Origin of the sequence: Muribaculum sp. An289, assembly GCF_002159555.1 — a bacterium.
GTDB lineage: Bacteria > Bacteroidota > Bacteroidia > Bacteroidales > UBA932 > Merdivivens > Merdivivens faecigallinarum.
In genome coordinates this window covers 115,343-173,013 of sequence record NZ_NFIV01000003.1, presented here as the reverse complement: position 1 = coordinate 173,013, position 57,671 = coordinate 115,343, and the positions used below count along the sequence as shown (strand labels likewise).

Sequence of the window (57,671 nt, the reverse complement as noted above, 5' to 3'; positions counted from 1 at the left end):
TTCGAGGCCGAAGGATATTTTTCAAGATAGTCCGCCAATGAAACGAGGGCCGACTGATAATCCCCCTTGAGGAAAAGCTGCTCGGCCGCATTGAAGACCATCTCCTCCTTTTCCCCTTCGGATTTCAGATACGATTTGCCCATGCTGTCTATATACTTCAGATATCCCTGAGGGTCGTTGGAAGCCGTATAGATGGCCTCTATGGCAGCAAGGGCATCCTGCGAGTATACGGAGGCCGGCATTTCCGAAACCACTTCCTTATAGAACTCCAGGGCCTTCCCATATTCGAGACGGTTCCTGTACAGCGAGCCGAGCTCCACGGTCGAAGCGGCAATCATCGTGCTGTCCGAAGAGTTTTCCTTCAGCATCATGAAAACATCCTCCGCCTTTTCATCATCGTCTATCTTCACGTATGAACGTCCGAGCTCGAACATCGCATAATCATAGTATTTTACATCCGGCGAATACCCCCTCGCCTCTTCCAACAGGGCTATCTTCTTGGCATCCATCTCCATAAGCCCGTAAGAGACGGCCGACTGGTACAGAGGGTAAATGTCGGTCCTGTCATAAAACGAGGCGGCGCATGCCTCATAAGCCTCCGCGGCACCGGCATAGTTCCTCTGCATGAACATGCAATCGGCAAGCCTCAGTTGCGCCTCCCTACGGTACATGGAAGGCGAAGCCCCCAAAAACCGGCGGAAATATTTTTCGGCGGACGGATAATCTTCCAATTTGAAATAATTGTAGCCTATATTGTAATCCAGCATCCCGAACTCCCGTAACGAGGAGTACGCCCCGTCGGAAACAAGGGTGCGGTTTATCTCCAGGGCCTTGTCGAACATGTCATTCCTGTAATATGCCTCGGCAAGCCAATAATCGGCCAGAAAGGCAAGCCTGTCCCCTCCTGCAAGGGCGGAAACCCTTTTCAACAGCGGTATCGTCTGGCTGTAGGCCCCCGAAGACACGAGCTGCATCGAACGGAGGAACAGGGCCCTGCGGAAGCCCTCCCTTGCCGATACCGTAAGGGTGCCTATCTTCATATACGCATCTACGGCAGAAGCATAATTGCGGTCGAGCATGTACGCCGAAGCCATGTACGAATATATTTCATCGGAGCGGGAAGAAGAACTGTACGCATCGAGATATGCATTAAAACCGGAAATGTCTTTGTTCACATCGAAAACGAGTTTCGCATAATTGAACATCGCGTCCTCCTTCATGTCGGCATCGAAATCCATGGAAGCCGCCTTCCTGAACGCATCGAGGGCCGCGAGCTTGTTGCCCGTCTGTATATACGAATAGGCCTGGTAATATGAAGCCGACTGGGCTATCGAATCGTCTCCGGGAAGCACGTTCGCAAAGGCTTCGACAGCATCCTTGTATTTTTTCAGCCTGTATGCCACCATTCCGGCGGAATAGTAGTCGTCCCTTCCGAAATCGTCGGCGGACTCGGAAAAACGCTCGTAGAACTCTCCCGCCTCCTCGGTCTTTCCCAGCACCATATAGGATTCGGAAATCATCCTCGCGGCATTTTTCATATATTCGCCTGTCAGCAGGCCGAAACCACGGCTGCCCGTCCTGGCCACCTCGGCATAATTCCCGAGCATATAGTTGCATTCAGTAATATAATATGCCGACAGGCCGCGGAAACGGGCATCGGAATAACTTTCTTCAAAATAAGGCAGGGCCCCGGAAAAATCCCCTTTCCGGTATGAAAGATAGCCGAGGGAATACCTTACCGGGGCATACAGGCCGCCGAGTTCCCTCTTACCCTTGTCCGACAGTTCCTTGAAAACGGTTTCGGACTCCTCGTAAAACCCTTCCGCCAGATACGAATAGGCCAGCATGAAACGGCATCGGTCGCGTTCACCGGCAGGCAGGGACCTTGTGTCCAAGCTTCCGAGCATGGAGATGCAGTCCTCATACCTTTGGGAGTCGAAACGGCCGTAAGCCAGATAATAAGTCATGAGATAAACTGACTTCGAATCCGGAAAATTGTGTCTGAACGCCTCTACCCCGTATTCCGCCCCCGGGTCTCCGGCCCTGACGGAACTCAGCACATAATACGAAGCCACCGCCTCGTTTTCCGGGTCATCCCGGAGAAGCAGGGCGAACTCGGCCTTTGCGGCCGCAAAGGCCCCCTTGTCATAGAGTCTGACCGCACGGCGGAACTTTCCCGGCGAATCCCCCTCCGAAGCGTATGCCGGCAACAGCGCCGCGGACAATATGGAAACAGCCAAAAACGCTGTGAAAATCCTTCTGAACAAAACCTTAAACATAGTAATCACGTTACAAACTACAAAAATAACGAAATATTGCTATATTTGCCCAAACGAAAACACTTTCAACATATTTTTACACCAGTTATGCCAGAAGAAAGATCTCCAATAATAAGTTTTTCACATGCCGACATCGGAGGAGGAGGCCTGACGGTCATCCATGACCTCAACCTGGACATCCGTCCGGGAGAATTCCTGTACCTTCTCGGGAAAGTGGGGACAGGCAAGACCTCGATAATAAAAGCCATAATCGCGGACAATCCCATTAAAAGGGGCAATGCGAGCGTTCTCGGTTTCGACCTGCGGAAGATTACCCAAAAGGAAATACCGATGCTGCGCCGGAAAATGGGCGTGGTGTTCCAGGATTTCCAGCTGCTGATGGACAGGAACATAGAAGAAAACCTCCGATTCGTCCTCGAAGCCACAGGCTGGAAAGACAAGGGGAAAAAGGAACGCCGGATAATCGAGGTTCTCGATGCCGTGGGAATGACAGGCAAGATGCACAAGATGCCGCACCAGCTTTCCGGAGGGGAACAGCAACGCATCTGCATAGCGCGGGCCCTTCTCAACAATCCGGAAATCATACTTGCGGACGAACCGACTGCGAACCTGGACAGCGAAACCGCCAACGGCATCATGCTCCTCCTGAAAAAACTGAACGAGGAGCTTGACACCGCGATACTGCTTGTAACCCACAACCGCCGTCTCTGCGAGGACTTTCCGGCCAAAATGATGATTTGCGAAAATGAAACCTGTCACGAGCTGGAGTCGGCAAGGGAAATCGATTTCGAGATATTATGACAAGGAAGGAAAGGTATGAAGGCATAACGGGCTGGTTCCAGGCGAACATGCCCGAAGCCAAATCGGAGCTCGACTACATGAACGGTTACGAACTCCTCGTAGCCGTAATACTGTCCGCCCAATGTACGGACAAAAGGGTGAATATGGTAACCCCCGCTTTTTTCAAGAGGTTCCCCGATGCCGTTTCTCTGGCCGGGGCTGATTTCGACGAAGTCCTGCGGCTGATAAGTTCAATCTCCTTTCCCAACAACAAGGCCCGCCACCTCATAGGCATGGCCAGGATGCTGACGGAACGCTTCGGAGGAATCATACCGGAAGATGTGGAAACCATGCAGCAATTGCCGGGAGTGGGACGGAAAACGGCCAATGTCGTCGCCTCCATCATCTACCGCAAACCCGTCATAGCCGTGGACACCCATGTATTCAGGGTAGCCCGCCGTATCGGACTTTCTGACGGCAAGACCGTGGAAGCCGTCGAAGCCGACCTTACGGCCGGATTTCCGGAAAGACTGCGCGCCGATGCCCATCACTGGCTCATCCTCCACGGACGTTATGTCTGCACGGCCCGCAAGCCGAAATGCGACGGATGCGGCATCTCGGCGTATTGCAGGGAGCACAAAAAGGCCGGTCCGGCGGACCGGCCTTAAGCCGCTTAGCTTGTTGTTCCTGACTATTCTATTTTAAAGGAATCCTTCAATGTAGTGGTCCTGTTGAACACAGCCTTTTCAGGAGTTGAGTCAGGATCCTTGAAGAAATAGCCTATACGCTCGAACTGCACGGCGATGCCGGACGTGTCGTCGAGCAATGCCGGCTCGGCATAGGCCTCCTGTACCAGAAGCGAATCCGGATTAAGATAATCCTTGTAATCCTTGCCTTCAGGAATCTGACCCATCTGCGCCTCCGTAAAGAGCTTGTCGTAAATGCGGGCTTCCACTTTTACGGCATGAGGCACCGAAACCCAGTGTATGGTTCCCTTCACCTTGCGCCATTCGCCTCCTCCCGGTTTCGAAGCCGGATCATGCGTACATCTGAGTTCAACTATATTGCCTTCGGAATCCTTGACGACCTCCTCGCATTTTACTATATAGGCATATTTCAGACGTACCTCCCCGCCCGGACGGAGCCGGAAATATTTCTTCGGAGGTTCTTCCATGAAATCGTCGCGGTCAATGTAAAGCTCGCCGCTGAAAGGCACACGGCGGAAAGGCCCGTCAGGTGATGCAGGGTTCAGCGGGACTTCAAACCATTCCACCTTGCCCGGTTCCCAATCGGTCAGGGTCAGTTTCACAGGGTCAAGCACTGCCATATAACGGTTAGAACGCTCGTTCAGATCCTGCCTTACGCACCATTCCATCAACTGCAAATCTATTATGTTTTCGCGTTTGGCCACACCTACCTTGTCGGCGAACATGCGTATGCTCTCCGGAGTGTAACCGCGCCTGCGTATGCCGCAGATGGTCGGCATGCGCGGGTCGTCCCAACCGCTGACATAACCGTTCTTCACGAGTTCCAGCAACTTGCGCTTGCTCATGACGGTATATGTAAGGTTCAGACGGGCGAATTCGTACTGATGCGAAGGGAAAATCCCCAGTTTTTCTATGAACCAGTCGTACAGGGGCCTGTGTACGTCGAATTCCAGAGTACATATCGAGTGGGTGATGTGCTCTATCGAGTCGCACTGCCCATGGGCGAAATCGTACATCGGATATATGCACCATTTGTCCCCGGTACGGTGGTGCGAAGTATGGATGATCCTATACATCAGAGGATCCCTGAAAAGCATGTTCGGATGCGCCATGTCGATTTTCGCACGGAGCACCTTCTCGCCATCGGCGTATTTTCCGTCGCGCATCTCCTTGAAAAGGCGCAGGTTTTCCTCGACAGAACGGTTCCTGTACGGGCTTTCAATTCCCGGAGTGCTCACCGTGCCCCTTCCGGCGCGTATTTCTTCCTGAGACTGGTCGTCCACGTAAGCAAGGCCTTTCCTTATCAGGTCTTCAGCCCATTCGTACAACTGCTCGAAATAATCTGATGCATAGTACTCGCCGGCCCACTCGAAACCGAGCCATTTTATATCCTCCTTGATCGAATCCACATATTCGGTATCTTCTTTTACGGGATTCGTGTCATCGAAACGCAGGTTGGTCCGTCCTCCGTATTTTTTCGCAAGACCGAAATTCAGGCAGATGCTCTTGGCATGCCCGATATGCAGGTACCCGTTGGGCTCCGGAGGGAAACGGGTCATTATGCTCTCGTATTTTCCTGAGGCGAGGTCGTTCTCGATGATTTCTTCAATGAAATTAAGGTTACGCGGTTCGGCGGCATTCATGCCGGCAGTCTCATCAGTCATAATCGAATATTTTAACGAATAAACATGCAAATATACGCATTGTTTTCGTAATTTTGCGCGTTAATCAAAAGACGAATCAATCAAATATTCATTAGGGACATGATAAAATCGATGACCGGATACGGAAAATCCGAATGCACAGTGAACGGGCAGAAACTCGTAATCGAAATAAGGAGCGTTAACGGAAAAAGTGCGGACATAAGCCTCAAATCGCAGATAATACCGAAGGAGACGGAAACCGCAATCCGCTCGCTCATAGCGGAAAAACTGTACAGGGGCAACATCGATTTGTTCGTCACGGCGGACAATTCCGCTTCGCCGGACACGAAGGAGATAAACGGAGACGTACTGGCCGCATACTGGGGCCAGTTGCGGAAACTCTCGACAAGAGAAGACCTTTCCGGACTTTTCGGCAGGCAGGACACGGGAGAGATGCTACAGGCCCTCCTGAAAATGCCGGATGTAATCGAGGTGAAAAAATTCGAGCCCGACGACGAAGGAAAACAGCAGCTGATAGCCTGCATCTCCCAGGCCGCCGACAGGCTGGACGAATACCGCACTGCCGAAGGGGCATCGATTGAAAGGGATTTCTCCACAAGGGTTTCGAACATCCTCGGCTTCGTGGACGAGATAGAAAAACACGAGCAGGAGCGCATATCGGCAATACGCGAGCGCATAGTTTCCAAACTCGCAGACCTCCCGGTGGACTACGACCGCAACCGCCTCGAACAGGAACTCATCTATTATATAGAAAAACTGGACATAAACGAGGAAAAGGTAAGGCTCCGCCAGCACTGCAAATATTTCATCGAGACTTTCAATGAAGAAAATCCGGGCAAGAAGCTCGCCTTCATCGCCCAGGAAATGGGGCGTGAAATCAACACGCTCGGCTCGAAGGCCAACCATGCCGAAATACAGAAGACCGTCGTGCGCATGAAAGACGAGCTTGAAAAAATCAAGGAGCAGACACTGAATACCTTATAACCGGACAGCGGCCGGCATGTCATCTCAACTTCGCGGCATCGATTCTGTTGCGCAGGGTGGAAGAAGCCGTGAATTTGTACAGGGAATCGCTGTAATCCAGCCATTTTTCCGCAAGTTCCGTCTGTCCGAGGATATAGCAGCCGAGGGCGCAGTTGTACGCCGCCGAAGAACTTTTCCGTATGTCTCCGGTATCGGCCTTTTTCATCCAGACCTTTATGGCTCCGGCCCAATCCATATTGAAGACCGCATTTTCGGCAGCATCCATCCATGCACCGTCATTCTCGTACAGAATGATGGTATAATACTCTTCCCTCCAGCCGGGAGCGAATGACGAAGCAATCTCGCCGCCCAATCTGAAGGCCGCGTTAGGCAAATCCTTGATGACGGCCTGCTCCATGGACTCCCTGTCCATTCCTCCCGCAACGCTCCACAGGAACGAATCGCTGAAATCGTAATTCTTCACAGTATCCGTTTCCGACATGGAATCGTAGACGGAAAGCCGCGCGGTAAACGGCAATTCCACCACATTGGCAGAGGAAACGGCCAGTGTCCCTGTCGAGAACGAATGGAACATGAAGACGACATCGGACTCCGTGTCCATGATAAGGCCCACAATCGAATCCTTGTCCGCATAATCCGCTCCGGCCTGCGCCTTTACATTGAAAAGCGGCATGGCATCCGCCCCGAGAAAATAATCCCCTTCCATTTCCGAAACGAAACCCTGGCTTATCTCTGCCGCCAGCAACGAATCGGCATAAGGCTCGCCGGGATAGGCATAAACCACGGATATGCTTTTTCCCGAAAGGTTGAAACCGGACTCCGAAGGTTCGCTCCGCTCCATGACGAAACGGTATGAGGCAGGCCCGCATGAAACGGCAAGCGACAAGGCCGCCACGCAGAACGCAATTTTCGCAAATATTTTCTTTCCCATATAAATTCCGTTAAATAATTTTTCCGTACAGGTCGTAATCGCCGGCACGGAGGATTTCCACCTCAAAAAACTTGCCTATTCTACCGGAAACGGCAGCTTCTTTTTCATCTTCGGGAATTTCGACATATATCTCACCGTCGACTTCCGGGCTTTCATTCATTGAACGGCATACAAAATATCCGTCGGCAACGGCATCCGCAACTACGGTCGTCCTGGTTCCCATGCGGGCGGCATTGCAGGAAGCCGAAATCCCGCGCTGGAGGGACATAAGCTCGTCGAGACGGCGGAGCTTTTCCTTGCGGGACACCGAATCCTTGTAGTTTTCAGCCCCGTATGTCCCATCTTCCTCCGAATATGCGAAGGCTCCCATCCTTTCGAAACGCATTTCACGGACAAAATCGAGGAGTTCGGCAAACTCCCTCTTTCCTTCGCCGGGATGTCCGACAATCAATGTGGTGCGCAGCACTATTCCCGGAACCCTTTCACGGATTTTCCTTATGAGGTCCGACGTCTCCTTTCCCGTGATATTGCGGCGCATCTTCCCGAGGACCTTTGTAGAACAGTGCTGTAGGGGAATGTCGAGATACTTGCATATCTTGGGATTCGAGGCCATCTCGTCCAAGAGGTCGTCCGGAAAGGCGTTCGGATATGAATAATGCAGCCTTATCCACCTTATGCCCGGAATTTCGGAAAGGCGGTGCAGAAGCAGCGCTATCATGCGTTTCTCATACAGGTCGAGCCCGTAATAGGTCGTGTCCTGGGCAATGACTATCAGTTCGCACACTCCCTTGGCGGCCAGCAGCCGAGCCTCTTCGACAAGCTCGTCCATCGGCACGGACACATGCCTGCCGCGTATTCCCGGAATCGCACAGTATGCGCATTTGCGGTCGCAGCCTTCGGAGATTTTAAGATATGCGTAATGTCCTGGTGTGGTAAGGTAACGCTGTTGCGCCAGCGCCGGGTCGTATTGCCCGCCGAGGGCCTCCGTCATCAGGGCAAGGTCCTTGTCCGAAGCTCCGAAAAATCCGTCCACTTCGGGTATCAATCCGCGCAATTCGTTCCCGTATCGCTGTGAAAGGCAACCGAATACGTAGACACGCGACGACTCCCCCCTGTTCTTCCTGTCCACCGCATCGAAAATCGCGGCTATGGATTCTTCCTTCGCATCCTGGATGAAAGCACAGGTATTGAGGACCAATATGTCCGCCGGCCGGCCGTCTTCCTCGGGTATGATTTCGAATGAAGCAGCCTGAAGCTGCCTCATAAGATGCTCGGAATCCACCCTGTTTTTCGAACAGCCGAGCGTTATTACCTTTACACTGCTCATTTACCGTCAGAAGCCCCCTCTTCACGGGAGGCACCGTCCTCCTGCCCCTCGGAAGCATCCTCCTCTTTTCCGAAATCGAACGAAGCGTTCCTGGCGATGATATTGTACCAGTCTACCACTTTTTTCATGTGCGATACATAAAAACGGTCTCTGTCGTAATCAGGAAGCACTTCCCCGAAAAACTTTTTGAGCACGGAAGGGTCGGATTTTGAAGCGGGAGCCGGAGAGTCCCCGAGCTTTTCCTTCATTTTAAGCAGGACATCCGACAGTTTTGTTTCTCCGTCATCGGTATATATCGATATGTCTTCGAGGGCGCTGATTTTATTGTTCATGGCCACGCAGCTTCTCTTTTTAGTCTCGATGTTTTCCACCAATGCACCGGATTTCACCTGTGCGAGATAAGTATAAAGGCCGCTGAGGCCGGAAATCGAAAGCAATTTCGACAAATCTGTTTTCATACGTCAACTGTTAGTTTCAACAATAATTTTCAATAATCGGCACAAAAATATTCTTTTTTGTGTAAATTTGCACCGCTTTTTTTCAAAAAATTTTGATAAAAATTATAATGTTATGAATTTCACATTATTGGTAGTTGTCATACTGATAGCCATAGGCTTGACCGCACTGGCCGTCGGAATAGCAAAAGCCATAGCCCCGAGGTCGTACAATCCCCAGAAAGGCGAAGCATACGAATGCGGAATCCCTACCAAAGGAAAATCATGGATGCAGTTCAAGGTCGGTTACTATCTCTTCGCAATCCTCTTCCTCATGTTCGACGTGGAAACCGTATTCCTGTTCGCATGGGCCGTCGTAGTACAGGATTTGGGCGTATATGGCCTGATAAGCGTATTGTTCTTCCTTCTCATACTCGTGCTCGGGCTTGCCTACGCATGGAGGAAAGGGGCGCTCGAATGGAAATGACATTTCGGAATATTTTATTAAAGGAGAGAAAACATGAAAAGAAGTGTCAAGATAAAGTCGATGAAATATGAGGATTTCAACGACAATGAGTATATCGAAAACATGCTCAAGGAATTGCGTGAGAACGGCACGAATGTCATAATAGGATGTCTCGACGACGTGATAGAATGGGGGCGCAGCAACAGCCTGTGGCCTCTCACTTTCGCGACAAGTTGCTGCGGCATCGAATTCATGGCTGTCGGAGCCGCAAGATACGATTTCGCTCGTTTCGGGTTTGAAGTGACCAGGGCCTCGCCGAGACAAGCCGACTTCATCATGGTGGCAGGCACAATCACCTACAAGATGGCACCGGTGCTCAAACGCCTCTACGACCAGATGGCAGACCCGAAATATGTGGTGGCGACAGGAGGATGCGCCATAAGCGGAGGTCCTTTCAAGAAATCATACCACGTGGTGCAGGGAGTGGACAAGATACTTCCGGTGGACGTTTACATTCCAGGATGCCCTCCTCGCCCGGAGGCGATGCTGTACGGACTGATGCAGCTCCAGAGGAAAGTAAAGACACAGCGGTTCCTCGGAGGGCTCAACAAAGGCATCAGCGAAAAGGAATACGAAAGGCTGATGAGGGAAGAGCCTATCAAACCGGAACAGGCTGAAAATTATGATGAATCAGGATTAGCGTAAAAATATGATGGAAACCATAAAAGACAGAATAACCGCCATAGAGCCGGCCGCCGTATGGTCGGATGCCGGAGACGGCATGTTCAGCATTCCTGTGGAATCATTCAGGAACATGGCGGAACGGCTCAGGAACGAGGAAGGCTTTGATTTCCTGCGCAGCCTTACCGGCATGGACTGGGGCGAAGAAGGCCTCGGATGCGTGTACCATCTGGAAAACACGGCCACCGGTGAAAACATTGTATTGAAGACCGTCAATCCGGACAGGGAGAATGCAAGCATCCCGTCCGTACACGATTTGTGGAAAGGCGCCCATTTCAATGAAAGGGAGGCATACGACTTCTTCGGGCTCAAATTTACCGGCAATCCCGATTTGAGAAGGCTCTATCTCAGGGACGACTGGCAGGGCTACCCTCTCCGCAAGGACTACGACATGTCCTCCAATCCCCTGAACATGGAAAACGAGGAGGATACGGAAGAGGCTCCGGAATACGACATCGCCGAAGACGGAAGACTCACGCTGAAGAACAAGCCCCTCTGGGAAAACGAAGAATACATCATAAACATAGGCCCTCAACACCCGGCCACCCACGGTGTATTGAGGTTTTTCGTATCACTCGAAGGCGAAATCATCAGGAAAATAGACGTCCATTGCGGATATATCCACAGGGGTATCGAGAAAATGTGCGAATCCCTCACCTATCCGCAGACACTCGCCCTCACCGACAGGCTCGACTATCTCGGGGCATCGCAGAACAGGCATGCCCTCTGCATGTGCATCGAAAAGGCGATGGGACTCGAAGTTTCGGAAAGGATACAGTATATCCGTACCATCATGGACGAATTGCAGAGGATAGACTCGCACCTGCTGTTCTTCTCGTGCCTCTGCATGGACATGGGAGCCCTCACCGCATTTTTCTACGGCTTCAGGGACAGGGAGAAAATCCTCGACATACTCGAACAGACTACCGGAGGCAGGCTTATCCAGACCTACAACACCATAGGAGGCGTACAGGCCGACATACATCCGGATTTCGTGGCGAACGTGAAGAAATTCATAAAATACATGAGGCCTGCGCTGAAGGAATACCATGACATCTTCACCGGAAACGTCATCGCCCGCAAAAGGCTCGAAGGCACGGGAGTGCTGAGCCGCGAGGATGCCATTTCATTCGGTGCGACCGGAGGAACCGGAAGGGCTTCCGGCTGGGCCTGCGATGTCAGGAAAAGGCATCCGTACGCCATGTACGGCAAAGTGGACTTCAAGGAAATCACCTTTACCGAAGGCGACTGCTTCGCCAGGTACATGGTCAGGATGAAGGAGATAGAAGAAAGTATGAACATCATCGAACAGCTCATAGACAACATCCCTGAGGGAGAATGGCAGATGAAGGTAAAACCTGTCATAAAACTGCCTGTCGGGAGTTGGTACTCGGCAGTCGAAGGCAGCAGGGGCGAATTCGGAGTGTTCCTCGAAAGCAAGGGGGACCGCAGTCCTTACAGGCTGAAATTCCGCTCCACAGGCCTGCCTCTCGTCTCCTGCGTGGATACGATATCGAGAAACGCGAAAATCGCCGACCTCATAGCCATCGGAGGCACCCTCGACTATGTGGTACCGGACATCGACAGGTAACTGAAGTTAAAATGAAAAACACAATACAGCAGAAAATATGTTTGATTTCGGTGTTGTAACAAATTGGATACACGGGCAGCTGACTTCGGTAATGCCGGAAACGCTCGCCATAATCATTGAATGTCTGGCAATAGGGATAGGGCTCCTGTTGCTGTACGTAATCATAGCCATCATAATGATTTACATGGAGCGCAAGGTCTGCGCGTCCTTCCAGTGCCGCCTCGGCCCGAACAGGGTCGGGAAATGGGGCTCGTTGCAGGTATTCTGCGACGTCTTCAAGATGCTTACCAAGGAAATCATTACGATAAGGCATTCGGACAGGTTCCTTTACAACCTCGCCCCTTACATGGTAATACTTGCATCGGTAATGGCCTTCGCCTGCATACCTATTAATAAAGGTATGGAGATTCTCGATTTCAACGTCGGAGTCCTGTTCTTCATAGCGGCCTCCTCCATCGGAGTCGTCGGCATATTGCTGGCAGGCTGGAGCTCGAACAGCAAATTTTCCCTCATCGGGGCGATGCGAAGCGGAGCGCAGATGATAAGCTACGAACTGTCGATAGGGCTTTCGATTCTTACGGTCGTCGTCCTCACGGACACAATGCAGTTTTCCGAAATAGTGGCACGGCAGGCTGACGGCTGGTTCCTTTTCAAAGGCCATATCCCGGCAATCATCGCATTCATCATCTACCTAATCGCAGGCAATGCCGAGGTGAACAGGGGGCCTTTCGACCTACCGGAGGCCGAATCCGAACTTACCGCCGGATACCATACCGAATATTCCGGAATGCATTTCGGACTTTTCTACGTCGCCGAATTCGTCAACCTCTTCATCGTATCGAGCATCGCCGCAACCATTTTCCTCGGAGGCTGGATGCCGTTGCATATCCCGGGACTCGACGGATTCAACCAGGTAATGGACTACATTCCGGGCTTCGTCTGGTTCTTCGCCAAGGCATTCTTCATCGTATGGCTTCTCATGTGGATAAAATGGACCTTCCCGAGGCTCAGAATCGACCAGATACTTACCCTCGAATGGAAGTACCTCGTTCCTATAGGGTTGGCCAACCTGCTGTTGATGGTAATAGTTGTTGTATTCAATTTGCATTTTTAGACCATGAGCAATTATATAAAAGGACTTTTCCACGGTCTGGGAACGCTCCTGACGGGAATGGGAGTCACGTGGAAAGAATTTTTCACCAGAAAAATCACCGAGCAGTACCCGGAAAACAGGGCTACGCTCAAATTGTCCGACAGATACTGCGGAGAACTGACCATGCCCCACGACGAGAACGGCAACAACAAATGCATCGCATGCGGGCTATGCCAGATGAACTGTCCAAATGGGACAATCCGGATTACCACGGAAACCGTAACCGATCCGGAGACGGGAAAATCGAAGAAGAGGCTCGTAAAATACGAGTATGACCTCGGCTCGTGCATGTTCTGCCATCTTTGTGTCAACGTATGCCCTCATGATGCAATAAAATTTTCGACAAATTTCGAACATTCCGTATTCACGAGGGAAAAACTCGTCAAAATCCTGAATAAGCAATAGCCATGAACATAACACTTGATTTGATTGTATTCGCAATACTTGCATTGTTCATCACGGTAAGCGCCGTCCTTGCCGTAACGACGAAAAGGATACTCAGGGCGGCGACATACCTGCTCTTCGTCCTTTTCGGAACCGCAGGCATATATTTCCAGCTCAACTACTCGTTCCTCGGAGCGGTACAGCTGCTCATCTACGCCGGCGGCATCACCGTACTTTACGTATTTTCAATACTGCTTACTTCCAGCGAGGGCGACAAGGCGGAAAAACTGAAAAAAAGCCGGTTCGCGGCAGGTTTCGCAGCAAGTGCGGCGGGCCTGGCCATCTGCCTGTTCGTATTACTGAAGCATAGGTTCGTTCCTTCGGTATTCGAGCACGGAGAACTTCCGGTCCGCACGATAGGACACGCTCTGATGGAAAGCGGGAAAAACGGCTATGTGCTTCCTTTTGAAGTGATAAGCATCCTGCTCCTCGCCTGCATGATAGGAGGAATAATGATAGCGAGAAAACGTTAAACCGATAAAAGAGGATTCATTATGATACCAATGGAATATTATCTGATAGTCTCCACGATAATGATGTTCGTGGGCATTTACGGCTTTTTCACAAGGCGCAACCTTCTCGCCATGCTGATTTCCGTAGAACTGATGCTGAATTCCGTAGACATAAACTTCGTCGTTTTCAACCGCTTCCTCTTTCCGGGACAGTTGGAAGGGTTTTTCTTCACCATGTTCGCAATCGGAATAAGCGCGGCCGAAACCGCCGTGGCTATAGCCATCATCATAAACATATACCGCAACGTGCGGAACATTCAGGTGAAAAATCTGAAAAACATGAAGTGGTAACAGTTTAACAAAGGAAAACGGAGATTATGGAATATACGATTCTGATACTTTTGCTTCCTCTTCTGAGCTTCGTCTTTACGGGCCTGCTCGGAAAAAGGCTGAAACCTTCAGTCGCAGGATGGATAGGAACCATCGTAACCGCGGCCGTGGCTTTTCTCAGCTACTGGACGGCCATATCATATTTCGGCGCAGGCAGGGATGCAAGCGGTGTTTTCCCTACGCAGGTCGCCTGGAATGCCGTATGGCTCCCGTTCACTGAAAACCTCCATATCGACATAGGTTTTCTCCTCGACCCTATTTCGGTCATGATGCTCATCGTGATTTCCACGGTGTCCCTCATGGTCCACATATACTCCTTCGGGTACATGAAGGGCGAAAAAGGTTTCCAGAGATATTATGCCTTCCTTTCGCTGTTCACCATGAGCATGCTCGGTCTCGTAGTGGCCACCAACATCTTCCAGATGTACATCTTCTGGGAACTCGTCGGAGTAAGCTCCTACCTGCTGATAGGCTTCTATTATACTAAGAAAGAAGCCATTGCCGCTTCAAAGAAGGCATTCATAGTAACGAGGTTCGCCGACCTGGGCTTCCTCATCGGCATACTCATTTACGGATACTATACAGGCTCGTTCTCCTTCGAGCCGGGCTCGGAGGCACTCGGAATGGCCAAGACAATGCTTCCTCTCGCCCTCGGGCTAATGTTCATCGGAGGTGCCGGAAAGAGTGCGATGTTCCCGCTGCATATCTGGCTGCCTGATGCCATGGAAGGCCCTACTCCGGTATCGGCACTCATCCATGCGGCAACGATGGTCGTCGCAGGAGTATACCTGGTCGCCCGGATGTTCCCGCTGTTCATAGGCTACGCTCCCGATGTCCTGCATATTACGGCATACGTCGGAGCCTTTACTGCACTGTATGCGGCTATAGTGGCCTGTGTCCAGAGCGATATCAAGAGGGTACTGGCATTCAGTACCATATCCCAGATAGGCTTCATGATTGTGGCCCTCGGCGTATGTACGTCGGCGGACCCTCATGAAGGAGGTCTCGGCTACATGGCTTCCATGTTCCACCTCTTCACCCACGCGATGTTCAAGGCCCTGCTCTTCCTCGGGGCAGGCTGCATCATCCATGCGGTACACTCGAATGAGATGTCAGCAATGGGAGGCCTGAGGAAATACATGCCTGTCACCCACATTACCTTCCTTATAGCCTGCCTTGCGATAGCCGGAATCTGGCCGTTGAGCGGCTTCTTCTCCAAAGACGAGATACTTGCGGCCTGCTTCGATTTCAGTCCGTGGATGGGCGCACTGATGACATTCATAGCCGGCCTTACCGCATTCTACATGTTCCGTCTCTACTACAGCATATTCTGGGGCAAGGAGAACAAGGAACTCCATGCGGAGCACAGGCCTCACGAAGCCCCTGCATCGATGACCGTCCCTCTGATTTTCCTTGCAGCCGTCACCCTCGTCGCCGGATGGATACCTTTCGGTGAATTCGTAAGCAGCGACGGGCAGGCATACCACATACACATAGACTGGACAGTGGCTGGCATAAGCCTTTGCGTAGCCTTTATCGGAATCGCCCTCGCTACATGGATGTACCTGAGGGAAGACAGGAAGGTGGCCGACGGGCTCGCTTCGAGATTCAGCGGACTGTACAAGGCCGCCTACCACAGGTTCTACATCGATGAGATATATCAGTTCGTCACTCATAAAATAATTTTCGCATGCATATCGACACCGATAGCATGGTTCGACCGCCATGTGGTGGACGGATTCATGAACCTGCTCGGCAAGGGTACGGTTTCGGCTTCCGGCGCGATTCGCGGAATGCAGAGCGGAAACATCCAGAAATACACTGTCTGGTTCCTTGGCGGAGCGCTCGGACTCATTGTCGTACTGTTATTGTTTTAATTGATTAAACCGACGTTTGATTATGAATATATTATCACTTTTTCCGGCAATTCCGTTATTGATGATGCTCGGATTGTGGATATCGAAAAACATCAGGCAAATCCGCACGGTAATGGTGGCAGGTTCATCCGTACTGCTGGCTCTCGCCGTATATCTCGTCTTCGCCTATCTCGGGATGAGGGCGGACGGCCAGACGGCCGAGATGCTGTTTACCGACAGCCGTATGTGGTATGAGCCGCTTAACATACATTATTCCATTGGAGTGGACGGGATTTCGGTAGCGATGATCCTGCTTTCGGCAGTCATAGTGTTTACCGGGACTTTCGCCTCATGGAGGATGGAACTGCAAGTCAAGGAATTTTTCATGTGGTTCTGCCTGCTGAGCGTGGGTGTATTCGGATTTTTCATTTCCGTAGACCTGTTCACGATGTTCATGTTCTACGAAGTGGCCCTGATACCGATGTACCTGCTGATAGGAGTCTGGGGAAGCGGCAAGAAAGAGTATTCTGCGATGAAACTCACCCTGATGCTCATGGGAGGTTCCGCCCTTATCCTGATTGGCATACTCGGAATATATTTCGGTTCCGGCGGCACTACCATGAACATAACGGAGATTGCCGCACTGCACAATATACCGTTGTCTCTCCAGAGAATCTGGTTCCCTATAGTATTCATCGGTTTCGGTGTGCTCGGAGCCCTGTTCCCGTTCCATACATGGAGCCCGGACGGCCACGCATCGGCGCCTACGGCGGTTTCCATGCTACATGCCGGAGTCCTTATGAAACTCGGCGGATACGGCTGTTTCCGCGTAGCCATGTACCTGCTTCCGGAAGCCGCACAGCAGCTTAGCTGGATATTCATCATCCTGACAACCATTTCCGTAGTCTACGGCGCATTCTCCGCTTGTGTGCAGACGGACCTGAAATACATCAATGCATACTCGTCCGTATCGCATTGCGGGCTCGTGCTCTTCGCAATCCTGATGATGAACACGACGGCCGCCACCGGAGCAGTAATGCAGATGCTGAGCCACGGACTCATGACGGCCCTCTTCTTCGCCCTTATCGGAATGATATACGGAAGGACACACACGAGGGACATCCGGGAACTCAGCGGGCTCATGAAAGTCATGCCGTTCCTTTCGGTCGGTTATGTCATCGCCGGACTTGCCAACCTCGGACTTCCGGGCTTCAGCGGATTCGTGGCTGAAATGACAATCTTCAACGGCGCGTTCATGAATCACGACACCTTCCACAGGGTCGTTACGATAATAGCCTGCACGTCGATAGTAATAACGGCAGTGTACATCCTCCGTCTGATAGGAAAAATACTTTACGGCACATGCAACAATCCGGAGCATCTCAAACTCAAGGATGCCACCTGGGACGAGCGTATCGCCGTAACGGTACTCGTGATAGCAATCGCGGGGCTGGGCCTCTACCCTATCTGGATGAATGACATGATCAGCAACAGTGTAACAAGTATAATCGCTCATATTTTGAATTAAAATGAATATGGATTTTTCACAGATATTCACATACATGTATGCGGAAATCGCCCTCATAGCGGTGATTGTGACAGTTTTCCTGTATGACCTGATTTCAGGGAAAAGGGGGCGCCGTTTCTTCCACCCTGTAATGTGCGTGCTGATGACCGCCTTCATTGCGGCGACCATAGTACCGTATCATGACGGGACCGGGGAAACTTTCGGAGGGATGTTTGTCTACACCCCCGTATTCAACATACTGAAGGGCATCCTTGCGGTCGGGACACTGATTGTGTTCCTGCAGGCGGACAGCTGGCTCAGAAGGGACGACACCGAATTCAAAAGGGGCGAATTCTACGTACTGACCCTCTCCACGCTTCTTGGAATGTATTTCATGATAAGCGCGGGGCACTTCCTGATGTTCTTCCTCGGGATGGAACTCGCATCAGTCCCTATGGCCTGCCTCGTGGCCTTCGACAAATACAAGAACAATTCGGCGGAAGCCGGAGCCAAATACATCCTCAGCGCATTGTTCGCAAGCGGACTGATGCTGTTCGGAATATCGTTTTTCTACGGCACCTGCGGTACGCTCTATTTCAACGACATGACGGCGCACATCGACGGAAGCCCGTTGCAGATAATGGCGATGGTGTTCTTCTTCTCGGGACTCGGCTTCAAGATTTCCCTCGTGCCGTTCCACCTGTGGACAGCCGACACATATCAGGGAGCCCCTACTTCCGTGACATCCTACCTTTCCGTGATATCCAAGGGAGCGGCGGCCTTCGCCCTCATGGTGATACTCATGAAGGTCTTCGCACCTATGGTACATGACTGGCAGCTGATGCTCTGGATAGTGATAGTGCTCAGCATCACGGTGGCCAACCTATTCGCACTACGCCAGAAAGACCTGAAACGCTTCCTCGCCTTTTCATCGATTTCGCAGGCCGGCTATATCATGCTTGCGGTAATCAGTGGAAGCGCGATAGGAATGACATCGCTGATTTTCTACATACTCGTCTACATGGCAGCCAACCTCGCCGCCTTCGGAGTGATTGGCACTGTCGAGCAGAACAGCGGGGGGAAAGTCGGAATGGACGATTACAACGGCTTTTACAGGACCAATCCGAAGCTTGCAGTCGTCATGATGCTTGCCTTGTTCTCACTTGCAGGAATACCGCCTTTCGCAGGCTTCTTCTCGAAGTTCTTCATCTTCGCGGCTGCCTTCGAGCAAGGTTTCCACATCCTCGTATTCATAGCACTTATCAATACGGTGATTTCGCTGTATTATTACCTGCTTGTAGTAAAGGCCATGTTCATCAACCGGAATGACAGCCCTATAGCCGCATTCAGAAGCGATTGCAGCACGCGCATCGGCCTGCTCGTCTGCCTTGCCGGAGTACTGGTGCTCGGAATCGTAAGTTCCGTATACGACTGCATCAACATGTTTTCCTTCGGGATGTAGGACTTCCCGGATAAAGGACATAAATGAAGCCGGCCTCAAAGTGTTTATTGAGGTCGGCTTCTTATTATTGCGCAATAAGGCCGGGTTAAAACCACAGACCGATACCGAAAGCGGGAATCGGATGCCAATAATAATTCCCGCCCTTATACAGCATTACATGGGGCGAAAAGCCGCATTTGAAACCGATATCCAACGACACCTTTCTGAAATTCACGGCCATGCCCAAAGCCGGACGGACAAAAAAGCATGTTCTCCATGTATTATACACATTATCTCCGCTTGCAGAGTCGAATACAATGCCCGGCAACTGCACAGATACTCCGGCTTCAAGGCCTATATACCCCTGTACTTTCCCCCTGCGCGGATAGAACCATCTTCCTTCCGCCGCGAAATCAGTGTAATTATAGCCCCAATTGTAGGAATACTCCGCACTGCCTCCGACATAAATATTGCAGGACGGGAAAATAACGCCATGAGTAGTACTGAAAGCGATTCCTATATAATTGACATAAACGGCGGCATTTCCGGCATACTTCACCTTGTCACCTTCAGTGCCGGTATCATGCGCAATGGACGGACGGGCATCGTCCTCCGAGATCTCCGCGGCCGATACAGTCTGACCGGACATCAGAAAACAGGCCGCAATGAAAAACGATAGAATCAAGACAAACCGTTTCATAAACACTCCTTTTTAACCATGTTCAAAACGGCTTATGTTTTAGTACGCAGGCAAATATACTCAAAAGCCGAGAGCAAAGCAAATGAATTTGATTAATTTGCACTTCGATTTGCACTTCCGGAGTGTGGCAAATGCTTGAAGCGAGTAAAATATTTACAAATGATTGATAATCAATTATTTAAGAAAACACAACTCGCTTTCGACCATGTCCGCACACCCCTCAAAAGCGAGTTAAATTTTCACAATTCGCTGATTATTAATAACTTAGCAAAATACAACTCGCTCCAAACATTCAGAAGATGGACGAAGAGGGATTTCCGGATTCTATCGACATATTTTCCACCCCACAGCCATCCTGCTCTCTTAGAAACAACTGACAATCAATAACTTGCGAAAACACAGGCTGCTTTTGGGTACTTCACGACATACCCAAAAGCAGGGCTATATCAACTAACTTATTGATTATCAATGTTTTATCAAAACACCTCTTGGACATGGGGTGAGAAATCCGCAAAAAATCAATCCGTCCCAGAAAAAACACCAGAAAATCCACCCTCCAGAAAACCTACCAGAAAAGCCACCCGCCAGACAAATCCGGCTTTACCGTCTTCATCAAATTTCCCTCGGGTGGTGGGACAGGATTGTTTTCTGCCATTTTGAGGCATCGACATGGGTGTAGATTTCCGTAGTCATTATGCTCTCATGTCCGAGCATCTGCTGTACCGCACGGAGGTCGGCCCCGTTTTCGATAAGATGGGTCGCAAAGGAATGCCTTAGGGTATGCGGGGAGATGTCCTTGGTTATGCCGGCACGTGCGGCAGCCTCCCTGACTATATTGAATACCATTACACGGGTCATCGGCTTCCCACGGCGGTTCAGAAAGAGCACATCCGTATCCTTCATCGCCGTTTTGCATGAGTCGAGTATCCGCTTCCTGTCCGGCATATAATACCTTATGGCCGACAGGGCGCATTCGCCAATCGGGACAAGACGTTGCTTATCCCCTTTCCCTATCACACGGATGAACTGTTCGTCGGCAAATATATCCGTAACCCTGATGGAAACGGCCTCGCTTACACGCAACCCGCAACCGTACATCACCTCCAGTATGGCCTTGTTACGGTGCCCGAGGGGGTCGGTAAGGTCTACGGAAGAAATCATCCTCCCGACTTCCTCGACAGAAAGCACGACAGGGAGTTTCCTCTGAGGCTTCGGAGTATCGATAAGTTCGCACGGATTTTCATCGCACCGTCCTTCCTCCATCATGAAACTGAAAAACGTCCTTATCGAGGTCAGCACCCTCGCCTGCGAGCGGGAAGAAAGGGTATCGAGCCGTCCGGCAAGATATGACGACACGCAATAACGGTCGCAGTCTTCGGGCCTCTCCGGAGCGGACCCGCCCTCCACGGAAGACAGATAATCGAAAAACAAGGCCACATCGCTGACATACGATGATACCGTATTTTCGGAAAGGCCCCGTTCAAGCCTCAAATAATTTCCGAAATCCTCCAAAGCCTCCGAAAAAAATTTTTCCATCGCCAGATGTCCCCAATTATCCGATACCTTTATTTTAAATTCGCATTAAAAATAGAAATCAGTATTAAACCGTATTAAAATTCGACAGATACCCGGACACAAAATTATCAAAAAATCCTTATATTTGATTTTTCAATTACTAACAATAAAAAAGGAAACGATATGAAACATTTGATGCCCGAGCTTCCATACGGAAAGGAAGCGTTCGCTCCTGTCCTGAGCGAAGAAAGTTTCGATTACCATTACGGAAAACATTTGCAGACTTACATAGACACGCTGAACAAACTGATTGAAGGGACCGGGTATGAAAACATGTCCATGGAGGAAATCATAATGAAGGCCGACGGACCGGTTTACAACAATGCCGCACAGGCATGGAACCACACGCTCTTCTTCCTTACGCTCACACCGGCGAAGAAAACGATGCCTGAAAAACTTTCGAGCCTCGTAAGGCGCGACTTCGGTTCAGAAGAACAGTTCCGCGACCAGTTCATAGCGAAGGCGACCGCACAGTTCGGTTCCGGCTGGGGATGGCTCTCCGTCGACAAAGAAGGAAAATTGGTGATAACCACCGAGTCCAATGCAGGAAACCCTCTGCGCGGAGGCCTCAGGCCAATAATGACCCTCGATGTGTGGGAACATGCCTACTACATAGACTACCGCAACAGGCGCGCCGATTATCTCAAGGCCGTATGGGAACACATAGATTGGGATAAAGTAGCCGAAAGGCTGTAAACACCAGCATTCCGAAGGCTGCAAACAGCCACGGCGATTATTGGAGGCAGCGCATTACATCGGCCGAAGACATCGCCTCCCAGCCGAACTGCCTTTCGGCCTTTTCTCCGGCAAGGCCATGACGGTATACGCCTGTTATGGCTGCCGCCAATGGAGCGCAGCCGCGTGCAAGAAGGCCTCCGACATAGCCCGCAAGCACGTCGCCGCTTCCTCCCTTGGCCATGCCGGGACAGCCGGTGGAATTGAAGAATATCCTGCCATCAGGGGAAACGACCGCCGTATGCGCACCTTTCAAGACCACCACCGAAGACAATTCGCTCGCCAGGGCTGCCGCCTTGGCGAGTTTTTCACACTCGCAGCTCCAGCCACCTGTCAGACGGCGCAATTCTCCGGGATGCGGAGTAAGTATGCTGCCTGCCGGGACCGCACGGCGCAAATGCCCGTGCATGGATATCAGGTTAAGGGCATCCGCGTCGATGACCATCGGCTTCCCGCAGGCAAAAAGCGATAAAAGCGCGGATACGGTGCTCTCATCGGTACCCAAGCCGCAACCTACGCATACGGCAGTGTATTTCGACATATCATCCGGCAAAGCGGCAAAACAGTCACCGGAATCGCAGCTTACCATGGCCGAGGGATTGGACACATACATGGCAAGCCTTTCCGAAGCCGGGATACGCGAAGTAACCAGGCCGCAGCCGGAACGCAAGGCCGAACCGACAGCCAGAATGGCCGCCCCTATCATACCGGTACTACCGCAGACACAGAGCAAATGTCCGTTATCTCCCTTATGGGCGAATTTGCGTGGTCTGCCCAATGCCGGCTCGTCCCTGACGGTCGCCGCATACGCAGCCTCATCCGTATAATAATATTTTCCTGGAAGGACGGAAATGAATTTTTCTGACGGCTCCATGCGGACGACGGCTATCCGTCCTGCATTGTCTCCGTAACGTGGCAGAAGCATGGAAAGTTTCGGAAAACCGAGCGCCACCGTCGCATCCGCTCTGACCATACAGCCGAAGTCCTCATTGCCGGCTAAAGGCTCGGGAGGCATTCCCGAAGGGATGTCAATGGACACTACAAAGGCTCCGGAGCCATTGATATGGCTGACAAGCGGGACAAGGCCGTCCGAAATCCGGCCTTCGAGTCCGGTACCGAGCAAGGCATCGACATAGATCTCACAAGGCAAAGCCTTCCTTCCGGCTTGTCCGGACAGGTATGCCCCGGCATCACAGGCATGCACCACCCTGCATTCGAAGCCCTGCACGGCAAGCAGTGCGGCCAGGTCACGGCCGTCCCTGCCGTTTCCGCCCTCTCCGGCAAACACAGTAAAAACAACATCCCGCCCGAAACCGTGTTCGGACATGATTTCCAGCATACAGCCTAAAATCCCGGCACCCGCATTTTCCATAAAACAATCCCCAAAAAACAGGGGAATGCGGAAGCACCCCCCTGACTCAATCAAATCAAAAAATTATAAATCATGAAAATATAACATACAATCTCATCCGAATCATCCAATCAATTCATCCACGGGCATCTTCTTCCGCACATCGCCTCTCTTCTCCTTAGTGCGCACCAGCTGGTCTTTCAGCACTGCCACGCAGTCTACGACGGCATCCTCGAATGTGGATGCATTTTTCTCGACAACCAGGTCATTGCCCGGTATCATCACCTTAATCTTGACATTTTTGTTGTCCACATCAGGAAGCAGCGAGAGGATGACCTCAGTCCTGATTACATCATCGAAGAATCTGGAAAGTTTGTTAACTTTCTTGTCAATGAAATCCAACAGCTTCTGATCAGCGTTGAATTTGACAGATTGAACTCTAATCTCCATGTTTCCCTCCTTTTTTAGCTCTTGGGTGAGCGGTTAAATAAGTTTTTTTCAGCTGGTCGAAACTGTTGTGGGTATAAATCTGTGTCGTCGACAGCGAGGCGTGTCCGAGCATCTCCTTTATCGCATTTATGTCCGCGCCCCTGTTGAGCAGGTGGGTCGCTATCGTATGCCTCAGTACATGCGGGCTCCTCTTGCCTGTGAAACCTCCGAAATCCGTCAGCTGGCGTTTGATTACCCTGTTGACAAAGGCCGGATACAGAGGCTTTCCCGAATCCGTCGCAAACAACGGCATCCCAGGTTTCGCACCAACTTTGCGTAAATATAATAAAATTTTTTCACATACTTCATCCGTCAACGGAATTTCTCGCATTTTTCCTCCCTTTCCCATCACGCGAAGTATTTTCCTCGACAAATCCGCATCTTCGACTTTCAAGGAAATCAGTTCCGCACGGCGTATTCCGGTCGAATACAGAAGAACGACTATGAGCCTGTCCCTCGACTCCGAAACGGTCGCACCCTCTCCTATCTGATTATTGTCGATATAGCCCGAAACCGATTCTTCCGTGTAGAACGACGGCAGGCGCACCGGCTGTTTCAGATGCTTGACCGCAAGCACGGGATTGGACTTTATCAGGCCGAATTTCACAGCCATCCGGCATAATCCGCTGACTGAAGACAGGCGCCTGTTCACAGTGGCTGCTGACATCCCGGCCTTTACACTGGCCGCCATATAGGAACGCAGCATGTCCTTGTTAAGGCAGGAAACGACATCCGCCGTACTGTATGAGAGCAGGCGGGCGCAAATGGCCACATCGCCGGGAGACAGAATGGAATACAGGGTACGGGGCAAGGCCTCGGGCTGCGTATCGGGCGAAACCCTCTCCGCCTTCTCCACCTTATCCCCCGCAACAGCCGGCACAAGACCGCATTTCGACAGAAAGTCCTCCACGTCCCTGAGATAGTTTTCCAGCGTATTCACGGAATAACGTTTCTCAAAAGCCAGATAATCTATATAACTGCTTATGAGACTGTTATTGTCGCTTGTAAAACCGCCGCCGCTTGTGACATTGCCTTTCCCCATAGATATCCATTACTTCCCTTAAACAATGCAAGTTATAAAAAATACAGTAAAATGCAGCATGAAGGTCATGAAAATGTGTGTGTGCTTATGTCCTAAGGGAGAGGAATGAGGAGGGAAAATCCGATTTTGCCTGCATATTTTTCCACCCCACGTCCATCGTCTTATTTTGGAGCGACTGATAATCAACAACTTACAAAAACAGGGCTGGATTTGGGTACTTTCTGAGGTACCCAAAAGCAGGAGCAATTTTGATAAAATACTGATTATTACACACTTACAAAAACCACGGATGGACGTGAGGTGGAAAACGAAAGTCTCGCCTGTCCATCCAAAGGCCAGTCCGTCCAAAGGCCCGGCCGACGGCAACAAAAAAGCCGCACCCTGAAAGGCACGGCACTATCGTTTTTCTTCAGAATGAGCATTATTCGTCACGGAGCTGCATTTTCTGAACATAGATGGCTTTCTTTATTTCCTCCCTCCTCTTCACTGACGGTTTTACGAAAGTCTTCCTTGCGCGAAGCTCGCGGAGAGCACCCGTTTTCTCAAATTTTCTTTTGAATTTCTTCAAAGCCTTCTCTATGTTTTCGCCTTCTTTTATCGGTACAATAATCACTTAACTTACACCTCCTTTATTCTGGGGCGCAAAGTTAGCGATATTTCAGCAATTACAAAATTTTTCTTTCATTTATCACATGTGACATGGGCAAAAAATTCTGTGTCGATTATGCCGGGTGGCTACAATCCGAGCCTCTCACTCCGCAAGCCGGAGAATACCCCTTATGTAAAGGAGAATATACGCAAGGATTCCTGTTTGCCTGCTATTGCGGGCTACGCGTGGGTGATGTTACGGATTTGCGTTGGAGGGACATATCCGTCAATGGCGGGCGACATTTCGTGTCGGTGGTGATGCAGAAAAACTCCAAACCCATATCACTCCCGCTTCCTGTCAAGGCATTGTCATGGCTTCCGGAACGTGGAGAACCGGAGTCATAGGTATTCTCCCTACTTTGACATTGCCGCACTATTGTAATTTTGAGATTAGTGTAATTTTTGCCTATATAGATTTTGAGATTCGTGTAATTATGTGTTATCTTTGTACTTGCTAACAACATCATATATGGTATTCAAAAGAAAAATATACGAAGAGCTGCTGCATTGGAAGCGGACGGATGAAGGCAGAACGGCCGTACTGATACAAGGCGCTGATAAGGCGGCTGCAATTTGAATACGGTGTCGAGCTGAAAGAGCGGAAATCAGTCATCATTTTCGACGAAGTCCAGCTTGCCCCTAAGGCAAGACAAGCCATCAAGTATCTTGTAAAAGACGGCAGATATGATTATATAGAAACCGGTTCGCTCATATCCATACGCAAGAACGTCAGGGATATCCTGATACCGAGTGAAGAAACCAAGCTCTACATGTACCCGATGGACTACGAGGAGTTCAAATGGGCCCTGGGAGATACGGCCACAGTAAAACTGCTTCAGGGATGCTTTTTGAACAGGACATCCCTGGGGGACGCGACAAACCGCAAGCTGATGCGCGATTTCCGTCTGTACATGCTTGTCGGAGGAATGCCGCAGGCCGTAGCTGCCTATCTGGATACCAACAATCTTGAAAAGGTTGACAGCGTGAAACGGTCTGTCATAACCTTGTATGAAGACGATTTCAACAAGATAGACCCGACAGGAAACGCCTCAAAGATATTCCGTCAGATTCCGGCTCAGCTGACGGGAAACGCCAACAGATACCTGGCATGGAGCGCGACTGACGGCACACGTAATTCAAGCCTGGCTGAAATCATATCTGAAATCAGAGAGTCGATGGTGGTCAACATGGCCTACCATGCCAATGATCCGGGTACAGGGATGGCATTGCATCAGAATCCCGACAAGTACAAGATGTTTGCAGCAGACACGGGTCTGTTCGTTACACTCGCGTTTTGGGACAAGAAGTTTACCGACAATACGATTTACCACAAACTTCTCAGTGACAAGTTAAGCGCGGATCTCGGCTATGTTTATGAAAACGTCATCTCACAGATGCTGAAAGCAGCCGGGCATGAACTGTACTATTATACTTTCCCTACAGAGAGCGGGAAACACAACTATGAAGTGGATTTCCTGATTGCGGACGGGGACAAGGTAAGTCCCATTGAGGTAAAATCTTCCGGGTACAAGACACATGCTTCGCTTGATGCCTTTTGCAATAAGTTTTCAGCAAGGATAAGAAACAAGTATCTGATTTACACGAAAGACATGCGCAAAGAGGAGGATATCCTGTACCTTCCGGCATATATGACAATGTTCCTTTGATTATGAAAGATATGCTATCGAATAGCCCGCAGAGGGTGCGCGAGGTAAACACGCTTGTCGCCACCTGCAACCAGGATGGTTTCTCTTTTGGCCGGGCCCTGTCATTATCCCTGTTTTACCGGGACTTCAACGACACGAACAGCCTTGTCAAGGAGACGGAAAATCTCGCACGGGATAATCCCGCCCGGTTATTGGAATGTTCCATTTCCCTGCTTTCGGAAACGGACGGATACCTGTCGTCGGACAGGTAAGGACTCTATGCAGCAGACTTCGAACGCATTTTCGAGGAGCACATCAAACCTTTTGAACTGAGGCACAAGGAAGCTAAAAGTGCAGCCACCCGACTCTGGCGCGACTATTCGGCAAAGAGCAACCGTCTGGATTTCTGCCCGACAAGGTGCTCGGCTTCTTCAACAACGAGTTCGATTATCAAGAACTTGCCAACTGGCAGGAATAGTATGCATTCTTTTATATACAGGCATTTCCTTTATTCATAGCTTTTTGTAAAACTTGCATCTATCCTTGCACCCAAATGGGGTCGTTGCGGTCGGTTTGGCTTCTTCTTTCTTTCCGAAAAGTCCCAGAAAACCGGTACGTTTCCTTTTCTGCGGTTTTTCGCGCGTACTTTTCCGAGCTATGACCGGCACTTGCTTTGCTATCTTTTCCTTTATCTCTTCTTGTTCGTAGAGTACCAGCATGATTCTATTCAGCAATTTTTCCTTTTCAGCCAGCAGCTGGCATATGCTGTCTATACGCTCGCTGCGGCAGGTTCTGGACTTATATATACCTCGTGTACATCCTTGCGGAGACTTCTTATTTTGTAGGTAGTAGCTTCCAATTCCTGTTGTCTGTTCTGTTCATTGAGCCAAATATAGACGATGCCGAAAATGACGAATAGTATCAGCACATATCCTGCCGCTATCTTGGTGCGCAGGTGTAAGAAAATGCAGCCCACTGACCTTACGGTAGCGGGCTGCGGTGTCTGTATGATGTTACCGGGCACAATACTCCCGCCCGGAATGGGAGTTCCTTTCTTTATTGGGGTTATACTTCGGTTATATTCCGTTTCAAGCGGGACTTTTTCCCGCCTAACGGTTCACTGTTTCTTCAATGTAGGCAATGCTCCGGTAAGTTCGTACTGCCAGCCTGAGCCGTTCAAGGCATTGTTCATGGCATCAACGGCGTTCTGCCAGGTAACGGTTGTGCCGTCTACCTTCGTGGCTCCGCCGTTGTCATTGTCGGGGAGGCCGCTCCAGTAGCAGGCGGTCACGGTGGCATAGTTTACTCCCACTGCGCCGCCTACAATGTTACCGCTGACGTTGCCCGCGGCATAACAGGCAATGAGAGTGCCAGTTCCGTTCATTCCCACTATACCGCCGGCCCAGGCGTTGCTTGTACCGTCATTTTCAACGGTCACGTTGCCTGTGGCATAGCAGGCGGTCAGGGGAGTAGTACCACCATTCGTTACACCTACCACGCCGCCGGCACGCTCCGTTCCTTTCACTGTGGCCGAGGAACTGCATCCGGTGATGGAACCGACCTGTTGATAGCCCACCACACCACCTACGTCGCTACCGCTACTACCGCTGACGCTGCCCGACACCGAGCAGTTTTCAATGTTGCCGCCAAAGCTCCATCCCGCCACGCCGCCGACGAACGTGCCACTTGTTATGTTTACTTCTGTCAGCACTACGTTCTTCACCGTGCCTTTGATGAAGCCGAACAGACCCGTATATCGGTTACTTCTCGTAACGGTCAGCCCCGTGATGGTCTTGCCATTGCCGTCGAAGGTGCCGGTGTATGCTTTGTTATCATCTTTGCCTATCGGTGTCCAGTCGATGCCTGTCAGGTCGATGTTGTTGGTCAGGGTGATATTGATGTCTAACTTCCATTCTTCGTTCACCAGTTCGGCGATGTTCTTCAGGCCCTCGGCGTTGTAGACCTCGTAGGTCTTGCCGTCCTCAGATACGGTGTATCCCGGGTCTTTTGCCGCAGCGAGGGAGACAGTGTAGGTATATTCCTCGCCCGCCTGCCAGTGGGTATCGCTCTGCATCTTATAGACGAAGACCTTGCCGTTGGTGAAGGCGCAGGTGATGAAGGCCGTGCCCGTTGCCACACTTTGCGGGGCTACGAGGGCGGTGTAGGTGTCGTTACCCTTGTCATACGGGATGATTTGGGCGGGGTTGCCGTTCTCGGTGGAGAGGCCGGTCAACTTGACGGACGCCATCCCCTCGGTGTAGTCCGTCAGGATGACGGTGACCCGCGCCGTGCGGTGGGTGAAGCGGAGTGTGGGGTTGCCGTAGCTCACCGTCTGTTCCTTGGCTACGATGAGGTCGCTGCCCTCGAAGTCCTTCCGGGCACTTTGGTCGGCAGCTACCTTCACGGCAGGCGGGGTTGTCTCGCCAGCGGTGTAGGGCCACCACGCCGTGACGGTGATGTTATCGTGGTTGGTCCAGTAGTGCGGGTCGGTGGAGGTCAGCGTGGCGCCGGTGTGGTCGGAGGTGGAGGGCGTCACATTGTATGCCTTCACCGTGCCGTCCATCAGGACTGCCACGCTCTGCACGCCCTCCCAGTTCCCGTCCACGGGGGCACGGGTGCCGGCGGTGGCGGTCGCGTCGGGGTTCAGCCCCGTGGCGGTGAAGACGATGGGTGTGCCTTCCGACAGGAAGCCCGCTTCGTCCTGCGTGCAGGCGGCTAGGCCGAGCAGCAGGGCGAGGGCTGCGGATATATGGATGGTTGTTCGTTTCATGATGTGTGTTGTTTAGGGGTTGTTATTGTTTCTTTTGCAGTACGGGCAGGTCGTCGGGGCCGAGTACCCACTGGTAGTCGTTGCCGGTGAGGGCGGCGTTCATGCCCTCGACAGCGTCCTGCCAAGTGGTCGCACCCTCCACCTTCGTGGCATCTACCGTTCCTCCCATATTATTATTTACTCCTTGTCCGGCATTGCCGCCCCAGTAGCAAGCGGTGACGGTGTTATTATTGTTACTGACTATGCCTCCTATATTGCGCTCCTTCAACTGTCCGTTATACCAACAGGCAGTGATGATGCCGGTGTCGAGGTTACTAACAGCAATGCCACCGACAGCACCGCTATTTGCAGTAATATCTCCCTTTACGGAGCAGGCGGTAATGGTACCGTAGTTGGCATATGCTATGCCGCCGGCCGCACCGTTTTGCTGCACAGTGTAGTTCACCTCTACTTGCAGGTTCTTCACCGTTCCGTCACTCCCGATACCGTCAAACAATGCGGCATTCTCGCCGTCTGTTGTGTTTGTGGTGATGGTCAGTCCTGTGATGCTGTGTCCCTGCCCGTCGAAGGTGCCTTGATAACCGTTATCAGGACCGAACCCACTGCCTATCGGTGTCCATGTCTCGTCAGTCAGGTCGATGTCGGCTGTGAGGGTGCAGTTGATGCTGAGGTCGCTCTGCGCGGCTTCGTTCCATGCCAGCAGGCCGTCTGCGTTATAGACCGTGTAGGTCTTGGTGGTGTTGTCGTAGATGTAGCCCAAATCCTCGGCTGCGCCGCTCTCGCCTTGGCCGGGTTCCCAGCCGCCGATGGTGCAGCCCTCCAGCGTCAGGCCGGTGGCGTTCACCCTGACGGTGTAGGTATAGCGGTTGCCCGCCTCCAGCACGACGTCGTTCTGCGGGCGGAAGTAGAAGTTGCCGCCGCCAAGTTCCACGCGGATGAACGGCTCGCCTTTCGCAACGGTCTGCGGGGCGGTCAGTGCCTCGTAGCTGTTGCCGCTTGCGTGGTAGGTCTGGATGGCGGTCGGGTTGCCGTTATCGGCGGACAGGCTCATGAGGCTCACCGTGGCACCGGCGACGCTCGTGAATCCCGTACCGGGCTTCAGTTCGATGGCCACGCGTGCCGTGCGGTGGGTAAATTCAAGTGTCGGGTCGTCAAATTCCACCGTTTGGTCGATGGCGGAGATGAAGTCGCTGCTCTGGAAGTCTGCCAATTTGCTCTGGTCTTCGGCCACCTTCACGGCAGGCATCCGTGTGATGTCTGTATCATCGAGGGGCCACCATGCCGATACGGTAATCGGGTCGCGGCTGGTCCAGTAGTGCGGGTCGTTCTCGCATGAGAGCGTGGCGCTCTTGTATCCGTCGGCATCCGTAGCCGTTACGGTGTATTCCTTTACTGCGTCGCCTATCTTGAGTGCTACGGTCTGTACGCCCTGCCAGTCGCCGTCCACGGTGGCACGGGTGGATGGGGCTGCCAGCGGCGTTGCCTCTACGGACAGTCCGGTGGCACGGATGACTACGGGATATTCACCTTCGGGCAGACGGTTACCGTCAGCCAGTTCGTCCTGTGTGCAGGCAGCAAGGCCGAGCAGCAGCGCGGTGGCTGCGGGGATAAATAATCTATGTCTCATAATTCTTCATTCTTAATTAGTAATGTCTTACAGGTCAGCACCCACTTCTCCGCCGTCTACATCGTTCCACTTTGCAATGGTGGCTTCGCTGACTTCAAGGCCTTTGTTGCGTACCTTGACGGTATAGGTATAGTTGTTTCCCGCCTGCAGTGCGCCTTCGGGCACGGTGAGCGTGGCATGATAATTCTGACTTCTGTAATTCACAGTCAACGGCAGGGAGGCAGCTGTCTGCGGGAAGAGGATGACCGATGACGTGAGGTTGCCGTCGGCCAGATTCATAGTCAGTTCTCCGGTCTGTGCCCCGTCGTCTGCGGTGGCAATACCGTCGGCAGTATTGAACGTACCGGTGAGTATCAATCCGCCCAGCGTGTAACGTTCAGGCTTGACCACACTGAAATCCACACCGTCGCCCACCTCGAAGGTAAGGGTTATCCGGCTCATGCGGTGGTGGAAGGAGTTGTCTGCACCGCCTTTGTCGGTTTTGTCGGTGAAGCTCACCACCGGGCTGTTTTTGTCTCCCGTGGCTCCTGAAGCAAAGAGGAAGTCGATGGCAGGCTGGTTCTGCTGCGCCGTGGCATCGGTCGTGGCTGCGAGGGTGCCTCCCGCCGCGTTGTACGGATAGTAGGCGCGGAAAGTATGGGTCTTTACATCTTCGATATAGATGACCTTTTCTTCTGCCTCAAATTTCCCGTTCTTCAGGATGAAAGGCACGTTGCCGTACCGGGTATCGTTACCGATGTCGGTGACGCCGATGCGGTCTCCGCCAGTCCATGTGGTTCCGCTGGCGCGGGTGGCAGGGGCGATGTCGGCGATAAACCGGGCGGCCACGGGACCGTCATTGTTCAGAATCTCGTTGTCGTTATTGCAGGCTGCCAGTGCGAGGGCGAGCGCCGCAAGTGCAAAAAATCTTGTCTTCATTATATCTGTCATTATATTTGTTAAATTCCATTTCAATAATTGCTGTACCTCAGCATAATCAAATCCAGCTTTGCTTCTGCGTTCGGTTTGCTAATTATTTACAAATCGGCATTTACATCATCACCTTTCACTTCTTCCCAGCCGGTAATTCCGGCTCCGTCCACTTCCATGCCTTCGGGAGTCTCAACCAGCGTTCCGCCGAGGGTCAGCGATTCGCCCTTTCCGGTGTTGAAGGCCGCGAGAGCTTCCGTAAGGTCGCTTTTCAGCGTGGTGGGTGTCGGGTTGCCGTCAGCATAGCGGATTTCGCCCGTCAGCAGCTGTTCCGTGCCGGTCACACCCAGCAGCCGCACCGTGGCTTTCCACTTGCCGGCATCGGCTCCTTCGGTAATCTTCGTGAAGGGCAGCACGACGTTCGAAGCGGCTCCGTAGGTATCGGTTGCGAAGTCGAGTGTTCCGGCTGCACCCGTCAGATGGGCAACAATCTCCGTGATGCGTCCGGCGGCATCACCCGTCGGCTCGACGACAAGCGTCAGCTCGCGCACCTGCTGCTTCATCGCGGCGGTCAGCGGATAGTCCTTGTCTTTCTCGATGCTCACCTGTTCCGTATAGGTGAAGAACCATCCCGGAGCATTGTTCACAAAGGCATCCATGCCTGCCCGGTTTCCCGTGGCTGCGGCAACGGTGGCGGTGGTACCGCTTACCGTGATTCCTTCAGCCGGGTTCCACACCGCAAGGGTGTAGCTGCCCGGAGCAAACAGATGGTCGGGGGCATGGGTGGCGGAAGTCTCCGTACCCGTGTAGTCGCCCATGGTGACCGTCCATGTGGCAGGTATGTCGATGCCCTCACCGCGGGCCGACCAGTCGGCTGTCACCGCAATCTTCCCGTGGTCGGGGTGCGGCGTATCATAGAGCGTGTCCTTCACGCAGGAAGAGAGCAGCACGGCGGCTGCCATTCCCATCATATTTATATATTGTCTTACTTTCATATCGTCTTCCTCCCTCTGTTAGAAAAGTTTCCACACCAATGTCACACCGGCGTTGATGGGGCCCCACCAGTCCTTTGTCTCACTGCCTTTGCGCACTCGTACACCGTCGATGACTTCATATTTCTCATAGTCGGCATTCAGGTAGCCCAGACCGAGGTTGAAATCAAGATCTAATGCCTTGTTCAGCCGCAGCTGGTAGCCGGCAGTGATGCCGCCACCCATCAGGTCGCCCTGCTTGCCCGTTTCGGAGAGCTTGTAGTTGAACTGTCCGGCCTTGAACATCGCACCCAGATACCAGGCTTTCTTCTCGCCCATGTAGTAACGCACTTCCGGAGCCACTTCCCACAGAGCGTAGCGGCGGTCTTTGTCGCTCCAGCTCCATGAAGTCCACGAGCCGTTTACGGCAATGCCCCACGACGGGCAGATGCGCCATTCAAGCCCTAAATCGGGTGTCAGGGTGGCCCAGCGCAGCAGGTTGGCACGCAGGGAGAGATGACAATCATTTGTGATTTTGGTTTCCGACGGAGTGTCGGCAAGTGTGTTTTGTTGAGCGGCTTTCTCTGCCTCTGCCTTTTCAGCGGCAAGTCGGGCTTCATCCGCCTTGCGCCGCTCTTCGGCAAGTCGTTCCTGTTCGGCACGCTTCTCGGCTTCCAGTCGTTCGGCTTCCGCCTTGCGTCGTGCTTCCGCTTCCGCATCCGTCGCGGCTGTTTCCTTGACCGGTACCGTCAGGCGTACGGTGACAAAGTCACCCTCAGTCGCATGGTTGCGGGTGATGAAATTCTCCTCTTTTATTTCCGCGCGTGTAATCAGTTCGGATTTCACACGGTTGGCACGGATCTTTGCCGTGGCAAGGTTCTCGGCTTCACTGCCTAATGAGTTGCAGTAGCCGTCAACCAATAGCGGCAGCTTGCCGTCAAGAATTGTTGCTTTGTTGCTTTCGATACACTCCAGCAGGCGGGCAAGCTCCGTGTCATTCCCATTCCAAGGCACGTAGAACATGTCCTTCTGCGGAACGAAGCGGAAGGTGTAGGTCGTGTCTGCTTTCTGCTGCGCAATGACAGGAAAAGTTACCGTCATCAGCCACAGAAACAGGGTAAGAAAAGTGATTTTTCTGCTCATATAAACTTGAATTGATTATCTTTGTCTTCCCCAAAGGTAATAAATAGCATTTACCGGCACAAATATTATAAATACTTTTTCTGCAAAATTTTAGCGTTTTATACTATTTGCCGATTGAGCACTTTTCAAATTGTTGTATGAGCACTTTTTTGCTGATTGAGCACTTTTATTTTGTCAATAGAGCACTTTTAGTCAATAGAAAATTCTGGTTTTATCATAAAATTACTCCATATTGGCTTTTCTCCACTTGGCCGGTGTGTATCCTTCTTTCTTGGTAAAAGATTTGATGAAGTAACTACGGGATAAGAAGCCTGATGATTCAGCCAATTTCTGCACACTCATTTCGGGATGTCCCTTCAGTAGTTTTTTGGCGTATTCCAGTCTTAGTCCGGTTATCCATTCACAGAATGAGACCTTATATTTCTCCTTTATATAAGCAATCAGATATGTTCTGTTTGTATCGAGCATTTGTGTCAAATCCTGTATGGTTAGCCCCGGCTGCGTGTAACCGTTACGCTCCAGCCATGGAATCAGATTGTTCTCGATGTTTTCAAAATATTTAGGCAATTCCTTTTCTGATTCAGCCTTTACTTCTTCAACCGGTTCATTTCCTATCTCCAAAGTACGTTCAACCTGTTCATAAAATATCATATAGTTCTGGTAAGAATAAAACAGGTAGCTGTAGAACGGTATCGATGACAGAATCCAGATGTAAACATATTTATCCGGAAGGAATGTCAATAGTCCGCATCCGACACCGAAGATAATAGCCCAGTAAGTGAATATGGAAAGCCATTTGATATACGCGTCGATGTCATCCGCTTGAGTGTCTTTAAAAATCCGGATCGCCTTATTATAAGCCCGAAGAAGTCTGCAAGCCAGAACCAATCCATAAATGACCAGCCAAGCAGCCAGAACCAGCAATGCAACCGTCTGGAAGATTCCTTTCGGCAGTAGCAGCAATACAATACAGGAAAGAATAGAATATATAATCCAAAGACTGATATGTGTGCATAATCGACGTTTCGTTATGTAAAAACGGTCTAACAGAATTGTGAGTGCCGAACTGAAAAGCCAGTAACACAGGAAGTAGGTCGAAAGGTTCATCAGAATGGCAGCATCGGCGTTCTTGAACCGGATTCCGAAAAAGAAATGCACCGAATAATTGGCGGCAAGCAGCAGCAACGCTATCCCTATGATCCGACGGGAGCGCAGATAATTTCCGAAAATGACTTTTTCCGGTATTTTAGCCAACAAAAAATAAAAGCCGAAGAACAGCATCAACGGCAACGCAATGAAAAGCGAAAATTCGTATATTGTATAATCCATTATTACCTTGTTGTTTTAAAACCAATTTGCACATTGGCTAATCCTTGATTCTATTGATGATTTCTGAGACCGGAATGTCACGCATAAGCGTGAACCCGAACCACTTTTTGCCCAAATCCTTAATCGATGCCCCGATGTGGTACACTTCGTCGTCTATAAGCAGAAAACGGTCATGCGCTTTGTTGAACCGCTCTATCCTGACTGGCGGATATTGAGCGTTGTGACGGTCAACATCCAGTTGGAACCGGTCGCTTACACGTTGTGTGTAGATAGTGGCAGTCACTCCTTTTTCCCTTTTGTCGAGCAGGGTCAGTACCGTATCATCCACATAGTTGTCAATCAGCGCAATGGTGCGTTTTGCCTTTCGTATCAAGTCAGATACAAAACGGTAAGCGTCAAACACCTGCCCGTCGTAGAATATACCCTGCATGGGAGGAATATTGGCTTCCAGTCGTTTGAACACCTCGTCGATGCGCTTGTCCGTCACCTCCTGATGCCGTTTCATTTCAAGCTGATGATATTCTATCGTTTCAAGCCGTTGGAACAGTTGGGAATTGGTAGCGATGAAACGGCGCATGGACACAAAGGCTCTCATGATGCGGATGTTCACTTCCACCGCAGTCTGTGATTTCAAGACGGAGCTAAGCATGGCGATACCTTGTTCGGTGAAAGCATAAGGCAACCTTCTGTCGCCACCCCAACTTGAAGTCACATTTTGTGATTTCAAGATTTCTACATCTTCTTTGTCCAGTTGAAACATGAAGTCGTCAGGAAATCGCTCGATATTACGTTTTACTGCCTGATTCAATGCTCTGGTTTCCACACCATACAACAAAGCCAAATCCCTGTCAATAATAACTTGCTGACCTCTGATTACTCGAATCATCGGCTGTATATCGGCAGCCATAGGTAACTGGTCGCAATTTGCGACCGGTTCATTTGCCTTGTCCTCTATCTTTTCCCTGTCTTTAGCCATACCTCTTTTACTACTTAATTTCATTCAGGTTTTTGATAATCTCAATGCCCAATGCGTTTTCAATCTTGCAGATGGTTTCCAACGACATATTCTTTTTCCCTTTCAACACCTTGGATATGTACTGCTGGGTGCAGCCCATCTTTCCGGCAAGCATTTTCTGTGTCAAGCCAAGTTCCGACATCCGTTTGAACATGGCGGCGGCAATCCATTGAGAATACTGCGCCCAATCCTTTATATCCTGTTCCATCCTTTGCGCTTCCGGCACCGAAGCAACGGAAAGCGTTTTATCTGCCGTTGTGTCCATTGAAATACATCCTTTTCCTGTCTTGATTGCAAAGGTACAATAATTATCCAGAACCGAACAACCATAGGGTTGTGTTTTTACAGAATAGTTAAATGCTGCATTGCACCTGAATCCAAGATTCAGGAAGTCGATGCATTAGACACCCCCTCTTTCGCATCCATCAGGCAAGTCTGGCAAACATTCCTTTGAGTTCTCATAAATCACCTATGTTGTTTCTGTCTTGTTACTTCAAGAAATAGTAATAAGTGCTATTTGCTGTAATACAGTTGGTTATATCGTTATATAAAGAAAGTCCACCACTGTCTTTTTTTAGGAAGAGGGCATAAAAGCCTGCCGACAGAAAGTTATCGCCCGGAACGATTCAGACATGAGACTCGATGTTATACGGCTCGTCCTGCGCCGTACTGTTCTGCAAAACGTTTTCCTCGGGCTATAGTTATACACGTTTAGGACGGATAGGCAACATAGAAACCATCCATCAAGGTAAAGGAAAAGACATCCTCGAAATTATTATCGATATTTGTCGATTAGTGACATACAATTCTAAGGAATATTTTAAAACTGTCCAAACTGTCAGAAAATTATGTAACTTTGCCGGGATTATTGGGAAAGACAATAAGTTTTTATCTAAAATATTAAAAAATGGCAGAGAAATTATTTGCTGAATTTCCTCCTGTAACCACCCAAGAGTGGGAGGAGGTCATCAACAGGGATCTCAAAGGCGCTGACTACAACAAGAAACTCGTCTGGAAGACAGGTGAAGGTTTCGAAGTACGTCCTTATTACCGCGCCGAAGATCTTCAGGAGGTAAAACACCTCGGCACCCAGCCGGGTGAATTCCCTTATGTCCGCGGTACGAAAGAAGACAACCGCTGGCTCATACGTCAGGATTTCTGCGTATGCGAAGGCTATGACAAGGCAAACGCACACGCCCTCGACGCACTCATGAAAGGGGCCGACTCAATCGGCTTCATCATGAAGGGAGAGGTTTCGGATGCCGATATGGCCGCCCTCCTGAACGGGATAGAACTTTCCGCTGTAGAAGTCAATTTCGTTTCACTTTGCACTGAAGCCCCTGAAACCATCAGGCGCTTCATATCATACGTGGAATCGAAAGGTTACGCCAAGGATGCCATCAGGGCTTCCTTCGATTTCGACCCTATCAGGACACTCAACACCAAAGGTTATTTCTGCAACGACAACGTTTTCGAAACGGCAGCCGAGTGCATAAGGCTTGTCAAAGACTATAAAGGAATAAGGGTAATCGGAGTAAGGCCATACGTTTTCAACGATGCCGGAGCATCCATCACCCAGGAACTCGGATTCGGCCTCGCAATGGGAGTCGAATACATGGACAGGCTGACCGACCTCGGAATAGAGGCTGAAGAAGCCGCCCGCCGCATCAAATTCACTTTCGCCGTAAGTTCCAACTATTTCATGGAAATAGCCAAATTCCGTGCGGCACGCATGCTCTGGGCCAACATCGTCAAAGATTACGGCGTAGAATGCGGATGTGCGATGAAGATGAGGATACACGCGGTTACAAGCGCATGGAACCAGACTGTATACGATGCATACGTGAACATGCTCCGCGACACTACCGAAGCGATGAGCGCCACAATAGCCGGCGTAGATTCGCTCGAAGTGCTCCCGTTCGACCATGCTTTCCAGAAGCCTGACGAATTCAGCTCGCATATCGCACGCAACGTGCAGAACATACTGAAGGAAGAAAGCCACTTCGACAAGGTAGTTGACCCGGCCGCAGGTTCCTATTATATAGAAACCCTTACTGCTTCCATAGCGAAAGTCGCCTGGGACATCTTCAAAAAGACCATCGATGAAGGCGGTTACATCGAAGCCTTCAAGTCCGGGCACGTACAGAAAGAAATCAAGGCCGTTTCGGCAGACCGCGACAAGAAATTCGAAACACGCCGCGCGACAATCCTCGGCACCAACCAGTACCCTAACTTCCTCGAGAAAATCCATGACGGCATCGCCCTCGAAACCGTAAAACGCGGGGCTGTGAAACCGGAAATCAACAGGCCTCAGATTGCCGAGCCTCTGGAAAAATACCGTGCGGCACAGCCGTTCGAGGAATTGCGCTATTCGACCGACAAGAGCGGAAAACAGCCTATGGCCTTCATGCTCACTTTCGGAAACCTCGCAATGTGCAGGGCAAGGGCGCAGTTCGCTTGCAACTTCTTCGCTGTAGCCGGATTCAAAGTTGTCGACAACAACCGCTTCTCGACTATCGAGGAAGGTGTCAAAGCCGCCATCGAGGCCAAGGCCGACATAGTGGTTGCCTGCTCTTCAGATGAAGAATATCCGGAGGCCGTTCCTCAGATTGCTGAAAAATTAGGGGACAAGGCGCTTCTCGTAGTTGCCGGAGGCGAAAACGAAGAACTCATCGCCAAAGGCATCACCCATTTTATCAACGTAAAATGCAACGTTCTCGAAACGCTCAAACAGTATCAGGCAAAAATGGGCATCAAAGAGCTTTAATTTAAAAGGAAAAAGAGATGAAACCGAATTTTAAAGATATCGAATTCAGCAACAAAAGTTGCGCTCACGCCAATACGGCCGAGGCTTCCGTATGGAACACTCCGGAGCAAATCCCAGTGAAGCCGCTTTACACAGCAGCCGACCTTGAGGGCATGGAGCACCTCAACTACGCGGCCGGCATACCTCCGTACCTCCGCGGACCTTATTCCACAATGTATGTCCAGAAACCTTGGACCATCCGCCAGTACGCGGGATTCTCCACGGCCGAGGAATCCAATGCCTTCTACCGCAGGAACCTTGCCGCCGGCCAGAAAGGACTTTCGGTGGCATTCGACCTTGCGACACACCGCGGATACGATGCGGACCACCCGAGGGTAGTGGGCGATGTCGGCAAAGCCGGAGTAAGCATTTGCAGTGTCGAGGACATGAAAGTGCTCTTCGACCAGATTCCTCTCAACAAGATGTCCGTTTCAATGACTATGAACGGCGCCGTGCTTCCTATCATGGCATTCTACATTGTGGCGGGACTCGAGCAGGGAGCGAAACTCGAAGAGATGGCAGGTACCATCCAGAACGACATCCTCAAGGAATTCATGGTACGTAACACCTATATTTATCCTCCTGAATTTTCCATGAGAATCATAGGCGACATCTTCGCCTATACCTCCAAATACATGCCTAAGTTCAACTCGATATCCATTTCCGGTTACCACATGCAGGAAGCCGGAGCTACCTGCGACATCGAAATGGCATATACCCTTGCCGACGGTCTCGAATACCTCCGCACCGGTATCAAGGCAGGCATAGACGTGGACGCATTCGCCCCGAGGCTTTCGTTCTTCTGGGCAATCGGAATGAACCATTTCATGGAAATAGCGAAAATGCGTGCAGCCCGCATGCTCTGGGCGAAGATTGTGAAACAGTTCAATCCTAAGAACCCTAAATCGCTTTCTCTCCGTACGCACTGCCAGACTTCGGGATGGTCTCTTACGGAACAGGATCCGTTCAACAACGTGGCACGTACCTGCATAGAGGCAATGGGAGCCGCCCTCGGACACACCCAGTCGCTGCACACCAACGCACTGGACGAGGCTATAGCTCTTCCTACAGACTTCTCCGCACGTATAGCCCGCAACACCCAGATATACATCCAGGAGGAAACCAATGTATGCCGCAGCCTCGACCCATGGGCCGGCTCATACTATGTGGAATCCCTCACCAATGACATAGCCCACAGGGCTTGGGAGCACATCCAGGAAGTCGAAAAACTCGGCGGTATGGCAAAGGCTATCGAAACAGGTATTCCTAAACTCCGTATCGAAGAGGCAGCGGCACGCAAACAGGCAAGAATCGACTCCGGCCAGGACACTATCGTAGGCATCAACAAATACCGTCTCGACCATGAAGACCCTATCGAAGTGCTTACCATTGACAACACGGCTGTCCGCGAAAGCCAGATCAAGAGACTCAAGGAGCTTCGTGCAAAACGTAACAATGACGCTGTACAGAAAGCCCTCGATGCCATTACAAAATGCGTGGAGACCGGCGAAGGCAACCTCCTCGAACTTGCAGTGGAAGCTGCCAAGGTAAGGGCGAGCCTCGGCGAAATCTCCGATGCATGCGAAAAAGTAGTAGGACGTTACAAAGCAACCATCCGTATGAACACAGGCGTTTATTCATCAGAAGTACATAACGACAGCGAATTCGAGAAGGCAAAGGCAATGGTTGCCGAATTTGCGAAGAAAGAAGGCCGCCAGCCTCGTATAATGATTGCGAAACTCGGACAGGACGGCCACGACCGCGGAGCCAAAGTCGTTGCGACAGGTTATGCGGACTGCGGTTTCGATGTGGATATGGGACCTCTGTTCCAAACTCCGGAAGAAGCTGCAAAACAGGCTGTAGAGAATGATGTACACGTAGTGGGCGTATCTTCACTCGCCGCCGGCCACCTTACACTCGTTCCTCAGATTATCGATGAGCTCAAGAAACTCGGACGTGAAGATATCATAGTCGTTGTCGGAGGTGTCATTCCTCCTCAGGATTACGATGCCCTCTACAAAGCGGGAGCAGCGGCAATCTTCGGCCCTGGAACCCCTATCAGCTATGCTGTAATCAAGATGATGGAACTTCTCAACAGATAATAAATGATTGACATTATGGATAAAGGCCCTATTTCACAATTCATACTCCACCATTACCGCCACTTCAATTCGGCGGCATTGGTGGATGCGGCCAAAGCCTTCGACGAGCACATGAACAAAGGCGGGAAAATGATGCTTGCGATGGCCGGAGCCATGAGTACGGCGGAGCTCGGACTCTCGCTTGCCGAGATGATACGCCAGGACAAGTTCCAGATAGTCTCCTGCTCGGCCAACAACCTTGAGGAAGACATCATGAACCTTGTCGCCCATTCTCATTATTACAGGGTTCCGGGTTACAGAGACCTTACTCCCGCACAGGAGAAAGAGCTTCTCGACAACCACATGAACCGTGTAACCGATACCTGCATTCCTGAAGAAGAAGCGTTCCGCCGCCTGGAACACCATCTGCTCGATGTATGGAAAGACATGCAGGCAAAGGGGGAAAGGCTGCTTCCTTACGAAGTCATGTACAGGTTGCTCCGCAGCGGTGTCCTTGAACAGTATTATGAAATCGACCCTAAGGACAGCTGGGTGCTTGCCGCCTGCGAAAAGAACATTCCGATAGTCGTTCCTGCCTGGGAAGACAGCACGACGGGAAACATCTTTGCGGCACACTGCATCAAAGGCGAACTCGATCCGCATATCATCAAGAACGGAATCGAAACCATGATGTTCCTTACCGACTGGTATAAGAAGAATTCAGGCGGAGAAGGAGTCGGATTCTACCAAATCGGCGGAGGTACGGCGGGAGACTTCCCAATCTGTGTCGTACCTATGATGGAACAGGATTTGGGATGGACCGGCACACCTCTGTGGAAATATTTCTGCCAGATTTCCGACAGCACCACCTCGTATGGTTCTTATTCAGGGGCTGTTCCCAATGAGAAAATCACATGGGGCAAACTCGATGTGGACACTCCGCGTTTCATCGTAGAGTCCGATGCCACAATCGTGGCTCCGCTGATGTTCGCATACATCCTTGGCTGGTAAAAGCCACGCATGCGGAAATACTGCCGCGGAACATTTCCGCTATGCGGGAAATACATAAACAAAAGCACACGTACCGGCTTTCAAACGCAAAACCCTGGCGTGTGCTTTTGTCATTGATAATCTTTCGGTTCAAACCTGACAGTCTGTCGGTTTGAAGACTACAGCCAAATATCTTATTCGTTGGTGAATTCTTCGCTGAACATGAGCTCCGTCCCTATCCCGCCTTCATTGTCGATGCCATAGGCATAGATGACAAAAGTCTCACCTTTCGCCAAATTCGTAAAGGTAAATTCGTCAGAACCGCAAGAACACCAGCTTGAATAGAACCCGTTGGCATCCGCTATCAGTCCGTCCGAAATATATCCCTCTATCAAGGCTTCGATTCCGGCTATTATTTCCTCTTCCGTCGCATCTGCTGAAGTCTTGCTGAAATAATACCTGACCATTTTGTCCGATGGGACAGTTACTACCTTTATCTGATTCAGAACTATGCCGCCGAGCCGGAACTCTACCGAGAATTCCGAAAGATCCCCGCTTTCTGGACTGTGGACGGTTTCATAATAAACATCCGTCACAAATTCACCCGTATCAGGATCTACACCCACACCTATCATATAATAATCGGAATCCGGTATCATCCTCGTATATGGGAAAATCTGCTTTTCTTTCCAGCATAGCGTGTTGAGTGCCTCCGCCACACTCATCTCCATATATACTACAAGTTCATTGACAGTCGCTCTGAAATCTTCATATAACGTTCCGTTGACCATTTCATCGGCACCACCGTATCGCCAATTGACGACAGATTCATCCAATATGATGAAATAATACATTCCCATATCTTCACCTGGGGTTACCGTCACGTTGACTCCGAGCGAATCCGTAAATTCCGGCTCGTAAAGGAACAATGCATCGGCCTGAGGTTCCTGTGTTTTGAATTCCTCGGTGACTATTCCGGAGGTCACGGTAAAATCAGCATCCATTCCTACGGCATACAGCACGTATCCAGTCCCTGCCGAAAGTCCCGTCAGGGTATATTCCGAAGAACCGGATTTCAGCATGCCGGAAAGATATTCGGAAGAGTCGACTCCCATATCGGCAGCGGAAGAACGGATATTCTCAATTTCGTCATTGACAAACTCGGATTCTGAAGCGAAAGCCGAAAATCTTTCTTTCGTGACAGCCCCCGTCAAATAAGTGGCATTTTCCGGATCGGCAGTTATCCTGTAATCGACATCGTACAGACCGGACCCAAGTACTTCCAATGCAATATCAAGTTCATCTCCGCCCTGCCCGTTTTCAGATACGGTAACGATACATACAGCCGATTTTCCGCCGATGGCGGCAGTTATCTCCGTTTCACCGACGGCTTTTGCCGTAACTGTCCCATCCTGGGTGACATCGGCCGTTTCGGGATTGCTGCTTGACCAAACGACGGTACCTTCGGCATTTTCCGGTAAGACAGAAACAGAAAGTACGCGCTCTTCACCTATTGCGAGAGAAAGGCTTTCCGGTTCGACCACGACACTATCCACTTGAACGGACACGTTTTTTTCACAGCCTGCTATTGCCAGGCAGGCTGCGAAGGCAACAAAAAGAAACGTTCTTACAGTTTTCATATCGGATTTATCTTCTTCTTATTACTATTTTAAACTTACAAAATCATCTCCTCGGTCCGTCCCGGCCGGCGCCAAAGCAGCTCCGCCTGTGCGCACCATCGACATAGGGAACCTCGGAATAAGTACAATATCGGAAACAATCTCATATCCCGTAGAGTACTGGCCGACATATCCCATACCGTCCGGAGTGACCGAAGAACCTTCGAACATGAATGGAACCGCAGTTATTACGGTAGAACCGTTTTCACCGTATTCCGCACGTGCAATCTCATCGCCGGTCTGCGCGGCTATCTTCGTATCGGCAGCAGGGGTCATGTCATACATTGCGAAAAAATACAAATCACACGGACGTCCTGTGCCGGTGGTCGCATTGGAAACATACGTGCTCCTGAACGAAAGGGCGCCAGTTTCACTGTCGAAATATACCGGAACTTTAAAATTGCCCCAGATTCCATCCCATCCCTGCATATAAAAAATCTCGTCTACGACAGCCGCACTTATCGAAATATTCCATTTGGCACCCGCATTGGAGCCCGTGATTGACCATTCGCCAATCCATGAATTGTATTCCTGTGAACCTTCTCCTGAAACGGAATCCTCTATAACATGAGTCTCCCTCGTCATTGCGCCGAATGTTCCAAGAGAACTTTCCGCGACTATGCACACCTGGAATTCCTGACCGAGCTCGAAACCGCCGAACACTATCTTTCCTTCGGAATCTTCATCGTCCCGCGAAAACACATAGTCCGCGGTCGTGCCCGTTGTAAGTCTCTCATATATCTCACTGTCAGGGCGGTTGAAACCTGAAGGATTGATTATCAGCATCCTGTAATCAGTAGCATTGCTAAGGTATTCAACATCTACCGCCAGAAGATATTCCAACCCCTGGGGATAACATTCGTATGTATATGAAACTTTCGGATCAGAATATTTTTCCTGTATTATATGCACGACAGCATAGAAATCCTCACCGTCATACACCGTGATTGCACCTGCGCGCGAATTGTTTTCCGTATTCGCCGCAATATCGGCCATAATGACCGTCCCTTTCTCTACGAACGGGTCTATCCAGTCCACATCGCTATCCACTGACAGTCCCGACAGTGATTCCACATAGCCTATGGCGATTCTTGAAATACCGCAATCGACTGGTATCTCCTTAGGCAAAGCGTCGTCCGGCGTGTCACCGGCAGCGAACTGGACAACCTCCACAGTCAAGGATTCATTGCCGCAAACAATCTCCAATGAAACGTTTCTCTGGTTTTCGTCCGTATTTGCGAATACTTCTATAACGACAACATCGCCATCGACAGATGCCTTGCACCAGTCTTCCGATACAGGGGAAACCGAAAGGACATTGTCACCCGCATTGAAAACCGTAAGAGACTTTGAACCGGCATCCGCAGTAAAATAAACCGTATCATCCGTTATATACGGAACCGCGGCCTCTTCCCTTTCGCAAGATTGGAAAATAAGTCCGGACAATAAAAACATTAAATACAATATCTTCTTATTCATTTCTTAATGTCGTATTTTATAAAAATTCGAATTCGGAAGGATCCGCCGCCCCTTCCCTACGGAGAATTTCAGTCTTCCTGATTACACGGCCATAATTGCCCTCGCTGTCTACGGCTACGGAAACGATAGCGAATTCATAATCCCATGTAACAAAGAAATAATGTGTCGGAGATGAGAATCCGTGCCTGTTAAGATACTCTATCACATCGTCATCACTGTATAGCGAAGGATCGGCCCACTCTGCTGCCAGCAAGGCATATCCGAATGATGCCACATCACCTTCGGTGGACACGGCAACCGGAAGAACCGCATAGGCCTCATATCCTCCGAAATCATCAGGGTACAACTCTGCCAAATCGGCACCGTTCCAATACTTGTCATACAATACGGTTACGGAACAATCGCTTGTGACGGCATCGGCGGTAGTATAAATCCGTGAGAATACCATCGGACGCGAATATTCGCCGGAAGAATTAAGCTGAATAGCATATAACTTATATGCCGTCGCCGGTACAAGATTTCCGAAAGTCTTTTCCCTGTAACCATTCACGGCCAGATAAACCTCTACATACTCTGCAAGAGTGCCTACTGCCCCGAGGGAAATATACAGATCCGCCTCTTGCTGTATTGCGGCCTTAATGTCATCTTCTTCCAAGGAAGCGTCCACCAGATCCCAACAATACGGAATTTCATTGTCGGAAGGGGTAACGGAAGCCGTTATGGAACGGGCTTCTATTTCCTTCGCTTCAAATATGAAAGTCATCGGAGGGACCGTAGGATCTTCGGACGTTTCGAATATGAGATTGTATGCATCAGTTACCATCTCGCCGTTCATGTCGAGTCCCACGCAGTATGCCATCTGGGAAGTTTCCGGCTCAAGGTCATCGAAAGAAATTTCCTGACTCCCCGTATAAGCGTAACCTTCGATATAATCTTGAATCGAAACGCCATTTTCCGCCAATCCGTCGATTATGGAAGTCAGCAGGCCCTGCATGCTTTCGTTGGAAAATGCTCCGTAAAGCAATGTGAAGACATCGGGATCAATCAGACCGCATATATATGGAACGTCGTTGTCCGAAGGCACTACTGTCACTACAGCGGAATTGTGTGTCGCCTCTGCCGACAACGAGAATGTGCAGTCAACACGGTTGATTGCGTTTGTCTCGAAATATTCCTTGCATACAACGGTAAGATAATCCAGACTGTCCGTAACTCCGTATCCATAACAATAGTATTCGGTATCAGGAGCAAGGTCTTCAAACACAAGGGACTTGTTGCCTTGCTTGAGGAAAATCCACATCGCTTCCGTTATGGTCAGATCGTAACTTAAAGCATATTGCTGAATAAGTGCAAGATCGGACATGAAAATATCATAATCGCTTCCGAGGGCGTCTATGTACTCTTTCAAATTCACGAAAACCACATACGTCATATAAATCGGGTCCGTAGGTGCTACGGAAACCTTTGCGCCGCGTACACCTGTGCTGTCCACGGTAATTTCAAGTCTTTCCGAAGTCAGGCTTGCCTGGTCTACCGAAACCGATACGGGCTCGGCCGTCCCGTATTCGAATCTAAGGGTTGCAGAACGCGGAACATCCGAAATGTTGGGTTCGGCAACTATTGATACCGTATTTTCCGAAACCTCCGACACACTCAGCCATTCTTCCGAAGGGATGACAGACACCATGCCGCTTTCATCGGAAGCATTGAAAACCGCATACTGCAAATCATAATCGCCGCCAAGGACAGGAACGGAAAGAGTGTCAGGTGAGATAAGTGTCAAAATGGGCTCTTTTCCTGTCCCTCCAGTCTCCGCCGTCTGGATGACTTTTACGGAATCCTTATCTCCGGTCACCGAATAACCGACGGTTATCGAGGTTTCCCTTTGGCTTCCGCTGTCATTTTCCTCCACGATGAAACTCACCTTTCCATACTCGCCGCAATACAGACCTTTTATCCAATCCGCACCGCATTCCGCATAGACGGAACCGCGTGAAGCAAAATTCTCTATTGTATAAGATATCGTATATTCACCGCCCGCATAATCGGCTATGATATCAGACCCGTCTTCTATACGAAAAATTTCATTCGCCGCCGGTTCATCCGTACACGATGGTATAAGAACGGATAAAAGCGATACGACGGTCAAAAACTGAAATGAATGCAATAATTTTCTCATATGCTTGTACCTTTACTTGCCTGTCCAATGTCCGTTTTCTCTATCTTTCTGTTTATTGTTACAGTGACAGCCTCATTCTCCAAATCTGCCGAATAAGGCTTTACCGATGCACCGGCCGACATTATGCCCGGATCGAAATCACTGACAGGAGAAACCCCGTCTTCGGTAATGGTATGCTTGGCCCTGAATATCGGACCAAAATTCCCTTCCTTGTCATAAGCGACTCCAAGATATGTGAACTCTCCGTAGCTTAACCAATAAGGCGAAGGCTGGGACTCACCCATCTCCAACAGTTCGCCCAAAATGATATCGTCCGGATAAGTCTGGATGTCGGTTATATCGCCGTGGGAAGCCAGATAATAATAACCTTCCGCAGATTCATTTACCGTGATTATGCTCGGTACCAAAGCCATTCCCGGAACACCCGGGATCGAAGGATACTGGGCATTCACTTCCTGGGAATCGAAATACTTGTCGAAAGTGACCTCTATTGCAGCATCGGACAATTTTTCCTCTAAAGTGGTGAAAGTATCCCCGAACATGATATCGGTAGCATAATCGCCGTCTTCCGTTATACCGAAAGAGTATAGCACGTACTCCGTATCACTCTCAAGCGTATTGTATTCATATGCATCGTTTCCCCTTAATGCAAGCAGGTTGGCCATGAAATCATTGAAATCGGAAGCCTGTCCAGCTTCGATATAGGAGTCTGCAGTATTCTTGATTATCTGTTTTACATAATCGGCATCTGTGCCAGCAGGTACCACATCATAAAAGTATTTGACTGTATTGTCCGAAGGGTAAGTTTCGACGTATGCTCCGCGTGAGGTTATCCGGCTGATCTTGTATGAAACCGTAAGTTTTGAAGCATCTCCCGGCTTTCCAGTCCAAAAGGCCTCATAACCTGCCTTGGAGACCACCATGCCTTCATAATCCAAAGCGGCTGCGAATACTACATACTCGGTTTCAGGTTGCAGATTGCCGAAATCGTAAGTGTCTTCATCGAACGAACCGAGCTTTTCGATTACATACTCAGGAGAAAAACCGAAAGAAGCGTATTCCGCAAAAATATCGGCTATAAAGTCCGATACGAATTCATCAGGTTCTTTGCTGCGGAAATCATAACCCTCCGTCAAATCGAAATAGAAGGGGATTTCAGGATCCGATGCCTTTATCTTTGCATGGGCTACAAATCCTTCGCATTGTATATCGAACGTAAAAGTCACGTCTATTAGCTCAATCACATCCGTCATGAAACAGGCTTTGCATATATCGGTAAGCCTTTCGCCGTAAATATCCGTCCCGTATACATAAAAATAATATTCCTGCCCTTCTTCGAGGCCGACGACCTGTATGTCTTTCTCGCCTACCGATCCGAAACGCATCAATACTTCGGACAAGGATATGCCGTATGCTTTGGAATAATCGTTGAAATACTCAAGATCATACCTGTAAAGACTTTCATCATCACCGAGTTCATCCACCAATGCCTTCGGCCTCGACAGCGCGATATACCTCATTTCTGAATCGGCCGGCTTTACATGGGCTGTCACCGATACAGCCGTAGGATTTATATCCGAAATTGTAAAATGCTCACTTACAACCGGCTCGTTTTTTTCGGCTCCATCCTGAATAATCGTGACTACAAGGTCCTCCGCTCCGGGATATGCAATCACCACTTCTCCTTCGCGCGAATCTTCTAAAGTATTTTCCAGAACGGAAAACGCTATGACACCTTCGGTTTCCACATCAAACCCTTTAATCCATACGCTTTCTTCCGTTGAAACGGTTATCTCTCCGGAAGCCGGATTAATAAGAGAATAATTTATGACAGTATCACAACGGGAAGCCGGAACGTACATACTGTCCGCCGACTGCAATTCAAGTATGGGATCATCAACGGCAGGTTCTACCGGGGAACACGAAGAAAACATAAAAAACAAAGGCAATGCCGCCATCATAAGGACGGCATTGCTTGAAAAGTAATTCATTTTCATTTATTTCTCTCGAAAAAAAACAATCTGATTACGCTAATTTATTATTTGAAACGGAGTTTCATGACCGCTACCACATTGGATGATTGCATCCTGCTATAAGTAGTGGGGGCGCCCGCAACGAAAGCCCAGGCATAAGTCGCATCCGATTCAATGCAGCTCCATACCATTATAGGCAGATTTCCCGAACCGTTGGCAGAGAGAGTAGCATTTACCGCACTGCTCTGGGAATACAGTTCTTCAAGTTCCACCAATGTCGGAAGATACCATAAGTCGCCTTTGCCCCTGCACCATTGCATGGCAGGATAGTTACCGATCTCTCCCGCGTTTTCAATATCGTCGGTTACAGATTTGCCATCGGCCAGCTCGACATCGGTACATTTCAGTTCCAGATCGTATAAAGAATACTGTCTATAGATATTTTCTACCATGGAAACCACTTTTATGAAATCTTCACCCACTTGAAAAACAACACCTTTGCCGTATTGCGGTACATCGAACAACTCACCTACGGTCCAGTCCGTCTTGATATCGGCTATAGGGTCATCACCCGAATCCGCTCCGCTCACTTTTACAGAACATACCGCAGTACGCTGGCCTGCAGCCGCTACAATAGTCGCACTGCCTACGGCTACGCCGGTAACTACTCCATCGTCACTTACCGTTGCAATGGCATTGTCGGAAGACGACCATGTAACAGTCTTGTCTTCAGCATTTTCTGGAAGGACAGTCGCCGTAAGCGTGAAGGTTTCGCCGATTTTTATTTCGATTGATTCTTCACTGACAGTGACAGATTCGACAGGGATGGACGCAGAAGACACTGTAACATCGCAGGTAGCCGTTACCCCGCCTGCTTCCGCAGTGATTGTCGCCTTGCCTTCAGATAAGGCGGACACATTCCCCTCATCATCCACGGACACGATTTCGGAAGCCGAAGACGACCAGGTCACAGTCAGCCCGGAAGCTTCTTCGGGAAGGACTGTTGCCTCGAGCCTGAAAGTCTCCCCTACTACAAGTTCCGCTTCCGTCTTGTTCAACTCCACAGATTCCACTTCAATATCCTTTTCATTTACCGTTACGGTACATTCATCCGTTACACCATCGCAATCAGCGGTAATCACGGCATCGCCGGCCGCTACGGCAGTCAAAACACCTTCCTCAACAGTTACTATCGCTTCATCGGATGAAGACCACACTACAGACTTGTTCTCGGCATTTTCCGGGACATATCCGACACTCAGGGTATCTTTGTCCCCTACGGTCATAACGACATTGTCCGGAGTTACCGCTATGGATTCGACAAGTACCTTTTCCGGCTCATTTTCTTTGCATGCGGCCAATAGCAATATCGACATTGCCGCCATTAAAAACCTTTTCATCGTATCATTGTTTACAATTAATTAATAATCAATTCATGACAATCATTCGGCGACAAAGCCTACGGCCAACAAAGAAGTGGTCAAAGTACCGTCATAACCGCAACCGTAAGCTATTGCATAGTACTTTTCTTTGGCAGGCACTACGGAAGCTCCCGCAAAATCGCCGGTCTTAAGGAACGCGCCCAGATACTCTTCGAATGAATAGCCATACATCTGAGCCATCATGGCCAAGGTAGCATAATACTCTTCGACAAACTGCTCGTCGGTGCGTCCTTCATAAAGCGTGGCCTGTGTCATAAAAGGGAAATAAACCATTTCCTTGTCCGTAGGATACCAGGCAATCTGGACATACCTTACATCGTCCTCATCAAAAAAACGCTCTACCACTATACGGAAATTTTCATCTTCGCCCATTGCGACAGCATCGATGACCGTAACGGTACATATTGCATCATATCCTCCTGCAGAGGCGGTTATTTTAGTCTCGCCCACGGCAACGGCTGTAACGACACCGCCCGATACGGTTGCGACTGCTTCATTTGAAGAAGTCCAGACCACAGTATTGTCGCTCGCATCCTCGGGAAGGACGGTGGCGGTCAGGGTATCGGTCTCTCCGATAAAGAGTTCCAGCCCTTCTGCATCAAGAGTGACGGATTCAACCGGGACAGAAGCGGCAGATACCGTAACGCTGCATTCATCCTTTGCATCGCCGCATGCGACTGTCACTACGGCATTGCCTTCAGCCACGGCGGTAATCGTACCTTCCTGATCTACTGTAACGACAGTCTCATCCGAAGAAAACCAGGAAAGTTCCGCACCGGCCGGAGACACGGATACTTCCAACTTATAAGTTTCACCTGCTTGCAGAGAAACCTCCGATTTGCTCAAGTCAACCGAAAAGGATTGTTCCCCTTTTTCGCAAGACCACACAAGACAACACACAGATGCCATTACCGGCAAAATGCCTTTCACTAAAGAAAACCTCATCATATTTTTGAATATTTAAAATCCAAATTGCATGTGAAATTACAAAATATTTCCAGCCAGGCCTGTTCTGCCGATAAAATCAGGGAAAGATAAAATAGTACATAATTTATACATTTCTCCATAATATACTGACAATCTGGAAAGTAATCAGGACATACATCATGACTTAACACGATACGGAGCATGGGCTGGAAATCAGCCCATGCTCCGTATCGTGCGGGCGAAGGGACTCGAACCCCCACGCCTTCCGGCACCAGATCCTAAGTCTGGCTTGGCTACCAATTACAACACGCCCGCAAAAAGAATTACAAAGATAACAAATCTTTTATTACACCGACAATATCTGTCGGAATTTAGTTAGTGGAATACTCATTTTTTCACGAACTTCACTACCGCCCACTCATCCTTCAAACTGTCGGAGACATATTCAAGCCCGCAGCCTTCCGCCGCAGCAACAATCATCGGAATGTCATCTGCATAGAAACCGCTCACAAGCAGGGTGGCACCGGCAAGCATCGCCTTTGAATACGCTCCCATATCAGACATCAGTATGTTACGATTGATATTCGCCAGGACAATGTCGTATTTTTCCACATTCCCTATCGACGAAGCATCGCCGCACCTCACGGAAACATTGTCAGCGACATTGTTGAGTGCGAAGTTTTCAAGTGCTGAATCCACGGCTACATCGTCTATATCTATGGCGTCTACAGGAGACGAAGCACCCATCATGACGGCAAGTATTGCAAGTATGCCTGTACCGCACCCCATATCCAATACTCTCTTGCCGAAAACGGATTCATTCATAAGCGAAGACACCATGAGATAAGTCGTCTGATGATGTCCTGTGCCGAAAGCCATTTTAGGGTCTACTGTTATAGTATATAAGGTATCGGGAAGATTTTTATGGAATGTCGCCTTTACTGTACATTTCCCATCAACGACAATCGGACTGAAAGAAGCCTCCCAAATAGCATTCCAATTCTGCTCTTGGACCGGAACATGCGTTTCAGTTACTGAAAAATGACCTTTGAAAACCGTAAGGGCGGAGGAAAGTGCCCGTTCATCGAACCTGTCCGTTCGGATATATGCAAAAAGGAAAGGAGCCTCGGTACAAAACGATTCGTAACCGAGAGATTCTATTTCAGCCACGACCCAATCTGCATTATCTTCAGTAAAGGGAGAAAGGCTCATCCTGACTTCCGTATATTCCATAAAAAGACATTATCTGAATGATTTTGCTATCGACAGGAAATCTTCTGCTTTAAGGGAAGCACCTCCGATCAGACCTCCGTCTATGTCCTTGCAGGCAAAAAGTTCCTTTGCATTCGAAGGCTTGCAGCTCCCTCCGTACAGTATGGATACACTGTCGGCGGCAGATGCGAACTTTTCCGCAATGGTTGCACGTATATGTCTGTGCATTTCCTGAGCCTGATCGACCGTAGCGGTCTTTCCGGTCCCTATGGCCCATACCGGCTCGTATGCCACTATTACATTTGAAACCGACTGCTGCGGGACAGTATAAAGCACATTCCTTATCTGTCCGTCCACGACACTGAAATGTTTTCCGGCTTCCCTTTCAGCAATGGTTTCGCCGACACAGAGAATAGGTATCAGTCCTTCTTTCATGGCCAGAGCCATCTTCTGCACGAGCTTTTCGTCCGTTTCACCATAATATTGCCGCCTTTCGGAATGGCCCAATATGACATAGCCGCTACCTGCCGACCTCAGCATGGCAGCCGAGACTTCACCCGTATATGCTCCGCTTTCCCGGTCAGCACAGTTCTGTGCGGCAAGACCGATGCCGCTGCCCGAAATGACATCCGCCACCTTTGTTATATGAGTAAACGGCACGCCGAGTATGAGTTCAACATCCGACGGCTTTTCGGAAATTCCCGCCAATACATTTTTCGCAAGTTCCACACCTTCCGGAACTGTCGTGTTCATCTTCCAGTTGCCCGCAACGATTTTCTTCCTCATGACAAAACTATATTGATTAAAACCATATATTGATTCCGATGCAAATATACGCAGAAGCCGAGAGCAGAGCAAATGAATTTATTCAAATTGCTATGCCGAGGCGCAACAGTATTTCTGCCGCAGGCAAATATACGCAGAAGCCGAGAGCAGAGCAAATGAATTTATTCAAATTGCTATGCCGAGGCGCAACAGTATTTCTGGCCGTCAGGCCAAATATACGCAGAAGCCGAGAGCAGAGCAAATGAATTTATTCAAATTGCTATGCCGGCAGGATAAAAAAGAAGACGGCTGGAATTCAGCCGCCTCCCCCTAATTATTATTTTCCTTTAAGACAAACCCTCAGGCTCTGTAACCTTTTTCCTCGTACAGTTTCTTCACTGCATTGGCAAGCCTGCAAATGCCTTCGTCTATCTTTTCGTCCGAAGCATACGAGAAGTTGAGCCTCATCGAGTTCTGTCCGCCGCCATCACAATAGAATGAAGTACCGAGCACGAATGCGACGTTTTCCTTGATGGCGATATTGAACAGTTCCAGGGTGCTCAAGCCTTCAGGAAGTGAAACGAGAAGGAACAGTCCGCCTTCCGGATTGGTCCAGGTAACGCCTTTAGGCATGTAGCGTTCGAGGGCTTCTATCATCTTGGACTTCTTCACGCGGTAAAGGCTTGTGATGTTTACAAGATTCTTGTCGAAATGTCCTGAAGCGAGATATCTTTCCGCAATCATCTGCGACATGATAGGTGTACAGAGGTCGGAGCACTGTTTGCCGACAATCAGACGGTTGATTACTTCGTCCGGACCGATTACCCAACCTATACGGAAGCCTGGAACGAAAGTCTTGGAGAAAGTACCCAGCTGTACAACACGGCCGTCTGTATCGAGGCTGAGGATTGTAGGTACAGGTTCGCCTTCGAATCTGATATCCCTGTAAGGGCTGTCCTCTATAATAATCATATCGTGTTTGCGGGCAACCTCGAGAGCCAGTTTCCTTTCTTCGAGAGTCATGGTCGTTCCGGAAGGATTCCTGAAGTCAGGAACGAGGTAGATATACTTAGGCTTGCGGCCCTGCGCGGTAAGGTCGGTTATGACCTTGTCCATTTCATCGTAGCTCTTGAAGCCGACAGGTTCGCCCTGCTCTGCATAAATGGCCTGAAGGGCTCCGAGATAAGAAGGCAATTCGCAAAGAACAGTATCGCCCGGATCGACGAAAATCCTTGCAACAAGGTCGAGAGCCTGCTGAGAAGCCGTAGTGATGAGGATGTTCTTGATATCGACATCAACGCCCTGCGTACGCTTTACCATCTTTGCAAGTTCCTTGCGGAGTCCCGGATGTCCCTCGGTCGTGCTGTACTGCAACGCCTTGGCAGGACATTCGTTCATGATATCCATCATGATCTGTTTCAAATCCTCGACAGGGAAAGTCTCGGCATTAGGAAAACCGCCTCCGAAAGATATGACATCGGGGCTCGTGATAACGCTAAGAAGATCCCTGATTGAAGATCTTCTCATGTTCAATGCGTTTTTTGATAAGATTTGTTGTATATTTACACTCATTATCTAAGATTTTATTTTGGATGCAAAAATAATAAATTGTAAGCATTTCCAAACAAAAACTTTGTTTTTTTGAAGCATTTTAAAAGAGTGTTTAAAGAATCATAAGAAAATTACAGAATACACCATAAGAAAACTCAAATATCATTCATATGAAGAAGCTTTTCCTCATAGACGGACATTCGTTGATTTTCAAAATGTACTACGCATTCCTGCGCAGACCGATGATTAATTCCAAGGGCGAAGACACATCGATATTATTCGGATTCACCAAATACATACTCGAACTCATCGGAAAAGAAAACCCCACGCATCTGGCGATAGCTTTCGACCCTCCCGGGAAAACTTTCCGCCACGAGCTTTTCCACGACTACAAGGGCACGCGCAGCGCAACGCCGCAACCCGTAATCGACGCACTCGGTCCGCTTGTAGACATCTGCCGCGCCCTGAGGATACCTGTGCTCATGGAACCGGGGTACGAGGCCGACGACGTAATCGGTTCCTTTGCGACCTCCGAAGCGGAGAACGGCTTCGAAGTATACATGGTGACAGTCGACAAGGACTACGGCCAGCTGCTGGGGGAAAGGATTTTCCAATACAAGCCGGGAAAATCGGGTAATGAAAACGAAATAATTACCGCGGAAATGCTCTGCCGGAAATACGGCATCGACAATCCGGCACAATTCATAGACATACTTACGGTCTGGGGGGACACCTCTGACAACATCCCGGGGATAAAAGGCATCGGGGAAGTCGGAGCGGCGAAACTCGTATCGCAATTCGGCTCCATAGAAGGGATTTATGCCAACCTCGACAAACTCAAGCCGAAACAGAAGGAAGCATTCGAGGAGGCGAAGGACAGGATAGGCTTGAGCCGCAAGCTTGTCGAAATCAAGAGGGACCTGCCGGTGAACGTGCCGGAAAAAGAGCTGGAAACCTCCCTTGAGTACGGAAGCGAGACAAAAAAGATTTTCGACAGGTACGAATTCGGTTCCCTGGTAAAATATTTTCCGGCATACATGTCGCAGGAGCCCGCACCTGCCGTCACCCGGGAGACAATCGAATGCAATCCTTCACCGCTCGAAACTGTCGTGTCAGAAGCCTCCAAATCAGGGCATGTCGCAGTATCCGCGAAGGACGGGAAGATTGTCATTGCCGCCGGAGAAAAGACAAAATACGTATCGGAAGTAAATTTTCCTTTAAAGGACAAAGACGACACCTATATATTATTGGGAAAAATATTTTCCGACCCCGGAATAACGAAGACCGGATTCGACATGAAAACCGCCTGCAAACTGCTTTTGGCGGAAAATATCCGCATCGGAGGCGAAATCCGCGACATAGAGATAATGCATTATCTTTCAGACCCCGAAATGAGCCACAAGGCGGAAATGATTATCCAGGGATGCACCGGAAAGAAGATTTCGGACTACACGCTTTCGGGTTTCGGAGCCCCGGCACAGGACGATGGC

General features: G+C 50.0%; 50 protein-coding genes, 1 tRNA gene and 2 pseudogenes (2 of these 53 running past the window's edge). 22 read left to right on the top strand and 31 right to left on the bottom strand.

Translation table 11 applies throughout. From position 1 onward, the window contains the following. On the bottom strand, positions 1 to 2,279 hold the 5' portion of the coding sequence (locus B5F83_RS03625) for a tetratricopeptide repeat protein (RefSeq protein ID WP_087276450.1). 739 nt of this gene lie to the left of the window's left edge; 2,279 of the gene's 3,018 nt are visible here — the first part of the coding sequence; it begins with the start codon at positions 2,277 to 2,279; its stop codon lies beyond the left edge, outside the window. Between the two features lie 87 nt (positions 2,280 to 2,366). Here B5F83_RS03625 and B5F83_RS03620 point away from each other — a divergent pair, with 87 nt between their 5' ends. Together B5F83_RS03620 and nth are read left to right on the top strand one after the other, a co-directional pair. After that, positions 2,367 to 3,080 carry an ATP-binding cassette domain-containing protein gene (locus B5F83_RS03620; RefSeq protein WP_087276452.1) on the top strand — a complete coding sequence of 238 codons (714 nt, stop codon included), beginning with the start codon at positions 2,367 to 2,369 and terminating at the stop codon, positions 3,078 to 3,080. After that, on the top strand, positions 3,077 to 3,727 hold the full coding sequence (gene nth / locus B5F83_RS03615; protein ID WP_087276455.1) for an endonuclease III: 651 nt from the start codon (positions 3,077 to 3,079) through the stop codon (positions 3,725 to 3,727). Before B5F83_RS03620 ends, nth begins: the two co-directional genes overlap by 4 nt. 23 nt (positions 3,728 to 3,750) lie before the next feature. On the opposite strand, the gene B5F83_RS03610 is transcribed toward nth, so the two are convergent. Next, entirely contained in the window at positions 3,751 to 5,430 is a 1,680-nt protein-coding gene (locus B5F83_RS03610) for a glutamine--tRNA ligase/YqeY domain fusion protein (protein WP_239383814.1), read from the bottom strand. 99 nt (positions 5,431 to 5,529) lie between these two features. Between B5F83_RS03610 and B5F83_RS03605 the strand changes: the two genes are divergently transcribed. Then, entirely contained in the window at positions 5,530 to 6,414 is an 885-nt protein-coding gene (locus tag B5F83_RS03605) for a YicC/YloC family endoribonuclease (RefSeq protein WP_087276458.1), read from the top strand. Between the two features lie 19 nt (positions 6,415 to 6,433). Here the strand turns inward: B5F83_RS03605 and B5F83_RS03600 are convergent, their stop codons facing one another. Genes B5F83_RS03600 through B5F83_RS03590 form a run of 3 tightly spaced genes read right to left on the bottom strand, consistent with a single transcriptional unit; the run spans position 6,434 to position 9,130 of the window. Further along, positions 6,434 to 7,345 (bottom strand): DUF6340 family protein, encoded by a 912-nt coding sequence (locus tag B5F83_RS03600; RefSeq protein WP_087276461.1) that lies wholly within the window; start codon positions 7,343 to 7,345, stop codon positions 6,434 to 6,436. Positions 7,346 to 7,355: 10 nt separating this feature from the next. Beyond that, positions 7,356 to 8,672 carry a 30S ribosomal protein S12 methylthiotransferase RimO gene (gene rimO / locus B5F83_RS03595; RefSeq protein WP_087276464.1) on the bottom strand — a complete coding sequence of 439 codons (1,317 nt, stop codon included), beginning with the start codon at positions 8,670 to 8,672 and terminating at the stop codon, positions 7,356 to 7,358. After that, positions 8,669 to 9,130, bottom strand: coding sequence for a DUF5606 domain-containing protein (locus B5F83_RS03590; RefSeq protein WP_087276466.1), 462 nt, complete (start codon positions 9,128 to 9,130; stop codon positions 8,669 to 8,671). The genes rimO and B5F83_RS03590 overlap by 4 nt, the downstream gene beginning before the upstream one ends. Positions 9,131 to 9,242: 112 nt before the next feature. Here B5F83_RS03590 and ndhC point away from each other — a divergent pair, with 112 nt between their 5' ends. From ndhC to B5F83_RS03540, 10 genes are all read left to right on the top strand, one after another. Continuing rightward, positions 9,243 to 9,593, top strand: a complete 351-nt coding sequence (gene ndhC / locus B5F83_RS03585; protein WP_087276469.1) for an NADH-quinone oxidoreductase subunit A — start codon at positions 9,243 to 9,245, stop codon at positions 9,591 to 9,593. Positions 9,594 to 9,626: 33 nt separating this feature from the next. Then, a complete protein-coding gene (locus B5F83_RS03580; RefSeq protein ID WP_087276472.1) occupies positions 9,627 to 10,277 on the top strand; it encodes an NADH-quinone oxidoreductase subunit B in 651 nt (216 codons plus the stop codon). 76 nt (positions 10,278 to 10,353) lie between these two features. Then, positions 10,354 to 11,904 (top strand): NADH-quinone oxidoreductase subunit C, encoded by a 1,551-nt coding sequence (locus tag B5F83_RS03575; protein WP_239383818.1) that lies wholly within the window; start codon positions 10,354 to 10,356, stop codon positions 11,902 to 11,904. A gap of 37 nt (positions 11,905 to 11,941) precedes the next feature. Further along, complete coding sequence (gene nuoH, locus B5F83_RS03570) at positions 11,942 to 13,018, top strand: NADH-quinone oxidoreductase subunit NuoH (protein WP_087276478.1); 1,077 nt, start codon at positions 11,942 to 11,944, stop codon at positions 13,016 to 13,018. A 3-nt stretch (positions 13,019 to 13,021) separates the two neighbouring features. Next, positions 13,022 to 13,462: an NADH-quinone oxidoreductase subunit I gene (locus tag B5F83_RS03565; RefSeq protein WP_087276481.1), complete on the top strand. Its 441-nt coding sequence runs from the start codon at positions 13,022 to 13,024 to the stop codon at positions 13,460 to 13,462. 2 nt (positions 13,463 to 13,464) lie between these two features. Then, entirely contained in the window at positions 13,465 to 13,974 is a 510-nt protein-coding gene (locus tag B5F83_RS03560; RefSeq protein WP_087276484.1) for an NADH-quinone oxidoreductase subunit J, read from the top strand. 21 nt (positions 13,975 to 13,995) lie between these two features. After that, positions 13,996 to 14,304, top strand: coding sequence for an NADH-quinone oxidoreductase subunit NuoK (nuoK, locus tag B5F83_RS03555; RefSeq protein WP_087276487.1), 309 nt, complete (start codon positions 13,996 to 13,998; stop codon positions 14,302 to 14,304). 26 nt (positions 14,305 to 14,330) lie between these two features. Further along, complete coding sequence (gene nuoL, locus B5F83_RS03550) at positions 14,331 to 16,220, top strand: NADH-quinone oxidoreductase subunit L (RefSeq protein WP_087276490.1); 1,890 nt, start codon at positions 14,331 to 14,333, stop codon at positions 16,218 to 16,220. A gap of 22 nt (positions 16,221 to 16,242) precedes the next feature. Continuing rightward, complete coding sequence (locus B5F83_RS03545) at positions 16,243 to 17,727, top strand: NADH-quinone oxidoreductase subunit M (RefSeq protein ID WP_087276492.1); 1,485 nt, start codon at positions 16,243 to 16,245, stop codon at positions 17,725 to 17,727. Positions 17,728 to 17,734: 7 nt separating this feature from the next. Beyond that, positions 17,735 to 19,168 (top strand): NADH-quinone oxidoreductase subunit N, encoded by a 1,434-nt coding sequence (locus tag B5F83_RS03540; protein WP_087276784.1) that lies wholly within the window; start codon positions 17,735 to 17,737, stop codon positions 19,166 to 19,168. Positions 19,169 to 19,253: 85 nt separating this feature from the next. Here B5F83_RS03540 and B5F83_RS03535 read toward each other — a convergent pair whose 3' ends face one another. Both B5F83_RS03535 and xerD read right to left on the bottom strand, forming a co-directional pair. Beyond that, positions 19,254 to 19,847, bottom strand: coding sequence for a hypothetical protein (locus tag B5F83_RS03535; RefSeq protein ID WP_143822450.1), 594 nt, complete (start codon positions 19,845 to 19,847; stop codon positions 19,254 to 19,256). A gap of 612 nt (positions 19,848 to 20,459) precedes the next feature. Beyond that, entirely contained in the window at positions 20,460 to 21,383 is a 924-nt protein-coding gene (gene xerD, locus B5F83_RS03530; protein ID WP_087276498.1) for a site-specific tyrosine recombinase XerD, read from the bottom strand. A gap of 162 nt (positions 21,384 to 21,545) precedes the next feature. Here xerD and B5F83_RS03525 point away from each other — a divergent pair, with 162 nt between their 5' ends. Beyond that, the gene (locus B5F83_RS03525; RefSeq protein ID WP_087276501.1) at positions 21,546 to 22,118 is read left to right on the top strand and encodes a superoxide dismutase; all 573 of its coding nucleotides are present in this window, start codon (positions 21,546 to 21,548) and stop codon (positions 22,116 to 22,118) included. A 37-nt stretch (positions 22,119 to 22,155) separates the two neighbouring features. Here the strand turns inward: B5F83_RS03525 and B5F83_RS03520 are convergent, their stop codons facing one another. The 4 genes from B5F83_RS03520 to rpsU all read right to left on the bottom strand — a co-directional run bounded on the left by B5F83_RS03520 (position 22,156) and on the right by rpsU (position 25,652). Next, on the bottom strand, positions 22,156 to 23,529 hold the full coding sequence (locus B5F83_RS03520; RefSeq protein WP_087276504.1) for an NAD(P)H-hydrate dehydratase: 1,374 nt from the start codon (positions 23,527 to 23,529) through the stop codon (positions 22,156 to 22,158). 102 nt (positions 23,530 to 23,631) lie between these two features. Further along, entirely contained in the window at positions 23,632 to 23,958 is a 327-nt protein-coding gene (locus B5F83_RS03515; protein WP_087276507.1) for an HPF/RaiA family ribosome-associated protein, read from the bottom strand. Continuing rightward, the gene (locus B5F83_RS03510) at positions 23,948 to 25,039 is read right to left on the bottom strand and encodes a tyrosine-type recombinase/integrase (protein ID WP_087276510.1); all 1,092 of its coding nucleotides are present in this window, start codon (positions 25,037 to 25,039) and stop codon (positions 23,948 to 23,950) included. Before B5F83_RS03510 ends, B5F83_RS03515 begins: the two co-directional genes overlap by 11 nt. 421 nt (positions 25,040 to 25,460) lie before the next feature. After that, the gene (gene rpsU, locus B5F83_RS03500) at positions 25,461 to 25,652 is read right to left on the bottom strand and encodes a 30S ribosomal protein S21 (protein ID WP_087276514.1); all 192 of its coding nucleotides are present in this window, start codon (positions 25,650 to 25,652) and stop codon (positions 25,461 to 25,463) included. Positions 25,653 to 25,738: 86 nt separating this feature from the next. On the opposite strand from rpsU, the gene B5F83_RS03495 reads away from it, so the two are divergent. From B5F83_RS03495 to B5F83_RS03485, 3 genes and pseudogenes are all read left to right on the top strand, one after another. Beyond that, positions 25,739 to 26,032 carry a tyrosine-type recombinase/integrase gene (locus tag B5F83_RS03495; RefSeq protein WP_143822449.1) on the top strand — a complete coding sequence of 98 codons (294 nt, stop codon included), beginning with the start codon at positions 25,739 to 25,741 and terminating at the stop codon, positions 26,030 to 26,032. A gap of 124 nt (positions 26,033 to 26,156) precedes the next feature. Beyond that, positions 26,157 to 27,354, top strand: a pseudogene (locus B5F83_RS03490) (DUF4143 domain-containing protein). Positions 27,355 to 27,365: 11 nt separating this feature from the next. Further along, positions 27,366 to 27,605 (top strand): hypothetical protein, encoded by a 240-nt coding sequence (locus B5F83_RS03485; protein ID WP_143822448.1) that lies wholly within the window; start codon positions 27,366 to 27,368, stop codon positions 27,603 to 27,605. A 240-nt stretch (positions 27,606 to 27,845) separates the two neighbouring features. Here the strand turns inward: B5F83_RS03485 and B5F83_RS03480 are convergent, their stop codons facing one another. From B5F83_RS03480 to B5F83_RS03440, 10 genes are all read right to left on the bottom strand, one after another. Beyond that, positions 27,846 to 28,052 (bottom strand): hypothetical protein, encoded by a 207-nt coding sequence (locus B5F83_RS03480; protein ID WP_087325240.1) that lies wholly within the window; start codon positions 28,050 to 28,052, stop codon positions 27,846 to 27,848. Positions 28,053 to 28,102: 50 nt separating this feature from the next. Beyond that, positions 28,103 to 28,357, bottom strand: coding sequence for a hypothetical protein (locus tag B5F83_RS10525; RefSeq protein ID WP_143822447.1), 255 nt, complete (start codon positions 28,355 to 28,357; stop codon positions 28,103 to 28,105). A 93-nt stretch (positions 28,358 to 28,450) separates the two neighbouring features. Then, positions 28,451 to 30,103: a fimbrillin family protein gene (locus B5F83_RS03475; protein WP_087276523.1), complete on the bottom strand. Its 1,653-nt coding sequence runs from the start codon at positions 30,101 to 30,103 to the stop codon at positions 28,451 to 28,453. Between the two features lie 22 nt (positions 30,104 to 30,125). Beyond that, on the bottom strand, positions 30,126 to 31,730 hold the full coding sequence (locus tag B5F83_RS03470) for a fimbrillin family protein (RefSeq protein WP_087276526.1): 1,605 nt from the start codon (positions 31,728 to 31,730) through the stop codon (positions 30,126 to 30,128). A gap of 27 nt (positions 31,731 to 31,757) precedes the next feature. After that, entirely contained in the window at positions 31,758 to 32,648 is an 891-nt protein-coding gene (locus tag B5F83_RS03465; RefSeq protein WP_087276788.1) for a fimbrillin family protein, read from the bottom strand. Between the two features lie 98 nt (positions 32,649 to 32,746). Continuing rightward, positions 32,747 to 33,634 (bottom strand): FimB/Mfa2 family fimbrial subunit, encoded by an 888-nt coding sequence (locus B5F83_RS03460; protein ID WP_087276529.1) that lies wholly within the window; start codon positions 33,632 to 33,634, stop codon positions 32,747 to 32,749. 18 nt (positions 33,635 to 33,652) lie between these two features. Continuing rightward, positions 33,653 to 34,753 (bottom strand): DUF3575 domain-containing protein, encoded by a 1,101-nt coding sequence (locus B5F83_RS03455; protein WP_087276532.1) that lies wholly within the window; start codon positions 34,751 to 34,753, stop codon positions 33,653 to 33,655. A gap of 222 nt (positions 34,754 to 34,975) precedes the next feature. Next, on the bottom strand, positions 34,976 to 36,034 hold the full coding sequence (locus B5F83_RS03450) for an AraC family transcriptional regulator (RefSeq protein WP_087276790.1): 1,059 nt from the start codon (positions 36,032 to 36,034) through the stop codon (positions 34,976 to 34,978). An 85-nt stretch (positions 36,035 to 36,119) separates the two neighbouring features. After that, positions 36,120 to 37,058, bottom strand: a complete 939-nt coding sequence (locus B5F83_RS03445; RefSeq protein WP_087276793.1) for an ORF6N domain-containing protein — start codon at positions 37,056 to 37,058, stop codon at positions 36,120 to 36,122. Positions 37,059 to 37,068: 10 nt separating this feature from the next. After that, a complete protein-coding gene (locus B5F83_RS03440; protein ID WP_087276535.1) occupies positions 37,069 to 37,362 on the bottom strand; it encodes a helix-turn-helix transcriptional regulator in 294 nt (97 codons plus the stop codon). A gap of 347 nt (positions 37,363 to 37,709) precedes the next feature. Here B5F83_RS03440 and B5F83_RS10825 point away from each other — a divergent pair. From B5F83_RS10825 to B5F83_RS03420, 4 genes and pseudogenes are all read left to right on the top strand, one after another. Beyond that, positions 37,710 to 37,826: pseudogene (locus B5F83_RS10825) on the top strand (cyclophilin-like fold protein); the annotation flags it as partial. Between the two features lie 178 nt (positions 37,827 to 38,004). Then, positions 38,005 to 39,864 (top strand): methylmalonyl-CoA mutase family protein, encoded by a 1,860-nt coding sequence (locus B5F83_RS03430; protein WP_087276541.1) that lies wholly within the window; start codon positions 38,005 to 38,007, stop codon positions 39,862 to 39,864. A 17-nt stretch (positions 39,865 to 39,881) separates the two neighbouring features. Next, positions 39,882 to 42,005 (top strand): methylmalonyl-CoA mutase, encoded by a 2,124-nt coding sequence (gene scpA, locus B5F83_RS03425; RefSeq protein ID WP_087276544.1) that lies wholly within the window; start codon positions 39,882 to 39,884, stop codon positions 42,003 to 42,005. A 3-nt stretch (positions 42,006 to 42,008) separates the two neighbouring features. Further along, the gene (locus tag B5F83_RS03420) at positions 42,009 to 42,995 is read left to right on the top strand and encodes a deoxyhypusine synthase family protein (RefSeq protein ID WP_239383813.1); all 987 of its coding nucleotides are present in this window, start codon (positions 42,009 to 42,011) and stop codon (positions 42,993 to 42,995) included. A 173-nt stretch (positions 42,996 to 43,168) separates the two neighbouring features. On the opposite strand, the gene B5F83_RS03415 is transcribed toward B5F83_RS03420, so the two are convergent. The 10 genes from B5F83_RS03415 to B5F83_RS03365 form a co-directional block, all read right to left on the bottom strand. Further along, on the bottom strand, positions 43,169 to 44,614 hold the full coding sequence (locus B5F83_RS03415; RefSeq protein WP_087276550.1) for an Ig-like domain-containing protein: 1,446 nt from the start codon (positions 44,612 to 44,614) through the stop codon (positions 43,169 to 43,171). A gap of 24 nt (positions 44,615 to 44,638) precedes the next feature. Beyond that, a complete protein-coding gene (locus tag B5F83_RS03410) occupies positions 44,639 to 46,132 on the bottom strand; it encodes a BACON domain-containing protein (protein ID WP_087276553.1) in 1,494 nt (497 codons plus the stop codon). A gap of 16 nt (positions 46,133 to 46,148) precedes the next feature. Next, a complete protein-coding gene (locus B5F83_RS03405) occupies positions 46,149 to 48,311 on the bottom strand; it encodes a BACON domain-containing carbohydrate-binding protein (RefSeq protein WP_087276556.1) in 2,163 nt (720 codons plus the stop codon). Continuing rightward, positions 48,308 to 50,302, bottom strand: a complete 1,995-nt coding sequence (locus B5F83_RS03400; protein ID WP_143822446.1) for a hypothetical protein — start codon at positions 50,300 to 50,302, stop codon at positions 48,308 to 48,310. The genes B5F83_RS03405 and B5F83_RS03400 overlap by 4 nt, the downstream gene beginning before the upstream one ends. Positions 50,303 to 50,349: 47 nt before the next feature. Then, the gene (locus B5F83_RS03395; RefSeq protein ID WP_087276563.1) at positions 50,350 to 51,684 is read right to left on the bottom strand and encodes an Ig-like domain-containing protein; all 1,335 of its coding nucleotides are present in this window, start codon (positions 51,682 to 51,684) and stop codon (positions 50,350 to 50,352) included. 42 nt (positions 51,685 to 51,726) lie between these two features. Next, entirely contained in the window at positions 51,727 to 52,572 is an 846-nt protein-coding gene (locus B5F83_RS03390; protein WP_158094134.1) for an Ig-like domain-containing protein, read from the bottom strand. Between the two features lie 314 nt (positions 52,573 to 52,886). Beyond that, positions 52,887 to 52,968 (bottom strand) — tRNA-Leu (locus B5F83_RS03385). Between the two features lie 72 nt (positions 52,969 to 53,040). Then, on the bottom strand, positions 53,041 to 53,886 hold the full coding sequence (gene prmA / locus B5F83_RS03380; RefSeq protein WP_087276569.1) for a 50S ribosomal protein L11 methyltransferase: 846 nt from the start codon (positions 53,884 to 53,886) through the stop codon (positions 53,041 to 53,043). Positions 53,887 to 53,895: 9 nt separating this feature from the next. After that, complete coding sequence (gene tpiA / locus B5F83_RS03375) at positions 53,896 to 54,651, bottom strand: triose-phosphate isomerase (protein ID WP_087276571.1); 756 nt, start codon at positions 54,649 to 54,651, stop codon at positions 53,896 to 53,898. A gap of 339 nt (positions 54,652 to 54,990) precedes the next feature. Continuing rightward, positions 54,991 to 56,157 (bottom strand): PLP-dependent aminotransferase family protein, encoded by a 1,167-nt coding sequence (locus B5F83_RS03365; RefSeq protein WP_204207321.1) that lies wholly within the window; start codon positions 56,155 to 56,157, stop codon positions 54,991 to 54,993. Positions 56,158 to 56,351: 194 nt separating this feature from the next. Between B5F83_RS03365 and polA the strand changes: the two genes are divergently transcribed. Further along, positions 56,352 to 57,671: the 5' portion of a DNA polymerase I gene (polA, locus tag B5F83_RS03360; RefSeq protein WP_087276575.1), read on the top strand. Its footprint extends 1,350 nt past the window's final position; only the first 1,320 of its 2,670 coding nucleotides appear in the window; it begins with the start codon at positions 56,352 to 56,354; its stop codon lies off the right edge, out of view.

Excerpts from the sequence above, each read along its gene's own strand:
- B5F83_RS03600 (WP_087276461.1), bottom strand. The coding sequence starts at position 7,345 with ATGGGAAAGAAAATATTTGCGAAAATTGCGTTCTGCGTGGCGGCCTTG.
- B5F83_RS03395 (WP_087276563.1), bottom strand. The coding sequence starts at position 51,684 with ATGAAAAGGTTTTTAATGGCGGCAATGTCGATATTGCTATTGGCCGCA.
- B5F83_RS03410 (WP_087276553.1), bottom strand. The coding sequence starts at position 46,132 with ATGAATAAGAAGATATTGTATTTAATGTTTTTATTGTCCGGACTTATT.
- B5F83_RS03445 (WP_087276793.1), bottom strand. The coding sequence starts at position 37,058 with ATGGCTAAAGACAGGGAAAAGATAGAGGACAAGGCAAATGAACCGGTC.
- B5F83_RS03590 (WP_087276466.1), bottom strand. The coding sequence starts at position 9,130 with ATGAAAACAGATTTGTCGAAATTGCTTTCGATTTCCGGCCTCAGCGGC.
- B5F83_RS03440 (WP_087276535.1), bottom strand. The coding sequence starts at position 37,362 with ATGGACACAACGGCAGATAAAACGCTTTCCGTTGCTTCGGTGCCGGAA.
- xerD (WP_087276498.1), bottom strand. The coding sequence starts at position 21,383 with ATGGAAAAATTTTTTTCGGAGGCTTTGGAGGATTTCGGAAATTATTTG.
- B5F83_RS03415 (WP_087276550.1), bottom strand. The coding sequence starts at position 44,614 with ATGAAAACTGTAAGAACGTTTCTTTTTGTTGCCTTCGCAGCCTGCCTG.
- B5F83_RS03605 (WP_087276458.1), top strand. The coding sequence starts at position 5,530 with ATGATAAAATCGATGACCGGATACGGAAAATCCGAATGCACAGTGAAC.
- ndhC (WP_087276469.1), top strand. The coding sequence starts at position 9,243 with ATGAATTTCACATTATTGGTAGTTGTCATACTGATAGCCATAGGCTTG.
- B5F83_RS03540 (WP_087276784.1), top strand. The coding sequence starts at position 17,735 with ATGGATTTTTCACAGATATTCACATACATGTATGCGGAAATCGCCCTC.
- B5F83_RS03620 (WP_087276452.1), top strand. The coding sequence starts at position 2,367 with ATGCCAGAAGAAAGATCTCCAATAATAAGTTTTTCACATGCCGACATC.
- nth (WP_087276455.1), top strand. The coding sequence starts at position 3,077 with ATGACAAGGAAGGAAAGGTATGAAGGCATAACGGGCTGGTTCCAGGCG.
- B5F83_RS03405 (WP_087276556.1), bottom strand. The coding sequence starts at position 48,311 with ATGAGAAAATTATTGCATTCATTTCAGTTTTTGACCGTCGTATCGCTT.
- B5F83_RS03400 (WP_143822446.1), bottom strand. The coding sequence starts at position 50,302 with ATGAATTACTTTTCAAGCAATGCCGTCCTTATGATGGCGGCATTGCCT.
- tpiA (WP_087276571.1), bottom strand. The coding sequence starts at position 54,651 with ATGAGGAAGAAAATCGTTGCGGGCAACTGGAAGATGAACACGACAGTT.
- B5F83_RS03565 (WP_087276481.1), top strand. The coding sequence starts at position 13,022 with ATGAGCAATTATATAAAAGGACTTTTCCACGGTCTGGGAACGCTCCTG.
- B5F83_RS03430 (WP_087276541.1), top strand. The coding sequence starts at position 38,005 with ATGGCAGAGAAATTATTTGCTGAATTTCCTCCTGTAACCACCCAAGAG.
- B5F83_RS03365 (WP_204207321.1), bottom strand. The coding sequence starts at position 56,157 with ATGAGAAGATCTTCAATCAGGGATCTTCTTAGCGTTATCACGAGCCCC.
- B5F83_RS03580 (WP_087276472.1), top strand. The coding sequence starts at position 9,627 with ATGAAAAGAAGTGTCAAGATAAAGTCGATGAAATATGAGGATTTCAAC.
- B5F83_RS03545 (WP_087276492.1), top strand. The coding sequence starts at position 16,243 with ATGAATATATTATCACTTTTTCCGGCAATTCCGTTATTGATGATGCTC.
- B5F83_RS03475 (WP_087276523.1), bottom strand. The coding sequence starts at position 30,103 with ATGAAACGAACAACCATCCATATATCCGCAGCCCTCGCCCTGCTGCTC.
- B5F83_RS03510 (WP_087276510.1), bottom strand. The coding sequence starts at position 25,039 with ATGGGGAAAGGCAATGTCACAAGCGGCGGCGGTTTTACAAGCGACAAT.
- nuoL (WP_087276490.1), top strand. The coding sequence starts at position 14,331 with ATGGAATATACGATTCTGATACTTTTGCTTCCTCTTCTGAGCTTCGTC.
- B5F83_RS03460 (WP_087276529.1), bottom strand. The coding sequence starts at position 33,634 with ATGAAAGTAAGACAATATATAAATATGATGGGAATGGCAGCCGCCGTG.
- B5F83_RS03560 (WP_087276484.1), top strand. The coding sequence starts at position 13,465 with ATGAACATAACACTTGATTTGATTGTATTCGCAATACTTGCATTGTTC.
- B5F83_RS03525 (WP_087276501.1), top strand. The coding sequence starts at position 21,546 with ATGAAACATTTGATGCCCGAGCTTCCATACGGAAAGGAAGCGTTCGCT.
- rimO (WP_087276464.1), bottom strand. The coding sequence starts at position 8,672 with ATGAGCAGTGTAAAGGTAATAACGCTCGGCTGTTCGAAAAACAGGGTG.
- nuoK (WP_087276487.1), top strand. The coding sequence starts at position 13,996 with ATGATACCAATGGAATATTATCTGATAGTCTCCACGATAATGATGTTC.
- B5F83_RS03465 (WP_087276788.1), bottom strand. The coding sequence starts at position 32,648 with ATGAAGACAAGATTTTTTGCACTTGCGGCGCTCGCCCTCGCACTGGCA.
- B5F83_RS03520 (WP_087276504.1), bottom strand. The coding sequence starts at position 23,529 with ATGGAAAATGCGGGTGCCGGGATTTTAGGCTGTATGCTGGAAATCATG.
- B5F83_RS03420 (WP_239383813.1), top strand. The coding sequence starts at position 42,009 with ATGATTGACATTATGGATAAAGGCCCTATTTCACAATTCATACTCCAC.
- prmA (WP_087276569.1), bottom strand. The coding sequence starts at position 53,886 with ATGGAATATACGGAAGTCAGGATGAGCCTTTCTCCCTTTACTGAAGAT.
- B5F83_RS03485 (WP_143822448.1), top strand. The coding sequence starts at position 27,366 with ATGCTATCGAATAGCCCGCAGAGGGTGCGCGAGGTAAACACGCTTGTC.
- nuoH (WP_087276478.1), top strand. The coding sequence starts at position 11,942 with ATGTTTGATTTCGGTGTTGTAACAAATTGGATACACGGGCAGCTGACT.
- B5F83_RS03455 (WP_087276532.1), bottom strand. The coding sequence starts at position 34,753 with ATGAGCAGAAAAATCACTTTTCTTACCCTGTTTCTGTGGCTGATGACG.
- scpA (WP_087276544.1), top strand. The coding sequence starts at position 39,882 with ATGAAACCGAATTTTAAAGATATCGAATTCAGCAACAAAAGTTGCGCT.
- B5F83_RS03535 (WP_143822450.1), bottom strand. The coding sequence starts at position 19,847 with ATGAAACGGTTTGTCTTGATTCTATCGTTTTTCATTGCGGCCTGTTTT.
- B5F83_RS03515 (WP_087276507.1), bottom strand. The coding sequence starts at position 23,958 with ATGGAGATTAGAGTTCAATCTGTCAAATTCAACGCTGATCAGAAGCTG.
- B5F83_RS03610 (WP_239383814.1), bottom strand. The coding sequence starts at position 5,430 with ATGACTGATGAGACTGCCGGCATGAATGCCGCCGAACCGCGTAACCTT.
- B5F83_RS03450 (WP_087276790.1), bottom strand. The coding sequence starts at position 36,034 with ATGCTGTTCTTCGGCTTTTATTTTTTGTTGGCTAAAATACCGGAAAAA.
- B5F83_RS03470 (WP_087276526.1), bottom strand. The coding sequence starts at position 31,730 with ATGAGACATAGATTATTTATCCCCGCAGCCACCGCGCTGCTGCTCGGC.
- B5F83_RS03575 (WP_239383818.1), top strand. The coding sequence starts at position 10,354 with ATGTTCAGCATTCCTGTGGAATCATTCAGGAACATGGCGGAACGGCTC.
- B5F83_RS03495 (WP_143822449.1), top strand. The coding sequence starts at position 25,739 with ATGGGCAAAAAATTCTGTGTCGATTATGCCGGGTGGCTACAATCCGAG.
- B5F83_RS03480 (WP_087325240.1), bottom strand. The coding sequence starts at position 28,052 with ATGCTGGTACTCTACGAACAAGAAGAGATAAAGGAAAAGATAGCAAAG.